Origin of the sequence: Pseudomonas baetica (genome assembly GCF_019733355.1) — a bacterium.
GTDB classification, from domain to species: domain Bacteria; phylum Pseudomonadota; class Gammaproteobacteria; order Pseudomonadales; family Pseudomonadaceae; genus Aquipseudomonas; species Aquipseudomonas baetica_A.
Genome location: NZ_JAIHLQ010000045.1, coordinates 1 through 50,078 on the forward strand (window position 1 = coordinate 1; position 50,078 = coordinate 50,078).

A 50,078-nucleotide genomic window follows, 5' to 3' on the forward strand; every position below is an offset into this window, starting at 1 on the left:
GACCTGGGCTTTGAACGGTTTGGGATAAGAGCTTCGTTGGCGCATGAAAATCCTGGCGATTAAGGGCGATCGCGTCCGCTTAAAAATACGCGGACACCATCGCCCTTAATGCTGGAGTTTTGAAGGTGACTTGGCCAGACGCTTACGACGGATCATCCAGCACTTGCCGTCCAGTATGGATTTCGGCGTCTACGATTACGTACGACTAAAATAATAACTTTCTGCGAGTTATAACGAGATGAGGTATCAAAAATACATCAATTCGGAGTAACTAAGTTGGATATTCTTTTATTGGTTAGGTGGGTTTGCCTAACGTAATTCACGCTTTATCTTGAGTGTCATGTAAGTTAATCACATCATTATAAACCTGCACCATGCTTTCGCACATGCGGTCAGCGGTAAACAGCTCTTGAAACCGTGCACGAGCATTATTGCCGAAACGCTGCGTCTCTTCAGGATTGTTCCACAGTCGATGCATAGCCTCGCGCAAGGCCACGGGAGAGTCTGGTGGGACGGCCAAGCCTGTTTCTTCGTGGATATTAACGTAGGTAGTACCCGTCCCGATCTCGCAAGAAATCATCGGCTTTCCATACATCGAAGCTTCTAACAAAGAGATGCCAAACGCTTCAGATCGAAGATGGGAAGGGAACACCAGGGCGTAACACATCTGCAGCAGGCAGACCTTTTCTTCATCATCCAGACGCCCCAAAAACAGCACGTTGCGCAGTTGCAACTTTTGCGCAAGAGCTTTGAGTTCAAGCTCCTGCGGACCGCTACCGAGAATCACTACTGGATAATCTACTCCTTCAAGCGCATTAAGCAGGCTATCCAAGCCCTTGTAATAGCGAAGCACGCCGACAAACAGGAAGAATTTTTCTGGCAGGCTTTTGCGCAAGCGGCTGAGTGTTTCCGTCGATGCTTTTGGGTACGCCGATTGATCCAATCCGTAAGGGATGACCATCGTTTTGTCGGCGAATGGCTTGAGCGTTTCGCTGGAGTCCAAATAGTTCGGCGAGGCCACCACGATGCGATCCATGCTCTTCAGAAACCGCGTCATTAAGGGGCCATAGAGCTTGAGCAAGGTGCGCTGCTTGACAATATCCGAATGATAACTGAGCACGGTTGGGCGATCATGGCTGGTGGCAAAATGCACCAGGTCCATGAGTGGCCACGGAAAATGAAAGTGCACCAGATCGGCTTCGGCAGCCATTTCCTTGAATTGGCAGAACACTCGCATCGAGAGACCTGTAGAGGCCAAATTGAAGTTTTCTTTGGCACGAACAACCTGATGATCAGCCACCTGTAACCGCGCAGGGGAAGGGTTTTGGCTGATAGTCAGTACCTGGCCTTCAACGCCTAAGACACGACTGCCTTGGCAGAGCTGAAATATGACTTGCTCGATGCCACCGGTGGTGTCGGGATAATAGGTCTTGAAAAAATGCAGGATGCGCATGAGGTACCTTGGCTAAAATACTTGACTGTGACTGCTTTGAACAACGCCAAAAAGTCTTGTTCATGCCGAAAACGCTCAACACACAGGGGGCTTTGGACGCATGAGAGAAAAGGTTGGAGAGATTAACTGTTAGCTTCGGATGCCTGCAACGCAAAAAAACGCGCGCCTTGTTTTATGGGCCAACAGTACCTCCCTCTAAACGTTTTTTCATTTATTGCAGGCTAATCGAGATGCTACACTCCCGCGCTTTTCCATACCCAGCGGCATTAGGAAATTATGCGTAACGTTCATGAAAACAGCTTGCAAGCTGCGTTGAAAGCTTGTAAAGGCAGTTTCATATCAGTCGGTATTTTCAGTTTATTTGTCAACGCCCTGATGCTTGTTCCTACCTTCTATATGCTTCAGGTTTATGGCCGAGTGGTAACGAGCGGCAGCATTTCTACGTTAGTGATGCTGACCATCATCATGAGCGTGCTGGTTATCACGATGGGGTCCCTGGAGTGGGTTCGTTCGCGGATCATGGTTCGCGTCAGTACCAAGCTGGATGTACTGCTGAGCCGCGATGTTTATAAGGCCAGTTTCAAGCGCTCACTGGAAAGTGGTGGTATGGATGCTTCGGCCCAATCGCTTAACGACTTGACAGGCTTGCGGCAGTTTCTAACGGGCAATGGGTTGTTCGCTTTTTTTGATGCCCCATGGCTGCCGATCTACATTGCCGTGATGTTTATGTTCCATCCTTGGTATGGATGGGTCGCTATTGGTAGCGCCCTGGTGCTGCTATTCCTCGCGTACATCAATGAAAAGATGACAGGCAAAGCTTTAGGGCAAGCGAATAAAGAAAACATTGCTGCAACTCTGTACACGACTAAAAACCTGCGTAATGCCGAAGTAATTGAATCAATGGGGATGTTGAACACCCTCATGCACCGCTGGGGTATGCGTCAAAAAAATGTATTGATCCTTCAGTCCCAAGCCAGCGACAAGGGAGGAATAGTCAGTGCTATTTCCAAAACCTTCCGCATGCTCATTCAATCGTTGATCCTCGGTTTGGGGGCCTATCTAGCCGTAAACCATGAAATCAGCCCTGGTTTAGTGATCGCCGGTTCGGTCTTGTTGGGACGCGCCCTGGCACCTATTGACCTGATCATCGGCAGTTGGAAAGGCTTTATTGCGGCCCGATCGCAATATGACCGACTCAACGACACGCTCGATAAGTTGCATGCAGAACCAGAGCGCATGGCATTGCCTGCACCTCAAGGGCATGTATTGGTTGAGAACTTGATTGTTTGCCCTCCCGGTTCAAAAACGCCGATCTTGCGCGGCATCAGCTTTGGTGTCCCGGCTGGCTCTGTAGTCGGTATTATTGGCCCGAGCGCGTCAGGAAAATCCACGCTGGCCCGAGCATTGATGGGCGTATGGGCGCCCCAGAATGGTGTCGTGCGCCTGGATGGTGCTGACATCAGCAACTGGGATAAAGACCAGCTAGGGCCTTATATGGGGTATTTGCCTCAGGACATTGAGCTCTTCGAAGGCACCATTAGCGAAAACATTTCACGCTTCACCGACGTCGATCCCGAGAAAGTGGTTCGCGCTGCGAAGACTGCAGGCGTACATGAAATGATTCTGTTGCTGCCCGATGGCTATGACACTGTCATCGGCAGTGAAGGGGTCAACCTTTCCGGTGGTCAGCGTCAGCGTGTCGGCCTGGCCCGTGCCATCTATGGTTCGCCGCGCCTTATTTTGCTGGATGAACCCAATTCCAACCTCGATGAGGTTGGTGAGCGTGCTCTGGCATCCGCTATCCAGGAGCTAAAGCTTACTGGGGCGACCATCTTCGTCATCACTCACCGCACCACCATCCTGTCCCAACTCGATCGGTTGCTCGTCATGAGCGCAGGTGGAGTCAGCATGTACGGTCCGCGTGATCAAGTAATGGAAGAACTCAACAAACAACAACTTGCCGCTCAACAAAAAGCTGCTCAAGTTGCCACGGGCACGGCTCCGGCCAGCGCCTGACAGGAAGATGTCGATGACCCGCTCTCTCAGTAATCAAACCGATAGCTTCGCTGATCTTCCGATTTCCGACCGAAAAACACGTCGGCTCGGCTTTGGCATTGTGTTCGTGACTTTCGGCTTGTTCGGTACCTGGGCAGCATTCGCGCCACTCGATGGCGCTGCTTACGCCCCTGGTGTTGTCACCGTGCAGACTTACCGTAAGACGGTTCAGCACCTTGAGGGCGGTATCGTTAAAGACGTGCTGGCTCACGATGGGGACATCGTAAAGAAAGGTGATCCGCTGATCATCCTTGACGATGCTCAGCTGCGCTCCGAATACGAAATGACACGTAATCAGCTGATTGCAGCCAAGGCGATGGAAGCCCGCCTGGTCGCAGAGCGGGACGACAAGTCTGTCATCACGTTTGACCAAATGTACGAGCCTGACAGTCCGCGGGGCATCGAAGCGCGTGCGGGTGAAACCGAGGTTTTCAATGCGCGCCGCGGTGCGCGCCTGGGCCAGGTCGCAGTACTTCAAGAGCGCATTGGACAGTTAAACCAGCAAATCAAGGGTACCGATTCCATCATTGGTACCAAGCAAAACCTTGAGCAGTCCTACACCGGTGAAATTGGTGATTTGAACGAATTACTTGCTCAAGGCTTCGTCGATAAGCAACGCATGCTGGAGCAGCAGCGCAAGCTCGATATGCTCAAATCCGAAGTTGCCGATCATCGCTCTACCATTACCAAGACCCGTCTGCAGATCAATGAAACGCAATTGCAGATATTGCAAGTCAACAAGGATTTCAATTCCGACGTGGTTAAGCAGTTGGCTGAAATCCAGACCAAGACTTATGACCTGCAAGAGCGTACGGCAGCACTGGAAGATCGCCTAAGTCGCATCGTCATCCGTGCTCCGGATGACGGTATGGTCATCGGTATGACCGTCCATACCATCGGCGGTGTTGTACGCCAGGCAACCCCTCTGCTGGATATCGTCCCGTCTGTCTCCGAGTTGATTGTCGAAGCTCAAGTCGCGCCTCAAGACATCAACCGCATCGCCATTGGGAAACTGGCGGACATTCGCTTTAGTGCGTTCAACAGCGCTACGACCCCTGTGATCGAAGGCAGTGTCACGAGCATATCGGCAGATCGGTTAACCAATGAAAAAACCGGCCAGCCTTATTACCTGGCCAGAGTCAGCGTCACCAAGGCGGGTCTACAAAAACTTGCTGATCGTAAGCTTCTGGCGGGTATGCCGGCTGATGTGCTGATTAATACGGGTGAACGCACCATGCTGCAATATCTGATGCAGCCAGCGCGCAACGCTATCTCGCAATCGATGATTGAGGAGTGATTGTGCGTCTGTTTCCATGCCTGATGTTGGGAATGCTTGCGTTGCAAGCACATGCTGCCGAGCCGAAAACCGCTGAACCTTCGACGCCCAAACCGCCCCTCAAGAGTGTGAGTGCCAAGGATTACTCCGCTGATCTGATGCAGCTCTACCGCGAGTCGCGCCTGGAGGATCCGCGGGTGCTGGCGTCTTACTCCCGGGCTAAATCCAGTGAGGAGCAGCAACGCGAGGCATTGGGTGGTCTATTGCCGCAAGTCACGGTCAATGGCGGCGCAAACCGAATTCATCAAGAGAATGACATCAGTCGTCAGTCCTACCACAGCGAAAACTACAGTATCAATCTGAGTCAGCACATCTATAACAAGGCTGCCTGGGAGAACTATCAGAAATTCAAGAGCCTCGCCAAGCAGTCAAATGACGAGTCCACTGAGGCGCGAGCCGAAGCTACCGTCGATTTGGCGCAGCGTTATTTCGCCGCCCTGGCGGCTGACGATGAGCTTGAATTGGTCCAGGCCGAACGCCGTGCAACGCAAAAAAACCTCGACCGAGTCAATGCCTTGTATAGCAAACAACTGGCAATGATCACGGACCAGCTCGATATCCAGGCGCGTGTAGACTCCCTTGCTGCGCAAGAAGTGGAGGCTCAAAATCAGGTGCGAGTGGCCCGCGTTGCGTTGTCGGAAATTATTGGCCGTCCCGTCAAGGAGAAGTTGAGTCGCGTGCGCGATGACGTGGAATTGCAGGTTTCGGCCGAAAGCCTGGACAGCTGGGTACAGTTGGCAGTGACCGACAACCCCCAACTCAAAGCCAGCGAAAATGCGGTCGAAGCTGCTCAGGCGGCTTTGCGCGGCGGCAAAGGTGGTCATTACCCGACGGTCAGCTTAAATTTAAGCGCGCAGAATACCAACGAAGGCTACAACAACTCCTTGGCGCCAAAAACCGACAGCTATGTGGCGGGTATTGGGGTACAAATCCCGATTTACAGTGGCGGTTCGACGTCAGCAAGGGTGCGTGGTCTGTATGAGGACCAGTTGACTGCGGAGCTGCAGATGGAGGCGATGCGTCGCCAGGTTGTTAAAGAAACCACCAACGCCTATTTGACTGCGGATTCGAGCGTCGAAAAAATACGGGCTAACCGGACTGCATTGTCATCCGCCGAGAAATCAAGTTTTGCTGCAAGCAAGGCGTTTGCTTTTGGTGTAGTTAATGCCGTGGACGTTTTGACCGCCACACAAAACGAGTTCAAAGCTCGTCGCGATCTGCTAAAAACTCAATACGATTTCATTACGAACCTGTTCATCCTCAACCGCTGGGCTGGCAAGCTTTCCGAGGAAAGCGTCGAGAGCGTCAATGTGTGGTTGAGTAATAACAGCACAACGAACCCTGTCTCTGACCGGAACATGAAGCAATGAACACAAGTAAAAAATCAGTCATCATCACAGGCGTAACAGGTCAGGATGGTGCGTACCTTACCCAGCTGCTGCTGGAGAAGGGCTACAAGGTATATGGCACTTATCGTCGCACCAGTTCGGTTAACTTCTGGCGTCTGGAAGAATTGGGGGTTGCCTCCCATGAAAACCTTGAACTGGTCGAACATGACCTCACTGACCTGGGCGCCAGCATCCGTTTGCTACAGAAAGCCGAGCCAGCCGAGGTCTACAACCTCGCCGCTCAGAGCTTCGTAGGCGTATCTTTCGACCAACCAATCACCACCGCTGAAATCACTGGGATCGGTGCAGTCAATCTGCTGGAAGCGATCCGTATCGTTAACCCGAAGATTCGTTTCTATCAGGCATCGACTTCGGAGATGTTCGGTAAGGTTCAGCAGATTCCGCAGACCGAGAACACTGATTTTTATCCGCGCAGCCCATACGGCGTCGCAAAGCTCTATGCGCACTGGATGACCATCAACTACCGTGAGTCCTACGGGATTTTTGGCTCCAGCGGTATCCTGTTCAACCACGAATCACCACTTCGCGGCAAAGAATTCGTAACCCGCAAGATCACTGACGCCGTCGCGCGTATCTCCCTGGGCATGCAGGATTGCCTGGAGCTTGGCAACATGGACGCCAAGCGTGACTGGGGCTTCGCCAAGGAATATGTCGAAGGTATGTGGCGCATGCTGCAAGCCGATGAGCCTGACACCTTTGTTCTGGCGACCAATCGTACCGAGACTGTTCGGGACTTTGTGTCCATGGCGTTCAAGGCCGTAAACATCGAACTGGATTGGAAGGGCAGCGCCGACAACGAACACGGTATCGACACCAGAACCGGCAAGACCGTTATTCAGGTCAACCCGAAGTTCTATCGTCCTGCCGAAGTCGAACTGCTGATCGGTGACCCCGAAAAAGCCAAGCGCGTACTTGGCTGGGAACCCAAGACTACGCTGGAAGAGCTGTGCCAGCTGATGGTCAAGGCTGACCTGGAGCGAGTGAAGGTCGGCAAGTCCTTCTGATATCGTTATAGATATCTAGCTAGCTAGTCATAAGGGTCGCGTGAAAACGCGGCCCTTTTTTATAGCGGCTGCCACGTAAACCGAATGCCGAATGCGGCCCACCTCTTTGTAGTGTTCAATAACACCCTCTTTTATTTTCTTTTAAATTTTCGTCCCAGGTCAGCTCATGCAAAACGAAGCAAAGGTCACTATCCACCAGTTCGCCATCAGTGTTAGTCACGGTGACGGCATCAGCAACGGGATGATGTTGACCCGCAAGCTGCTGCGCCTGGCAGGCGTCAAGTCGGATATCTATTGCATCCAACCGTCAGAGCAGATGGCCGGGGATGTACTGTGTATCGATGACTATCTGCCGGGCAGTGCCGATGCTTTGCTGGTGCATCACGGCATCGGAAACCCGGTTGAGTCCTGGCTGCGTGATTTGCCCGAGCGCAAATTCATGGTGTTCCACAACATCACGCCGGGCGAGCTGTTCCCCGCCGATCACGTCATTCAGCCGATGCTGGCCCACGGTTGGGAACAGGTCGATAGCTGGCAGCATTGGCTGGCGGGCAGTATTGCCGACTCCCAGCAGAACCTGCAGGAGCTGCTCAAGCGTGGTTATGACGAACACAAGGTGACAGAGATTCCGTTGCTGGTGGACCTGGAGCGCATCGAACCGCACGCGGTGCAGCGTCATGACACCCCGCGGCCGTTCACACTGCTGTTCGTTGGCCGGATCATGCCGCACAAAAACCAGCTGGCCCTGGTCGAGGCTTTCGCCCACCTGTTGCGCAGCGCACAAGTGCCGCTGCAGTTGTATCTTGTTGGCGGTTTTACCGTGGCCGATTACAAGGACAAGATCCAGGCGCGCATTCGCGAGCTGGGAATCGAAGCCTTCGTCAACCTGACCGGCAAGGTCGATGATGAAACCCTCAACGCCCTGTACTGCCGCAGCGACCTGTTCGTCTCGTTGAGCAAACATGAAGGCTTCGGCATGCCGCTGATCGAGGCCATGGCCCACGGTCTACCAGTGTTGGCGTACGACGCGCCCGACAGCAACGTGGTTCACACCCTCGGCAATGCGGGCCTGTTGCTGGACAACGCCGAGCCTCACGAAGTCGCGGCGACCATTGCTCAGATCATGGAAAACCCGGCGCTGCGTCGCAGCATGAAGCGCTACGGCATCGAGCGCATGGACGAGTTTGGCTACCAACGTCTCTACGATCGCCTGAGCGCCTTCCTGGCCAAATTCGAAATCGTGTTGCCGTCCCACACATTTCCGGTAGCGGCGCCGAAAGCAACGGTGGATTACCGCATCGAGGGTCCATTTGACAGCACCTACAGCCTGGCGCTGGTGAACCGCGAACTGGCCAAAGCGATCGCCGAACACGGCCACAAGGTTGCCTTGCGCGCCACCGAAGGGCCGGGGCCGATCCCGGTCGATCAGACTTTCCTGCTGGACAACCCTGATTGTGCAGCCCTGCACGCACGCGCCGAACAACCGGCGAACACCGTGATGCGTCTGATGTACCCGCCACGGGTCACCGATATGCAGGGTGATCTGAATGTCATGTCCTGCTATGGATGGGAAGAGTCCTGCCTGCCGCAAGACTACTGCCATGACTTCAACCACCAGACGCACCTGGTAACCAGCATGTCCAGCTGGGTGACGACTACCTTGCGGGACAACGGCGTGACCGTGCCCTTGGCCACGGTGGGCCTGGGCGCGGACCACATCCTCAAGGCGGACATCGACTTCGACAGCCTGCCGGCCATGCCGCAGGTGACCAGCGAGCGCCTGAAGCTGCTGCACGTCTCGTCCTGCTTCCCGCGCAAAGGCGTCGACGTCTTGCTCAAGGCCTATGGCCAGGCCTTCACCGCCGAGCACGCGGTGGTGCTGATCATCAAAACCTTCCCCAACCCGCACCACAACATCCAGCAGCAGTTGACGGATTGGCGTGCCGAGTTCCCATCGGCGCCTGCGGTCGAGTTGATCGAACAGGATCTGCCGGATTCTGCCCTGCGCGCGCTGTACACCTTGTCCGATGCATTGGTCGCGCCTTCGCGAGGGGAGGGCTTTGGCCTGCCGCTGGCAGAAGCGATGCTGCATCGCTTGCCGGTGATCGTGACGGGGCAGGGAGGTCAGACAGATTTCTGTACCGAACAGACCGCCTGGCTCATCGACTACCGTTACGAGCGGGCTCGCACTCACCTGAAAGCGAGTGCTTCGGTATGGTTTGAGCCGAGCAGCGAACACTTGGCCGGCCTCTTGGGCGAGTTCTACCAGGCTTGGAGTAAAGGTGAGCTGAACAAGCTGACCGCCGAGCGGGTCGAGGCTGCCGATACCTTGATCCGTAGCCGCTTCACTTGGTCACACGTGGCCAAGGCCAGCATCGAGGCCATTGCCGAGGCCAAGCGTCAACCATTACTCAAGAAAGCACCGCGGTTGGGCAGCGTCACCACCTGGAACAGTGCCTGCGGCATTGCGACCTATAGTTCCAAACTGCTAGAGCCGGCCTTTGGTCTGGAGTGCCACGTATTCGCCAACGATGATGCGGCGCTGATCAGTGCCGATCAGGGAAACATTGAGCGCTGTTGGAGCGCTGGCGATTTCGATCCGTTGGATCGTCTGAAAGAAGCCATTGAGCGCTCCGGCGTTGATACGTTGCTGCTCCAGTTCAATTTCTCTTTCTTCGGGCTACAGGCGTTCGCTTCGTTGCTGGATTGGGCGCATAGCCATGGCATCCGTACGCTGGTGGTTTTTCACTCCACGGCCGATGTTCAGCATGGCGACAAACTCAAATCGTTGTCCGACATGCGTGAGTCGCTAGCGGGTTCAGAGCGCCTGCTGGTGCACAGTGTGGGTGATCTGAATCGCCTCAAAGGCTTTGGCCTGAGCCACAACCTGCTGCTGTTCCCTCACGGGGTGATTGATACCCCTGCGCCGGCGCCGGGACCGCGTCAGAACGCCGCAAACCTGAAAGGCAAAACGATTATTGCCAGCTACGGCTTTCTATTGCCGCACAAAGGCATGCCGGAACTGATCGAGGCATTCGCGCTATTGGCCAAGAATGACGATGCTCTGCATCTGCTGCTGGTCAATGCTGAATATCCGGTACCCGCTTCGGCAGAGCTGGCCGAAACCTGCCGTCAGCGGATTCAGGCGTCGGATCTGGCGGGGCGAGTCACGTTGATCACCGATTACCTGCCGGATGAGGAGTCTCTGGCCTGGCTGGGAATGGCCGATGCCATCGTGTTCCCGTATCAGCATACCCAGGAGTCTTCGAGTGCTGCCGTACGCTGGGGCCTGAGTACCGGTCGTCCGATATTTTGCACCCCATTGGCCATCTTCGAAGACGTGGCGGAGGCCGTGACCTTCCTCCCAGGCACTGATAGCCAATCGATGGCAGATGGCTTGCGTAAAAATCTTGACGCCGGCCCGCAGGCGCTGCAGGGGGATTGGATCCGCAACCACGGGTGGTCGGCCGTTTCGGCCCGTCTACGTAACGTTTTAATCGCCCTCTCTGCCGAAAGTATTAAAACTTTAATGGTCAGAAAGTAACCAAATATTTTAATTTTTTATCAGAAAGTTCCTACAGATATGATGAAAAAGAAGGCATTCAGCTATTGTTCCGCCGCTAATTTGGCATGTATGATCGCCCGGCAATTGCCAGTTATCACTCTGAAGGACTTAATAAAAGTCCCGGAAAAATAACTGGTACAGGGTCAGTGAAAGCTGATTTCCCATAAAGGGGGCCACGGCCTACCGGGACGTGGCAACAGGCTGGGGCCGACGGGCTCTCATCCGAACGGAAGCCTGGATGTCGATATCGACTCATATTGGAGATGAAAACGTAATGGCTATTACTTCTGCACAAGTTCAACAGCTGTATGTCGCTTACCTTGGCCGTGCCGCTGACAAAGCCGGCCTGGACTACTGGATGGCTGAGCTGAATTCTGTTCCAGCTACCCTGACTCTGGAAAACCTGCGCGCTAACTTCGTAAACGAGCAGCCTGAGTACACCGCAGCATACGCCGGCCTGACCCGCTCAGAAACCGTATCCAAAATTTACCTGCAACTGTTCGGCCACTCGGCTGATGCAGCTGGCTTGGCTTACTGGACCACCGGTGGCGGCGCTACTGTAAATGCCGACCAACTGCTGCAAGCTTTCGTGAACGGCGCTTCTGCTGCCGACGCTAAAGTTGTAGCTAACAAGGTTTTGGTTGCCGAAGTTTACACCTCTGCCGCTGGCGCCAACTACACCCAAGCAGACGCTGCTTCTATCATCTCCAAAGTTGATGGCACTTCTGCTTCCGTGACTACTGCTCTTGGTCATCTGAGTGATGGCTCGCTGGGCGGCATCGCTACCCCTGAAGGCGTTGCCACTCTGAAAGCAGCCGCTATCGCTGACGCGGCCGTAACTTCTTACGAAACTTCGAAAGTCGCCGCCCTGAAAGCCTTGAACGACAAAGTGGTTGCTCTGAATGCAACTCACACCGCTGTTCTGACTGATATCACTGACGGTGTTGATGCTGGCACCGTAGCCGGCGACTCTTACAGCGAAGTGGCAGTAGCAATCGGTAACGCCTCCCTTCTGCGTGACAACATCTCGCTGTCTTCGACTGCCCAACTGGAACTGAACGGCAAAGTTGCTGTTGATGCTCTTAGCGTACAGCGCGCTGCTTTGGTAGCTGACAGCGCTACTGCAGTTACTGATATCAATGCCTACAACGCTGCTGTAACTGCAAACGACGCTTTGACCGCTCCTACTGTGGCAAAAATTGATACTGATACTGGCGCTCTGCAAGGTATCATTGACGCCAATGGCGTTAACTCCGATGCATTCGTTGCTGCTAGCGATGCTTTCGTTGTTGCTGGTGGTTCTGCGATCGCTGATGCTGATGCTCTGTTCACTGCTATCAAAACCGCTGACGCAACTACTCTGGCTAAGATCGATGCTGCCTTCAACACTGGCGTTTTCGCTCAAACGTACGCTAACGTCAAAGCTGACGGCGTAGCTCAAGCTGCCAAAGATGCTGCTCAAGCTAAAGTTGATGCTGCAGAAGTCAAAGTTGGTGTTGCTTACGTCAATGCTTCTGAAGCAAGCGCTGCTGCTACCAAGCTGGTTGCTGACGCTAAAGCTGCTGATGCCTTGGTTGCTGAAGCCAAAGCTGAGACTACCGCACACGACGCAGTGAAAGCTGTTGCTGATGATGCTCATACTGCAGTTGGCGATCTGACCTACGCGGTAGACGTTACGGCTAAAGCCGGTGCGTTGGCTGTGGCTGGTGACGACACTAAAGCAGACCTGTTCTACTTCACTAACACCACTCACGTAAATGACTTCGAGATGACCGGCTTCAACAAAGGTGATGCTATCTATGTTGGCGAAGGCTACACCTTGGCTACTGGTGTAACTACCGCCGCTGGTGTTGAAGGCTTCTACGTTGGTACCAACACTGCTATTAAAGAAGTGTTCTTCACTCAAAACGCTACCACTGGCGTAGTGAGTGCAGTGATCGAAGGCAATGCTGTAGGCCACACAGCTGGCACTGGTGTCACTGACAACATTACCGTGATCACCCTGGCAGGTGTCACTTCGCTGTCCGACGTTAGCTTCGCTAACGGCGTTATCACTAGCAACCACGTAGCTGTTGCCTAATCGCAATTAGCTAAACGGTTGCTTAAGTCACAGGCCCTCGGGCCTGTGACCAAGTGAAAAAAACCCGCCCCTTAAAAGGCGGGTTTTTTTATAGCCGGAGAGTGCGTATCCTCTGGCCCTTTCTTCTGTACCGGATGGCCTGATGAACTGGAATCTGATTCTCAACTTCACTCGCCAGGATCTGATCGACAGGCATTCTGCTTCCATGCTCGGCGCGGCCTGGACCTTCATCCTGCCGCTGATCAACATCCTTATTTTTACATTGGTGTTTTCCAGCATCATGGGCATGCGCTTGGGCGGGTTGGGTCAAGACCTGGGGCCTTGGGGCTATAGCGTCTATCTGGTCAGTGGTCTGCTGGCCTGGAACTGTTTCGCTGCCACGCTGACGCGCATCACTCAGGTCTTTCACGAAAAAGCCCACCTGATAGGCAAAGTACGGATGTCGCTGTGGTCGCTGCCTTTATATGTAGTGCTGAGCGAAACCGTGCACTACCTGATCGCCACCGGCTTCTTCATGATTTTCTTGCTCGCCATCGGCTTTAACTTCACCTGGAGTTTGCTGTGGTGGATCCCGATTTTCCTGTGTCAGCAATTGTTGGCCTACGCGCTGGGCATCACCTGCGCGATCCTTTCTGTGTTCATGCGTGACATCAAGGAAGTGGTCGGCGTGGTCGTCCAGTTCTGGTTCTGGCTGACGCCGATCGTGTATGTCGCCAACATCCTGCCGGGCTTCATCCAGCACCTGGTCGCGCTTAACCCGTTCTACCATCTGGTGCTCGCGTACCGCGCAGCCCTCATTACCGGGCAAATGCCCAATCTGTTTGCGATCGGTATGTTGACGGTGTTCTCGCTGGGCTTGCTGGCCGTTTCGATCTGGGTCGGCAAGCGTCTTGAGCGTGATATACGCGACTTCCTGTAACCGCAACGACTTCGAAAACTGCAGCGGGCGCCTTGCCCGCTGTGCGTGCCAGCACTTCACCAAGTAGCCCTAATGATCTTCAGTTCGTATGAATTCCTGCTGCTGTTTTTTCCGGCGGTTTACGGTCTGTTTCTGCTGTTGCGGCGTTTTCGTCTCGAGCAGCCGGCATTGGCAATGTTGGTCATTTCCTCGCTGGTGTTTTATGGCATGTGGAGCTGGCGCTACCTGGGGTTGTTGCTGGGGCTGATTGTCATCAATTACCTGCTGGGCCTGCAGCAGGTGAAAACCCGCCGCAAGTTTTGGCTGGTAGTGGCCGTGGTGTTCAACCTGGCGGTGCTTGCGTACTTCAAGTACGCGGGGTTCTTCTTCTCTTTTTTACCGTCCTCCGCCAGCTGGCACATCATTTTGCCGCTCGGCATTTCCTTTTTTACCTTCCAGAAAATCGCCTGGCACATGGACCTGTACCGCCGCCGCCTGCCGGACACTGGCACTGTGCTCGAGTACAGCTTCTTCGTGTGTTTTTTCCCGCAGCTGATCGCTGGCCCCATTGTTCACGCTCGTACCCTTTTCCCGCAGATTGCCGCGGGCTGGTTCAATCGGCCGCTGACCTGGCAGCTGGGTATTTCACTGCTCACCGTGGGGCTGATGAAGAAGGTGTTGCTGGCTGATCCGCTGGCACCCGGCGTCGCCGCGCTGTTCGATCAGGCTCAGGCGGGGGGCGCGTTGCCGGGGCCGAGTGTGCTGCTGGCCGGGTTGAGTTACGGCCTTCAACTGTATTTCGATTTCTCCGGCTATGCGGACATGGCCATTGGCTTGGGCCTGATGTTCGGCATCAAGCTGCCGGCGAACTTCCGCTCTCCTTATAAGAGCGCCTCGATCATCGAGTTCTGGCGTCGCTGGCACATCACGTTGTCGCATTTCCTGCGTGACTATCTGTACATCACGCTGGGCGGCAATCGGCGTGGGCGCCTGATGGCCAACAGCAACCTGATGATCACCATGCTGTTAGGCGGGCTTTGGCACGGTGCGGGTTGGCAGTTCATTCTGTGGGGCGGTGTGCATGGGTTGTTGCTGGTCATCAACCACTATTGGCGTGATCTGAGTGCTTGGCGATTGCCTCGGTCGGTGGCTGTGCCTCTGACTTTGCTCGTGGTCATGCTGGCCTGGATTCCGTTCCGCGCGGATTCGCTAACGACCAGCCTGCATATGTTCGAGGGCCTGACAGACTGGCGCTGGACCTGGTCATTCAGCTTTTCTGTACTCCTCTCCGAACTGATGACGATGCGCGTTGATAAAAGCCTGCCAGTGGTCTGCGCTTTGCTGTTGGTGGTGGCGTTGATCGCGCCGAACAGTCGTCTGTTGTGCTTGCGTCTGGGGCCTCTTGGGCGCGGTCTGCTGGTTGGGGGCGGATTTTTTATGGTCCTCAAGGCGCTGGCTGGCGAGCCAGACAGGGCCTTTTTGTACTTTAACTTTTGAGTTCGATGATGAAGCAGACATTACGTTCGAACACATTTTTATGCGGCATGCTGGCGGGAGTGGCGCTGGTGACCGGTCTGTGGCTTGTTCTGCTGTGGGGACAGGTGTGCCGCCCTGTGCCGACAACACAATGGGTTGAGAAAGCCTACAACTACAAGTTGGGTTTAGCGCAGGCCATTCAGACGCCAAAGCTGGTCTTAGTGGGTGGTTCATCTGCGATGTTTGGCCTGGACTCTAAGCAGTTGGAGCAGGCACTCGGGCGCCCTGTGATCAACCTTGGGGTCAATGCGGGGATCAAGTCGCCGTACATTCAGAGTTATGCCCGCCAGGCCATCAAGCCTGGCGACTGGGTATTGATGCCCGTGGAATACCCGCTATTCCACGATCGCAACACGATCAATTTCTCCTTTATCGACTATTGGTGGAGTCATCCAGGGTTCCGCAATCTGGACGTCACAGCGATACAGCTGGCTCAAGTGGTATGGCTGACGCCATTGTCCAGGGTGCTCAGCGGCTACCGCGGCTTGCCCGCTGACTTTGCGGTGAGTGGCTTATACGGCCCACAGAATCTTGATAGTCACGGTGATCAACTGCACAGCGATGGCAGTTTGCAGCAGATCTGGATGCGCGAAGCTGTCGAGCGCTCAGGGACTGAGACCTACGGCGCTCAGGCACACGCCTGGAATGAAAATTGGGATAGCTGGAAAGCGTTGGTCGATGAAGTGTCAGCGGCGGGTGGCTGTGCGCTGTTCATTGCGCCCCCCATGCTTGATCGAGCGGGCTATCACCATGGTAAGGAAGGGCGCTATTACGCGCAGCTACCCGCCCAGGCTCGTGCCCATGGTTTGAACTACGCGGGTAACCCGTTTGAGTCGATGTACTCGATCGAGAATTTTTTCGACACCAACTACCACCTCAATGCATCCGCTCGTGAGGCCTATACCCGGCAGATCATCGAGCTGGTCAAGCCTGAGTTTGCCTCCTGTAAGGCAAAGAGCTGACAGGGCAGCCGCAGGTTATGCGGCTACAGACAGCTCCTGTTCCAAGAGGGGGTGGGGGCCAGGTTTAGGCTTTGACGGTCGGTATGAAGTCGAACTGATCAAGCCAGACCGCGAGTGCCTTGCGCAGATTCTGACGTTCATAGCGCTGCAAGTTTTGCAGGCCCGCCGTAATTAAAGCCTCCCTCAGACCTGGCTCGGTATTGAGGAGATGGCTGGCTAGCGCAAATTCGACAGGGTCGTCGTTTCCCAATAGCAAACCACCTTCACCGAGTGTGTCGGGGATATTGGAATGCGCCTGGGCGATCACAGGTAACGAGGAATAGTTGGCTTCCAGTAATGGCATGCAGAAGCCTTCGTGTGCGCTTGCACACCAGTACTGATGAGCGTTCTCGTACAACCAGCGCAACTCGGGTTCCGAGCACTTTCCTACCAGTAGGACTTCCTTCTGCAAGCCCAGCTTCAAGATGTGTTGTTGCAAGCCCCGCGCATAGTCTTCGCTGGTGGTGTCGCCAACCAGGATCAGTCGTTGCGCTGGCTGAGGAGTCTGCTGCTGATATCGCAATAAGTGATAAAAAGCCTCGATCAGCAGATATTGGCGTTTATTTTCGGCCAGTCGCCCAACGCCAAGGTAATAGCGGGTGTTCTCAGAGTGCTTGGCAATGAATTTAGGGGGACTCTTGAGCCCCTCCAATCGACGAGTATCCACCAGTAACGGGAGAGTTTCACTGCGTAAATAACCAGCCTCCTCTAACTCGCGTTGATTGAGCGGCGAGTCGGCCAAAGCATGAACGAATTCGCTGCGCCATTCTTTGAGCTGTACCAGACCCAATTCGGCATAGCGGCGCAAAACGCTGGACTCTGGGAAAAACTCGGGAGGGGTGATGTTGTGGTAAACCATTGCTTTGGGGCAGCGTTGCTCAAACAACCAGGCGCCATGGTCGTGCCCCATGGAATGGTGATACAGCATCAGGGCACACTCATGCGCTCGGAACATACTCGCAGGCAGTACTTCCCCAACGAGGGCATCGGGGATCGAGAAGCTGTAGATGTCAGACTCATACCCCAGATCACGCAACAGACTACGGGTAAATATCAGCCCGTTGGTGACACCGTCCCCTGCCGCAACGCTCGGGGCAAATTGATCAACACGTACGTTGTTCATGAAAGGCTCTTGCTGGCCGTGACTGCGTAGTCTTGTGGGCCGTAGAACAGCGCATCACAACGTCGGGATACTTCGCTGTCTTCGTTTAAAGCGTATTCGCGTGGAATCGGATTAATACGATGGATCTGCACTTGCTCAAAGCCTTTAAATTCCACCAGGAACTCAGTGAACGCTGGCGGTAACGGATGGATATGTGTCGGGTCGGTGTGGAAATGCGTGGCAGCAGAAATAAGGTTTTCCGGGTTCGGTGTTTCGAAAATCACCACGCCGCCCGGGGCGAGTACGCGCTGGCATTCATCGAGCAAAATGTTGAATTGTTCAAAGCTCAGGTGTTCGATGACGTGAAAGGCCGTGATGACAGCAATGCTATTTTTCGGTTGGTTGGCCAACCAGACCAAAGCGTCTTGTTGCACTGCGTTCAGGCCTTGAGTATGGCAGGCCTCGACATTCATTGAGTTCAGATCGATGCCAACACATTGGAAGCGTTCCGGCAGCATCTGCAACCACTCGCCGCGACCGCAACCGATATCCACTAGTGGCAGGCCTTTGATTAGAGGGGCCACTTTGTCGAGCATTGGCAGGTAGTACGACTGGCGCGAGCGGATAGTTTCAGCGTCGCCACGGAAGCGATTTTCGAACGCCAGGTAGAAGCTGTCAGGAATACTGCTTTGTGCCTGTGCCTGTGCCTGTGCCTGTGCCTGTGGCGCTGGTTGCGAAGCAGTGGCCACGATGTTGGCGTTTGCATCAGCATTCGCGGCCTGAGGCCTCTTCTCCAGAAGATTCAGTCTGACGCGAAGTTCTTGTTGAACATTTTTGGCTTGTTGCAGTTCCGCCTCTAGACGTGAGAACTCAGCGGCTTGGCGATTTTGCGCCTCATGTTGTTCTTGCAGCGCTGTTTGGTGGTCTTGCAGGTATTGATAGGCATCTTGCAACTTATGTTGCTGAGTACTGAGCAAGTTCTTCTGAGCCAGAGTCCTGTTGTTTTGCAATTGATTCTGGCGGACCAGCATATCCAGACGGGCGGTGTAATGGCGGTGACGCGACTCGGTCAGGGCCATACCGTAAACGCTGAGAATTATATTGCCCAACACCGGGATGCGACGAATGACGGCTTTCACCCAGGCACGGCGAAGACCATGCACTTCGGCGTTGTGTACTTTGCCTTCCGGTGAAAAGCGCAGACGCGCCAGCAATTCAAACTTATCCCCGCCGGCGTGAAGCTCCTGCAACCCCTGCTGGATCTCTGTGCTCTGGGCTTTACGTCCCAGCAACGCTGGGTAAGCAGCCTTGATCAGCGCTTTGTCGTTGAGCTGGACCAGTTCCATCCAGGCATAAGTGCGATCAGCCGGTTCTGCAGGAAAAGGGTCAAATGTGGGTAGTGAACGTCCGCTGTTTTCCAGCTTATAACGCTGTACCTCTGCCTCGATCCGACGATTGAGTTCCTGAAAATCGAGGTCGGGATTATTCGGTATGAGCATTACGTAACGTTCCATTGAAAGTATCAGGTTGTGCCGGGATTTCTTGTAGCGTGGGAGTCAAATCGCAGATACCGCCAAAGAAAGAACCATTTATCCCTGCTACTTCGAAGCCAATGGCATTGTCGTGCCAGTGGTAGCAGTTGTTGGTGTGATCGGCGCCATCATGCAGTGCGAGGGTAATTGTATATTTGCCGGGCGCCAGTCGCATGGAGAAGCTATAGCGCAAATTTTTGCGCTCACCGCTCAGCATTGCAATCGGGTAGTTCAAGTAATGGCTGTTAGTGCCGAAAATATCCTGCCCAAAACGGTCGCGAATCATCAGCCCCAGCGAGACATCCGCGAGATCCTGTTGCGCCGCGATGGTGACATCCAGCATTGCGGTGTCGCCGCTGGAAAGGATTGTACTTTTTGATCCTGCCCCGGCAAAAACGATTTGCTCAAGAATTGCCTGCCGCGATCCATAGCCACTTTCTACGACGGGAGCGCGTTCGCTGTAATCCTCGTCATCGGCACCCAATAGTTGGTTGTAGACGTTAACCGCATTCTCGGGATAGTCATTGGCGACGATTTTTCCTTCGCTGAGCACGATGGCGCGATCGCAGATCATTTTGACGGCGTTCAGGTCATGGGATACGAAAATGATCGAACCACCCTTGGCGCGAAACTCCTTGATGCGGCGCATGCACTTTTGTTGAAAGTGACCGTCCCCCACCGACAATGCCTCATCGATCAAGAAGGTATCCGGATCGGCATGAATGGCGATGGAGAACGCAAGGCGCATGCTCATGCCCGAGGAGTAGGTACGGATCGGCTCGTGAATGAAGGCACCCAGTTCGGAGAAATCGACGATAGATTGTCGACGCTCTTCGATTTGTTGACGTGTCATGCCCAGCAGCAGGCCATTACCCACAATGTTTTGTGAACCACTCAGGTTTGGATCGAAGCCGGTCCCCAGTTCCAGCAAGCCGGTGACTCGACCGGTGATCTTGATTTGGCCAGAATCGGGAAGCAGAACGCCGTTCAGCATTTTCAGAAGGGTGGATTTGCCCGCACCGTTGCGACCCAGTATCCCCAAGGTTTCACCACTGGCGACACTGAACGTGATGTTGTCCAAGGCTCTGTGATGGCGATGGAAACTGCGTCGCAGGACGATTTCTTTCAGCCGGTGCCAAGGTCTACTGTAGAGCTTGAACTCTTTGCAGACGTTTTCCACTTCAAGCATGGGTGCAACTCTTAAGTTGGTGTGGCATTTTCGGAATGAATACCCGCCCCTCATTGAGGAGATGTAGATGTGAATCAGGCGGCGGAGCCTAACATGAGTGACTTTCAGGAGCATTTACTGCGTGGTGAAGAGCGCCTTCAGCCTCATTTAAAACGTACGCGCTCAAGTTGCTCCGGTGGCCTGAAGATTTCAAGGAGTGACCTCCCGGTATATTTCCAGTGTCTGCTGGGCGCAGCGTTTCCAGGAGAAATATTTTGAACGTGCAAGGCCGGCCTCTGCGAAGGCGTTGCGAGACGACTCGTTGGCCAGCAGTTCGCTCAGGTGTTCGGTCAGTTGCTCATGATTACCACGGTCTACCAACAGTGCACTGCCTTCAGTGAACTCGGCCATGGATGTATCGGCAGTGCAGATCACCGGTACGCCACAACTCATGGCTTCCAGTACGGGCAAACCAAATCCTTCATATAAGGATGGGTACGCGAATACCGTTGCCCCTGCATAGAGCGTCGGCAGGTCATTGCCGGGTACGAAAGACAGCTGACGCAGGCCGTGGCTGACTTCTAGTGCCTTGATGCGGTTGTTCAGTGCCTCGTTATGCCAGCCCGGTGCCCCGGCCAATACCAATGGAAACTCTTCGCGCAGTGCCTTGGGCAAGCGACACCAGGCGTCGATGAGTGTGTCGACGCCCTTTCGTGGCTCCAGTGTCCCAACGAACAGCACATAGCGGCCATGTTTCAGGCCGTAGCGCTCCAGTGCCGGTTGGGTTTGTTCGGCGGTTTTCGGCCGATAGACCTCGGCCGCCCCCAAATACACGGTCCGTACTTTGTTGGAGCTAACGCCGAAGTCGCTGATCAGTTCGTTGCGAATCTCGTCTGAATCCGTGATCAGAAAGTCTGCACGTGCCAACGTTTTTGGCAGTTGTGAGCTGAGCCAGTCCACCCGCTTTTGCGGATGGAACTGCGGGTAATGAATGAATGAAAGATCATGAATAGTGGCTACGCTAGGGCCACTATGCGTCTTGAGCATGAAATTTGGCTCATGATAGACATAACCGCGTAGCTGGCTGGTCCGTAGGCGCAATTGGGCGTTGCGCAAAATTTCCCGAGCGCGATAGACGAAGGTCCAGCGCCGCAGCCAGGCCCGTAGATTGGCCTGGTTGAATTTCGGCCCAACGGCTTTCTCCGTAATCACATACTGGCTGTTGGCGCTGACGCAATTGGCCAGGGCCTGCTCAGTTGTGCAGTAGGTAGAACCCAGAAAACATTTGATCTCTTCGATGTCTTCGGCTTGCAATTGCTCGATCAGATTGAAAGTGTAATTTCCGATTCCAGTCAGCGGTGGAATCAATGATTCGATGTTGAGCAGAAGCTTCATGAGGTCAGACTTGCCTGGGCACGCCATGCGGCGAGCAGATCGGTGAGGGTGTCATTCAGGTCTATTGCAGGCTGCCAGCCAGTGAACTGACAGATCGCTGTACTGTTGCCACTGGCGCTACTGATGTCGGAAGGGCGCATGCGCTCTGGGTCTTCGACGATTTCGATTTTTTGAGAACTCAGATCTAGCAGGTCGTTGAGTATTGTCTGAATCTTGCGCGGCTGGCCGCTGGAAATATTAAAGCAGCGTGGATAATTTGCTTGCTGGTCAGCAAGTTTCAGCAATTGTAGGTAGGCGGCGCATACGTCGCGTACGTCCAGGAAATCGCGCTCGGCCTGCAGGTTGCCAACTTTCATTTGAGGCGGTTGCTGGCCTGCTTCAATCAAGGCGATCTGGCGGGCGAACGAGGCCGTGACAAACTCAGCCGATTGACCTGCGCCGATATGGTTGAACGGCCGCACGATCACCCCGGCCATGCCTTGGCGGAAGTACTCGTGAAAGGCGGCTTCAGCGGCGAGCTTGCTGGCAGCGTACGGGTTCATCGGTTGGCATGGAGCACCCTCGTCCAGCGGAATACTTTGCTTGAACGTGGCACCGTAGACTTCCGAGGAACTCGCGAATAGAACGAACACCTTAGGTGCCTCTAAACGTAGGGCTTCAAGCAAGTTGAGGCAGCCCATGACGTTCGTTTGCCAGGTCAGCAATGGGTCTTTAAAGCTCAAGGCCACATTGGAAATGGCGGCCAGATGCACGACGAGATCAGGTTTGGCCTTCGCCACAGCTTGTCGCAGCGCGGCTGCATCGCGGATATCGCAGGAGATATGCTCGTTAGCCAATGTCGAACTACTACTCCCGTTCCCTGTCAGGGCAATGACGTGATGACCCGCCTGTTGCAGGGATGAACACAGGATTTTCCCGACAAAACCATTGGCGCCGGTGAGCAAGGTGCGTGTCATAGACAGGCTTCCGTATTAAATGACATGCAGAGTCTATCAGGGCGTCTGATGATTTTTTCAGACAATGTGCCCAGGTAGACATCTCGACAGCAGTACCTTGGCTTATATCCAGGGAAATGAGCTGGCGTTTGCACTACGCTCCATTATCGGTAGTGCCCATTGACTGCTGCCGAACAGTTGCATCCCCCTTGTAGGCCTCTGATAATGGCAAATTGGCTACCATTGCGTAGCAATTAGACGGAGTTGCTATGTTCACCCCTGTAATCCTTGCTGGCGGTAATGGTTCGCGTCTTTGGCCTTTGTCGCGTCAGAGCTTTCCAAAGCAATTCCTTGCCCTCGATGGCCAGGATCAAGGAACGATGTTTCAGCGCACATTGGCTCGTCTGCAGGGGCTGGAGCATTCACCCGCGATCATCGTGAGTAACGAACAGCACCGTTTCATCGTGGCCGAGCAGTTGCGGGTGTCGAAGATGACCAGCCGCCGGATCATTCTCGAGCCGCTGGCGCGCAATACCGCGCCGGCCATTGCCTTGGCGGCACTGGAAGCCACGGCCAACGGCAGCGATCCGATCCTGCTGGTGCTGGCTGCCGACCACCATATCCATGACGAAAAAGCCTTCCGTGACGCGGTCTCTCAAGCTCATGTTTATGCGGAAAAAGGGCATTTGGTGACGTTCGGCATCACGCCAACCCACGCCGAAACCGGTTTTGGTTACATTCAATGCGGTGCTGCGATTGACCAGGGCGGTTTCGCGATCGCCGCCTTCAAGGAAAAGCCATCGCCGGAAATGGCCGAGGAGTATTTGTCTTCGGGTGTTTATCTGTGGAACAGTGGCATGTTCATGTTTCGCGCCTCGGTGTTCCTGGCAGAGCTGAAGAAGCATCGCCCGGACATTCTGGCCACCTGCCACGTTGCGCTGGAACACGCCGAAGCTGACAGCCACTTCCTGCATGTGCAATCCGAGCATTTCATGATGTGCGCCGATGAGTCGGTGGACTATGCCGTGATGGAACACACCGACACAGGTTTAGTGGTGCCGCTGGATGCCGGCTGGAACGACCTTGGCAGTTGGGCTGCGATCTGGGACGTTGGCCCACACGACGCCAACAAAAATCGCCTTGAGGGCGACGTAATGGCCATTGATACCCGCAACTGCTTGGTTCAATCGCATCATCGTCTAGTGGCCACCGTCGGTCTTGATGACTTGATCGTCATCGAAACCAAGGACGCCGTGCTGGTCGCCAACAAGAACGACAGCCAGCAGGTCAAGGACGTGGTCAAACGTCTACTGGTCGAAGAGCGCGCAGAGTTTGTCACCCACCCACTGGTAAACCGTCCATGGGGCCACTACGACACGGTCGACAAGGGCGAACGCTATCAGGTCAAGCGGATCAGCGTGTTGCCGGGCGAATGCCTGTCGCTGCAGATGCATTACCATCGCGCCGAACACTGGATCGTGGTGTCCGGTACGGCTCGAGTGATTTGTGGTGACAATGAATTGATCCTTTCCGAGAACCAATCCACTTATATCCCGTTGGGGGTCAAGCATTCGCTGTCGAACCCGGGCAAGGTGCCGTTGGAGTTGATCGAAGTACAGTCCGGGGTTTACCTGGGCGAAGACGATATCGTGCGCTTCGAAGACCGTTACGGACGTTTGGCTAAATAATTAGCGGTCCGTATTCCCCTGCGCCTCCATTATGAAAAAGGGCAGCCTCAAGCAGACTGTGTGAAACCTAGCAATCTGCTGACCGGTTAAAGAAAATGCTCGTATCGTAAGATACGGGCATTTCTTTCATCCCGGTTATTTGAGTAGGGGCCACTGGCATAGTGGTCGACGAAGTCTGTGCAGCACTCGCCTAAACGGGGAAAAGTTTAGCCTTTCGCCCCGATCAGGCTATAAATAACGCCCCTCTGAGAAATGGTATGAATACAGAGTTGACGGAAGAAGAGATGCGCCGGGCGCTATTCGGTGATTCTGGGCCGCCTGCGCCCGCAATGAACTCACAGGTGCAAGACTCCGTTCCTGATGTCTTGATCGTGCAACCGGTAAAAGCAGCGACGAAAAAGAAAGTCTCAAAAGGCTTCACGCCCAGGCTGAGAGTCACGCTGCGGGTGGGAAATGAATTTGAAGGCAAGATGCACGAGATGGTACATGAGGCCGATACGCTGAGCTCCCTAGTTGCAGAGCAAGAGGCTACTAAGTTGGCTAGAAGAAAATTCAGGTTTGTGGAAGTGGTGTCGGTCAAGTCGATGTGAGTGGGTACTCTCACCCGGCTCGATCGCTTGGCATAGAACCGCCTTCGGTTGCCGCAGGTCACCTGACCGGTTCGTGTCGATTGAGGCCTCAAACATTGGGCACTATCACTCCCGAACAGCCCTACGGGGCTGCATCGGAAAGCGTTCATTGCCCAATCAAGCTGGCTGGGGACAATCATTACTGAACGCTTTACCAATGCAGCTACGACACGAAGGAAAAAACGACAATGTATCAATAGGCCCGATACGCATTACTTGTTACATTTTTTTTGGTTCGCTTCGAGTTGCGTTACTGACCAGCAGGCCAGTAATCCTCTAGACGACCCGTCGTATAAAGCAGTGCTGGACAGCAAAAGCAGGCTGCTCGGTCTGTGACGGTTTACAAGGTCGTGCCAACTGATGCCCTTGGCGTCCGACCTGTCATAGGCCCGCCTGGCCCAGCCCAGCAGCCAATCGCGACTTCTTTCATCATGCTACCGATCCTCGCGAGCGTGCCACAGGCGCAGTAGGTAGATAGTGGCGTCCACTATCTCGTAACGCATCTCGTAATGACCGATCTGAATTCGCCGTACATCCCGTGGCTCGAACTCTTCCAGGCGTTCGCCAATACGCGGGTTGGTCAGCAGCGTGATCGGTGCGGCCGTGAGTTGCTGCACTGTTCGTGCGGCGGCAGGCTGATTCACTGACGCCAGAAACTCGTACAGTCGGGCAATGTCGGAAAGCGCCTTACTTGTCCACTTCAACTCCATTAGTGCGGCACCGGCAACGGAGTGTCAGTGCTGAGGCTATCAGCCCAGGCCTGGACAGCTTGGTGGTCAATCACGCGGCCAGCGTCAACATCGGCCAAGGCCTCGCGGGTCAGGCGACTACGTTCTTCTTCCTGATCTATCCATGCGGACAGAGCCTGCTTGACGATCCAATTTTTGGAGCGTTCTAGGCGCTCAGCCATTAAATCGACCTTTTGGGCCAGTTGCTCAGGGACGTGGGCTGTCACGGATCGGGTTTTCGCGGTGGTTGCCATGCTCGGTTACTCCTGGCGTGATTCATCCTGACTACTTACACATCAATTTGATTCAAAATCAATCATATTGAATAACCATATATCAGGCGGTAGCCATTACTGAGTAATTCACTGACTTCAGTCCGTATTTCTTCGACCAAGATCGGTGTCGTCCAACACGCGACGGAGTCTGTCAGGCGTGGCAGTAGGATTGAGTCGAACCGTCAATTGCGAGCGCGCTACACCGAGACTTTCACTGATCAGTTTCACTAGCCGTCCCCCGGCAACAAGGGTGAGTGCGCAACCCCTTTTTGCGACCTGGCAATCTCCACCGCGTCCTGGAGGATCTCGACCTGCATGGTTTTTTGCCGAGCATCCGCTGCAATTCGCGGATTTTCTTGAGGGCATCGGCCAGCTCGGAAGCGGGCACGACGCTCTCTCCAGTACTGACGGCCGAAAGGCTGCCGCTCTGATAAAGCTTGCGCCACTGAAACAGCTGATTGTCATTTACGCCATTTTGCCGAGCCACTACCGAGACGCTTTGCCCTGGTTGTAAGCTCTCGCGAACCATGGCCAGTTTTTGCTCCGGGCTCCAGCGGCGAAGCCGCTCCTGGCCCCAAAGCTCATCACCGTTATCGTTTCTATTAGTCATATACACAGTCGTTTGCCTATCCCTTATGTTAAGGGGGAAGCGGTGTCCTGTTTTTCAGGGGGCTCGTCCATTGGCAATGTTAACCCTGCTATACCTGATTTTTTGTGCCCACCATGCCCGACGTTGATAAATAGGCAGTAACCAATGGATCGGAATATGTGGTGGCCGGATTGTTGTGAGCAAGAGCGCGCTGCGCTAGACGCTGTGTCGAAACAATAGCGTCCGTATTCCCAACGTAGTCATGATAAAAAAGGGCAGCCTCGAGGCTGCCCTTGTTGTTGGTCAGACCGTGAAGTCCCAAGTAGCAGGCGCTTTATTGTGCCCGGTCATTTCCAATGAGGTTAGCAGGCTATCGGCGACCTGGTCGAAGGTCAGGTGGCCTTCCTGGACTTGCTGAGTCCAATAGGCCTGCCCGGCTGCGTCGGCGGTACGGCCGAAGAACGCGGTATACAACGCCGCGATGTCATGGCTGGCTTCACCGTTGAAGGCTGTCGCGCCGGCTTCGGTGGAGTTGAAGATCGACAGTGCCACCTGGCCAATACTCATTGCCTGCTGGGTCCAATAATCGAAACCGGCCACATCCGCCTGCCGTCCCAACACGCTCTGGTAAAGCGCCGCCAAGGTGGCCTGCGTGGTGTCGGTCAGGATCGAAACAGCGCCGTCGGCAAAGCTCAGGCTTTCGACGTTAATGACTTTTACCTGCTGGCTCGGGTCGTCCTTGCTGCTGACGATGGTGAAGCCGCCATGCTGCTCGATGTTGTACAGCGAGCGGTCACCGCTGAATTGCACGATGTCGTTGTCCTGTCCGCCTTGCAGCGTCGTCTTGTTGGCCGCCGCGAAGGAGGTGATTTGCAAGGTATCGCTACCGCCGCCAGCGAATACGAAGCTGTTGCTGGCATTGACGATAAAGCTCTGGCTGGCGTCATCGCCCGTCAGCACCTGGCCAACGGTATTGCCCTGCACTTGGGCTTGTCCAACGATGGCCGAGAAGTTGACGTTGTTCAACTCCAGCGAGCCTTTGCTGTCCATTTGCCGGGTATCGATGACCAGGGCCGTTTGTTGCGTGCTGCTGGCCGAGCCAATCAACTGCAGCGCTTGGGTCGGGGCTGTGGTTGACGTCACCGGCGTGATGGTTTGCACCAGCAGCGCGGCGTAGGCGGACAATTTGTCCAGGAAATTTTGCCCGTTAACGTTCTGGTGAGCTTCGTCGGTGCTGGCCGTTACGGCGTCAATGGCGGCCTTGAGGGTCTCGCCACTGCTGCCGGCGGTCTTGACCGCACCACCCAGTGCCGTCAGGCCGTAGCCGACCGGGAGTTTGGCGGAGAGCGGCGCGGACGGACCGCTGCCCACCAGGTTGATGTCGGCCGTGTTGGCGATACCGGTGTCGTCTTGACGCGAGTCCGTGACCAGGCCAACCGTGACGCTGCTGCCGGCTTCGCCATTGGGCAGCGTGGTCGGTGTGGTGCTGGTCTCGACACCGTCGACCAGGACCGGTGGTGTAACAGGTGTGACAGGCGTGGTCGGTATGGCACTGACCGTGATACCCAGCGTTTTATCGGCATTGAGTGGCGCGCCACCGCTATTGCCTTGGTCATCGACCAGGACCTTGACCGTGGCGCTGCCGGTGTATCCAGACGCCGGAGTGAACTTCAGATCGTTCAAGGCAGCGTTAATGTCAGTGAGGTTGCCAGTGACGGTGATGCTCGCTTCGTCGGTACCGGTTCCGCCCAAAATCGTCAGTCCACTTACACCACTCAGGCTGAGCAAGCCATGAGTGGCGGTCAGTGTGACCTTGACGTCGCTGGTGCCTGCATCCACATCGCTTATGCTGATCTGGTTGTGGTTCGCTGCATTGAAGGTTAGCGCTGCGTCCTTCTGGATGTTTTGAGTGGCGGAAGCCAGCGTGATCACCGGTGTGTCGTTGCTCTGGGTCAGCGTTACCGTCTGTGTGAATGCCTGGCTATCGATAGTGCTATCGTTGACGCTGAAATTGATCGTGCGATGAGCGCCAGTGGGTGCTTGCGAGGTGTTTTCGTACTTCACCGAAGAAAGTGCGGCATGCCATTGCGCCAGCGTGGCCGCGGTGGCTGAAGTCAGTGTCAGCACGCCAGTGCTGGCGTCGTAAGTGGCACTGATGTCGCCCATGCTCGCGTTATTGCTGACAAAAGTCAGCAGGTCTTGGCCTGCGTGGAAGTCGGCGATTGCGACCTTGGCCCCCGTCATTGTGGTGTTGTCTGCGTCGGTCACGATCAGGCCGGCATTGATGACGACTGCGCCACCATCTTCGATGAACGTCGTGGCAACGGAAGATAAAGTTGTGATGACTGGAGCGTCGTTAACCTGGCCAATGCTCACAGCTTTAGTGGCAACGGCGCTATTTTCTGTACCGTCGTTGATGCTGAAACTGATAGTGCGTGCTTGAACATCAGGTGTCGTGGAGTTGTTGTTGTACGACACCGATGCCAGTGCCGCTTGCCATTGCGCAAGGGTGGCGGTGGCTCCCGGCGAGGTCAACGTCATGCTGCCCGCGGCGTCGTAGCTGGCAACGATGTTACCCATGGTGCTGCTGTCGTTGGCGAATACCAACTCATCTTCACTGGCGACGAACCCGCCGCTGATACTGACCTCGGCGCTTGCCAGGGTAGGGCTGTCAAGGTCAGTCAGGGTCAGGCTGCTATCGATGCTCACCTTGCCACTGCCTTCAACGAACGAGGTAACACCGTTTGAGCTCTGTACGATCGGCGTATCGTTGACGCTGCCCACGGTGACAACTTTGGTGCCGGTAGCGCTCTCGGAAGTCCCGTCATTGACGACGAAGCTGATGGTGCGGTTGTTGGTATTGGGGGCGTCTGAACTGTTGGTGTAAGTGACCGAACGCAAGGCGGCCTGCCATTGTGCGAGTGTGGCCGTTGCGCCATTAGAGGTCAGCTCCAAGACACCAGTGCTGCTGCTATAGCTGGCGCTAATGTTGCCCATGGTTGAAGGATTGTTGTTGCTGAACAACAACTGGTCTTCGCCACTGTGGAAGTTCCCGGTCACGCTGACGGTCGCCTTGGCCAGCGTTGCGTTGTCCGAGTCATTCAGGGTCAGACTGTTGTCGATCGCCACGGGCGTCGAGGTTACGTTGTTGCCTTCGGAAAACGCCGTAGTACCACCGGTGCTGATAACGACCGGGGCGGCGTTGGCTGGCGCGGCAACGGTCACTGTAACGTAGTCGTATAAATCTGCGGTATCTACACCGGTGTTGGCAGTGCCACCGTCGTCGCTGATGCTCACCAGATTGACGTAACGATCCCCCAGTGTCGGTTGGGTGCTGGTGTTTTCATACGTCATAGTTTCCAACAGCGCTTGCATGGCTGCAGGCAGGATCCCGCTGCTCATGGTCAAGCTGACCAGGGCAGAACCGTTGTTGTCGGTCACGCTGTAGCTGACGCCATTTCCCAGGCTACCGGTTTGGCCCGACGCCAAATGAACCGCAACACCGCCGAGCGTCAGAATTTCTCTGCTGCCGTCGGCTACGCCATCAACGCTCAGACTGAAATTATTGATGTTCTGCCCGGCTTCGACTGTGCTGACCTGGACATTGCTAAACAGAACGACTGCAGCGCCTGCGCTATAAAATATCGGGTCGTTTGCGTAGTTGATGACCGTCGGCGCTTCGTTGACTTTAATGATCGTCAGACTCAGGACGTAGTCGAAAACGTTAGTTCCGCCGCCCAGCACCAGGCTGTAAGGGCCCGCCGGGGCGATATTGCTATTACTGAAACTGGCTGTTAGGGCCCGGCTTTCAATCACCGTATTGCCATACATTGATTCCAGGTCAAACACGGATCCGCTATTAATAAGCACGTTGGAAATCGTGATCGAATAGCCACTGAGTGCGTAGCCCGTCGGAATGCTGAACGGGATGACGTCCGATGAATCACCAGCGCCGCCAGATTCGATGTGTCCGGTCCACGTGTTCGTACCCAGCTGGTTCAAGACCCATAAAGCCCGGGAGGGTTGTCCCAAGAAGTCCGTATAGGCCGTGAACGTATCCACGTCTCCGCTTGAGGACTCGTTGAAGTTGAGGAGACTGTTTAGCGTGATGTACGGGGTTGTGGAGGGCATGAACGTTCCTTGTCTGTCCCAGGGCTGCAGGACGAGGTCAGAAGAGACGGAAGAATTTTTATTGGATGATGTCCTGAAGCCAGTATAGATGCGTCGAAATCACTTTGATATCACGGCCCACGGTGGTTAGGCCTTCTAATAATCAGAGTTTTCGGCATCGTGAAATCTGTTTTTAGCTATCTAGCTAGCTAGAAATAATTGTAATTTACAGGTAACGACTACAAATTCCGGCTATTCAGTACGTCTAGAACGGGGCCTTGCCAGAATTAGTCAGGGCTACTCGATCAGTACGGTTTTGGCTGGACGCGAGGCATGTGCTTTCCGACTCTGAATCCCTGCAGGTTGGGCATTAACTTCCCTATCAGCAGTCGTTTTGGATTTCTGAATTTTAACGATGAGTGGTACGAGGTTGATCAGCTGCTCAAGTAAACCGTGTGGGATCTAGTGTGGGTTTGAGAATACAGTCCGTATAAAAATCTCATATTTTGTTGGGAAAAAACGCATATGTACGAGGATTTATACTCCGCGTACATTATAATTCGGACTTCGCCTTGCCACGGCCAACAAATTGAGGGTCCAACACCTAAAATGGCCAAATTGACGCAATCCTTTCTCCGTTCAGTTGAAACCCCAGGTAGCTATCATGATGAACGGGGGCTCATTCTGCGCGTCAGCGTTAATGGCACCAAGAATTGGATCTTGCGTTATCAGCTCAACAACCGACGTCATGATTTAGGATTGGGATCCTTCCCGACGGTTTCGTTGAAGGCTGCTCGACTGGCGGTCGACACCTATCGACTGGACCTTTCACAGGGGATTGATCCACTAACTAAACGGGCATCGCTGCAGTACGAGCAGACGCTGATAACGCGCGCGTCAGTGACGTTTCGCCACGAAGCTGAGCGGTATATCAGTACCCATAGTCAAAGCTGGAAAAACGTTCGGCACGTACAGCAATGGTCGAACTCTCTGCGCGATCATGTGTACCCATTACTAGGGGAAATGCCTGTAGGCAGCATCAAAACCGAGCATGTGCTGGATGTACTCATGCCGATCTGGACCAGCATTCCGGAAACAGCCTTTCGCCTGCGAAATCGTATTGAATTAGTGCTTGATGCAGCCAAAGCCAGGATGTTGCGCGAAGGAGAAAATCCAGCTCGCTGGAGAAGCCATCTCGATAAATTGTTGCCACGTCAAAAACGCGTAAAAGTACCTTTCAGTGCCATGCCGGCAGAGCGGCTAGGTCCGTTTATTCGGCAACTGGACAGCCTGGAGAGTACAGCCGCACGTGCGTGCGAGCTTCTCATCTATACAGCTTGCCGGAGCAATGAAGTGTGCGATGCTCGCTGGTCCGAGTTCGATTTCGCGGCAGGTATATGGACGATTGATGCAGTAAGAATGAAAGCAGGAAAGGTCCACCGTGTGCCGCTGTCAGCAGGCGCCATTCAGACCTTGGAGCAACAGCAAGGCAAACATCCCATCTATGTCTTCCCCAACGCCAGACGCTCCGGCAGTTTGCCCGGGAACGCTATTCGCCGTGTCATGGATGAGCTGCAGGCCGGCGAATACGTTCCCCATGGCTTTCGCTCTACCTTCCGCACTTGGTCTGCCGAACATACAAATTTCCCGAGAGAGATTTGTGAAATGGCGCTTGCCCACTCCTTAGAAGACAAAGTAGAAGCCGCGTATAACCGCGGCGATCTTTTAGATAAGCGGCGGCAATTGATGAATGAATGGGCAACCATTATCAGCGTTGGCGCGATGATTAGCTTTGATCATCAGGCAACAAAAAATTGAGATCCAGTTGTACTGTGTCAGGCGTTTCTTTAAGTATTTTTCGTTGACCGCCGGCTGAGTAGGTTGAGGATACGCTACTCGATTTGCTTACCTGCACATCTGCTTTGCGCTGGCCTACCAGGTCATCAGGGTTCAAATAGAGACTCATACGTGGGATCACTTCGATGCGCGTTTTTTTATCCGGCCTTTGGGCTTGACGCGCATACCGGTCAAAATTCCGTAGTTCGTGTACGTCGGTTGGATGATCTCCCGCTAATACAAACATGGGTAAGTTGCTATGAATCATTGCGTCGTAGCGTGAGTGTTCCGAGAAATACACCATTGCCCTCGGATGGGGAGCGACCTTTTTATATTTGATCAGGCTCGCTTGGTCAGTCAGGTTAACGATACGTCGCAATTCGGCGCCAGCCAGCGTTTGATCAACCTCAATCCCCTCTTTAATGGCCTGTTGTTTCGCAGTCTTGCCAAGTAACTCCCTGATCTTGCCAACCGCTACCCGCTCCCCTCCTGTGGTATGGCCAGCCCATGTGAATACAATTAGCCGCGGGCAGATATCAAAAGCCTGAATATGACGCAGCAATTGCTTCATGCTCATTTGACCACCTAACGCCTGGCGTAAGATTTTCGAACGTGCCGACGGCGCCAAATTCAACTCAACGCGCGTCTTCTCAATCTCCATCATGAGTTGATCTTTGAGCTGGTTGATCTCTCTCACCCAATGTAGAACGCTTGCGCTGAGGGCGAAGTACCCCGGTAAGCGCATGACAGTACCAGGTGCCTGACCAGGCATTCTTTCGAACATCGACATGGCTTGAAGCGCCGCATGAATCGCCGCGCTGCCTTCTAAAGCTCGAGCTTCAATATGATCGGTTGCTTTTTGTTCGGCCAATAACGGCAGCTGCCATACTTTCGACTGCACTACAAAATTTGGCCATACATTGCCGAACTCTTTGAGCGCGGCATTTAGACGACTGTGTGAATACACGATATCAACGATCATAATACCACCCCTAAAGAGCTGTTGTTAACCAGGCCTTATCCTCCCCTTTCCTGCTCGCCAAGGAGGGATAGGGTATCCGGTCTAATTCCTTCTAGGCTAGGGTGGTATTATTGTAAATGTTAAAAAATCACCTAGCGTCAAGCCTTGTAGATGACAATTCACAAAGATAGATATAACGCTATCTAGCTATCTATTCAAGATTATAGTGTTTCTTTAATAGCTGCTGGACGATTTCTGTTTCTGTTACTCGTTTTCCTGTCTTCGCTGATTCTTGAGCGGCTCCAAGCTTCAGAGCGCAAGCGATGTCCCAACGTAACCGAAATAATTTTTGCACCATAGGTTCTGGTTTGAGTGCTTCTATCATGTAAGACGCAGTTTCTTCGACTTCTGGTTGCTTTCGAGCAGGTGTAGATTTTGATAACGCCTTATCGGCCTCTCCACCTTCCAAAAAATCATTGGGATCTTTTCTGTAGCTTTTTATATCTGGCTTAGCCTTGATCATCCCAACACCTCAGCAAAGAAAGCATTCATTTCTTGAATTGCTGCATTGTCACGTTTGAGCTCATGAACGGTTGCGCCTTCACTGATGCAGCGACGAAATGCCACTCGTTCACAAATCTTAGTTTTAAAAACACTAAATGATTGCTCTTCAAGGAATGTGAGCATTTCTCCCGTGTCTTTTGTTCGTGTATCGACCCTGGAGAGCAGCATCCTCACGTCGAGCTCCGGGTTGTAATCTCGCGCTAGGTCTACGACGGTCAATAGGTCTGTCATAGCAGCAGCATCAAATGAGCTAGCGCCAACAGGTACGATTACAACTTCAGCAAGCAGCAATGCTGAACGTAAGCCCACGGAGTCTCGGCCTCCGGCATCTACAACGACATGTTCATATGCTGTTGCTAGCTGCCTGCCTTCGGAATTGATCGCTTTACCTTGGAGACAGACAGTTGTAGGACTAGGACTATATTCTGGGTTGTCTCGTCGCCATGCAGCCCAGCTGGCGGCGCTTGCTTGAGGGTCACCATCTATTAATAAGGTTTTCCCAAGTTTTGCTAGCATCGTTGCAAGGTGAACAGCTGTTGTTGTTTTCCCAACGCCACCTTTGGTATTTACACAAGCAAATATGGTCACTGTGGTTCTCTTCCTGTAAGAGGTTATGTGAACATTCATCTATCTAGATAGATATTAAGATAGCTAGATATATATTTTTTTGCTGCTTGTCAAATTGAATACGGGGTTTACAGTCACGAACAGTGAATACGGTTTTGGTTTTGTTTATAGGCACTCGCTTGGATCTATGTTGGATAAATCAATTTTAAGGCGGCTATTAGCCATTTTCAGGCACTTCAACAGGGTGGTTAATGGACCACCAAACCATTTAGGATTGTCCCCCTCTGCCGCGGCTTAGGCGGCCCTGTGTGATCTGGCTTTTTCTTTTGATTTTCAATCAAGACAAAAATAATTTTTAGCTCCTTTTTTAAAATCTTTTTATCTTGTTTTTAAAGCTTGTTTTTAAAGCTTGTTTTTAGCATCGCTGGAGGCCTTTGTTTCCGTGGCCTGCAGCGAGTCAACGACTACAGATTCTAGCTACACGACTACAGATTCCGGCTATGCCGACTACAGATTCCGGCTGTTACGACTACAGATTCCAGCTATGTCGACTACAGATTCCGGCTGTTATCCACAGGCATTCTGCTGGAAAAGAGTTATTTCTCTCTCCTCGATGCACCTTTGGAGAGGCATAAATCAGAAATCATCCGTATCGCAAAGTTATCGACTACAAATTCTGGCTATGGCCCAAAGCCATCCAATGACTACAAATTCTGGCTATGGGAAAACCATCACGCAGCGTGCCCTCAAGCTTGGTACTATCGACTCATAACGGCATCAGGATTAGTCGATGAGCTCCAAAGAACCGTCGTCATTGCTTGTCACAAAAGCCAATGATTTGATCAGCGCCTCCTATCGGCTGACTCTTCAAGAGCAACGTCTATTGCTGGCTGCAATTGCCCAGGTTGATCCACGTAAGCCAATGCCTTCCAAGATCACGGTTACTGCGGCTAGCTTCTCCGAGATCTATGGCATACCAATACGTTTTGCTTACACCAATCTCAAGGAGGCTGCTGACTCCCTCTACGAGCGTGACATTCAGACCTTTGATGGCAAGAACCGAACCCGTATCCGTTGGGTGTACAAGGCGACCTACGCAGAGGGTGAGGGTCGAGTGACCCTTAATTTCACTGTTGATGTAATTCCTTACCTATCGATGCTCAACAGCAAGCTCACTTCGTATGACCTACGTCGCGTGGCAAATCTGAATTCCATGCACAGTTTTCGGTTGTTCGAATTGATGATGCAATTCAAGAGCACCGGCATATTGATCATTGAGGTAGAGAAGCTACGGACGTTGTTGGATTTGGGCGATAGTTACAAGCGCTTCAACAATCTTCGGCAGAGGGTGATAGCGCCGTCTATCGCCGAAATTATGACGAAATCTGGAATCGTCATTACGTACCAAACCATCACTGAAGGTAAGGCTGTCAAAAGCCTGATTTTTCGCTTCCAAGAAGCGACTCAGCTACGGCTTTCCCTCGAGGATGGGCTGGAAGCTATTCAGGCTGAAAGCCTTGGTTAGAGAAAATGCCAGCAAAATCAAGCAATTTACTTAGCCTTGGTGTTATATAGCTAGCTATAATTGTAGTTAGCTACAAATTTTATTCTGGTTTCTAGTAGCCGGAATTTGTAGTCGATAGTACGCAATCAGTGCAGCCCGGTTATGTGTAATGTACGAGTTTTAGGATTTTCTCGACCGGCCGGCGACGGCTTCGATCAGGATCCTAAAGCTTTTGAAGCTCAAGCTGACCACCATGACGCCGTCAATACTTTACCTTGAATGTCGGCGAGTCTTCTGGTCGCGTATGGCGCCGATCGTACAATTTGGTGGTACTGATATTGCTATGTCCTAGCCAGACCTGAACCTTGACGATATCGGCTTCGTGCTCCAAGGCGCGCCTGGGCGTACTGGCCCACCAGTCTATAGAGAACGTTGGCGCTGATTCCGGCGCCGGTCGACCGACCGCGCAAAGGTCGGATCAGTGGCGCTTTGGGGGCTTCCCGGTGATGCCCCGAGGCTTCCAGGTAGGCATGGATACGCTCGGCCGAGTTTTAACTGACCAGTAGGATCATAAGAAGGGCGACCGGTGCCTTCGTGCAGCGCTCTATCGAAGCCCATTGCACCAGATCCAGTTTGGCGACGTGGCCTAACTTAGGGAGGGCCAAGTATGTTTAAGCTTTTGAAACATGCCTGGAGCTTCGTGGTGATTTGTGTCCATGTACATCGAATTGCTGCGAGATTAGGGGTGGGCCCGCATGAGCCGATTTATCACCACGCTGAAATAGACCATACCGACCGCCACACCTACAAGCTGCTTGATGACCTGTGCTGGCCAACGAAGACCTCGGCGCAATTATCGTGCCGCAGTGTTTTTTGACGATTTTTGCGAGCATTCAGATGCTGCACAACGCATTTTTTGTTCGTTTTATTCCCTTTGGAGGCCAGTTACGGAAGTTACGCTGCAACTGCGTACGAGTTGCTCGTACTTCGGTGGACAGGCAAGCGCAAGGAAGCAGACGCGGTGCTGTATCGAGCTTAACGCGCAGAGGGTGTCGCTCTATGGCGGGCGTGGCTGTTCTGGACCGGCGTCCAATAGACGGCGCCAAGGACTACCCAAGACCCCGACCCGCTCGGGTTTTCTTCGTCTGGGGGATTGAAAAAACGAAGCCTCAGCGAGCTGTAATCACTAAGGCTTCTATTTTCAACGATGGGGACGCATCGAGAACTTGCCGTAATGCTACCAGCGAAAGCCAAAAAAGCAAAACTCCAGCGATTCGCAATCACCAGGGCTTCTATTTCTCCCGTATCTCTTAGTACATGGAGAACGTGACGCAAATCCTAGTCCAGATAAAAGGTGAGGTTCAAGGAGATGATCGAGTGATATCATATCGCTATGTTTTCACTGGCGGGCTGGCGAAAACTCAAGGAGTGAGGATGTATCGTTCTTTCGTCATCGTATTTTCTGTGCTGCTGCTGGCTGCATTCTTATTTGCCTCACAAGGAGCGCTTTCAGGTTTATTGTTCTTACCTGGGTGGGCACCCTATCAATAACCCTTAAAAGTTTTTCCTATATAAACCCGCCAAGTGCGGGCTTTTTTTGCCTGAAGAAAAGTATGCCCATCATCCCGCAGCAGTTACTGCAGATCCTCCCGAACGCCGTTGGCGCCAAACGAGTGGCTGCGTTCATTGCCCTGATCGGATATAAATCTGGTCAGCTGGTCTACGTTCGTGAGATGTGGGGGCCATGAGTCGGATCAATAGCAGGCTCAATGGTCAGGCGGACCGCTTGAAGCTGTGGAGCAAGGCGACGGCGGTACTGGCATTAGTCCCGCCGCGCTGAAGATGGCGCTGGCTGGTGTACTCGGGCTGTAGCTGCTGATGGTGGGCGGGACATGGAAGGTGCAGGGGGCGCTATGGCAAGCAACTCGCCGAGCAGGCAGCATTACACAGGGTGATTTGACCGCCATCAGCAATGCGGCCGCTGACCAGGTGCGTACAGAACAGGACAAGCGCTTGGCTTTGGAAAGCCGTCTTCAAATAGTAGACGAAACGCATTTCAAGGAATTTAGCGATGCACAAAAAATATCTCTCGTTTGCGTAATCGCCTGCCAATGCTGATTTGCTACTGTCAGTCCTATTCGACGCCGCAGATCCAACCGGTGGCTGTTCAGTGCCAGCCGGACGCGCTGACAGCGTGCTAGGCTTACGTTCGGGAGGTTGCCACTGGACGATAAATTGGCACTCCTACTTTGAGTATTAGCAGAGGATTGAGGCTCAATGAGTGGTAAAGGACCTAGGAGCCGGAGCGCTATCAAATTTGGAAACCTCTTTGATCCAGAAACGACGATATTTAGTTTGGTCTGGCGGCAATGGCTTGTGATTTGACCAAGAGTGCTCGGCTTTCAGGCCGGCGCGATAGGCTTCCCACTCCTTTTCTTCTGCCACATTTTTCGCTGTCCTCTCGTTGTCGAACCAACCTAGTACATACACTTCGCCCTGGTCCTGGCCATGCTCAATCAGAAGGTAAATTTTGCTCATCAACTTTGCCTTGTAGCTGTTAATTGGGGTAAGCCTCCACTATGAGACATTGTCAGTGTATCGTCTGGGCATCCCGTTTTGCGCAACTAAACCGGTCGCCACCTATGCGGCGGCAGCTCCGCAATCTCACTTGCCCGCTGCGGCGGTAGGCGCGTGAGTACGTACTTCAAATAAGCATATGGATCATGCCCGTTGAGACGCGCCGACTGGATCAAACTCATGATCGCCGCTGCCCGTTTGCCGCTGCTCTTATGCCTTCATCCTCGAATCAGTCAAAACGCCATATCAATCGGACGCACACTCACTCATCAACTTGACGGATATCCAACACGGCCCAAACATTCAGATTTTGCTTTCGGGCCAGTTGTTCCGCTTCCATCTGCGCTGTCAGCGTACTGATCGAGCTGGATTGGTGTTCCAAACGAAAAGGCAAGCCCCCCGCTTTTTTGCGAACACTCAACACGACCAGCGTGTAGCGACGCGGCCGTTTTTGGGACGGTACCGGTGGTGCTTGTATCGGGCGATCGAGCCCGAGTGCGGAGCGCATTTCCTTTTCTGACAGTCCGGCATTACTCATCAACAGCGAACCTCACAGTATCGATGAATTTTCTGTTCGGGTGTGTCTCATTCGGCTTCTGCATATTTGCTATCAAGTTCCATTGCCTTAATTATTCGGGTGGTTTCAGAAACCAAATATATCTTATCGTCTTGAGTGACGGGCCTACTGTACATAACGGCATAACGGCATAACGGCATTACGGACAGGGGACAGTCAAGTGAAGGACTCTTTGATGCTCTTCTTCCTTACGAAGAATTTTTAAACATGGACTCCCAGTTGTCTTTACGCTCGATAATCGCTACGTGATCGGAGAAATCCGAATTATAAATCAATCGACCGCGCAAAGGCCGGAACAACGACGCTTTTGGGGCTTCCTGGTGATGCCCTGAGGCCTCCAGCTAGGCATGGATACGCTCGGTCGCGACGGGGTGCAAGGGAAGAGCTTTCAGCAGCGCCCTGACCTGGTGATCGCCGAGGGCCGGGGGCTTGCCTTCGTTAGTGTCGATCTTCGGTCGTTTGATCCCATGCCCCGGGTTGCCGCCGGCCACCGCATTGCTTTCCAGCAGGTGGTCGAACAGGCCGGCCAACGTCGCCAGTTTGCGACGGATGGTGGCGCCGGTCAGCCCGCGTTGCTCCAGCTGGGCGCGCTAGCTAGGCCAGTACATGCGAACGGGTCACCGCACGCAACTCATCCGCTGCAGTTAGCCCAACAAAACTGCAGAAGTCTTCCAGATCGCCCTGGTAAGCGCGGCGGGTGCGCGGGTTGTCGATATTGGCGAACCATTTGGCAGCAGCCGGCACAGCGGCCAATTGCTGGAACTCGGCCGAGGTCAGGCGACGTCCACCGACACCGGCGGGGATAATGACCTGGCTCATGTTGGCAGTTGCGCATTAATGCGCGCCTCGATAGCGGGCCACTCTGAAGAGGCTTTCAGTTCGCGGATCTGCCGCAGGTGATCGAGCTCGGGCACCAAGTGCTGCCAGCGCTGTTGTTCTTATTCTTGGTCAGCCGTTCGGATATCACGCTTAATCTCTACGCCGGCAGCGGCAAACCGCTTACACGCCTTGCTCCAGAACCCCACGGCGGTACCCACTTCGTGCAGAGGCAGCAGTGGCACCTGGTGATTGCACCACAGTCACCAGGCCACGACGTCGATAGTCGACCTCAATGGTCGGGTCGTAGATGTACCCCCGATCGTTGAGCGGATTAATCCCGTAGCAGATCCTCCCCGCGCGCTGACCATCGACCTTGATGGTGGCGACAAACTCGGTACCGGGAAAAGCGAAACTGCCGCGACAGGATTCCGCCCGCTGCGTCACTAGGAGGACACCCTCTGCACGCTGACTCAGGTTTTTGGCCTGACGCCGATGAAAAAAGTCACAAAGTGGTTCAAAAACGTCCATGTGCCTGCCCGGCTTAAAAGTGGTGATAACGGTTTTTATCGTTAGTTTTAAGAGGTTCACCAATTCGATTCCGATTCAGGTTTTATTTTAGAGTCTGTGTTGATTCATAAAATGAATCACTATATGGTGCTTCTACTTAACCAAAGGAGATTCACCAATGACAAGCATCCTCTCCCTGATCGAAAACTCTAAAAAAGCCAAAAAAGAGTCGATCGCTTCCACCGTCAGAATGCCCGAATCCCTGCATACCTTCATCGAAACACTGGCCAACGATTTAGAGCTGTCGAAGCACGAGATCATGCTCAAATTGCTCGAACAGGGGGCTGAGGCCGCCCAGCACGCATTGGACGAGGTGGAAAAGGCCGAGTTGACTCAGTTAGCTCTGGCGGAGGAAGTCGAGCCGCAACCAGCCGCCGGCTTCCACATTTTGAACACCAACAAGGCCCATACCGATGAGGATCATGAATGGATGTTGGCTCATAAAGCGGCTGCGGCGTTCTACTCGCCCTGGAAGCTGAACATCAACCGTATCAAGAAGGATGAAGTGGTGTTTCTGTACGAGAACGGCAAAGGCATCGTGGCCTATGGTCGAGGCACCGGTGACGTTCAGATGCGCGAGCATGAGGGTAAAAAGGACGAGTGCCACTACCAGGTCCTAGACGGATTCACGATTCTTGAGCAACCTCTTTCCGCTGCCGCCATCAAGAAAGCGCTGGATCGTAATGTGGTGTTTCTGAAGACCATGTCGGGCATGCCCGATGGGCAAAAGGTGCTTGATCTGATTGAGTCGAAGAAAGCGAAGTCTTGAAAAAAGTACCGTACCGCGACTAACCGCCTTTACGCTCACTGCTCCACAAATGTCCCGCTCTTGCGGGCTTTTTCAGACAGATCGGTCAGGTAGCTGAGGATAGGGGCGTTGTACCGGCTACGAGCGATGACTAAATGAGCTTTAAATTAATGAAAGTAGAATCAAGCCAATACATTCAGTTTTACCCTGCTGAAAAGAATAAATCCGCCCTTGCTGACGAAGCACCTCTAAGGCCCTGTCTAGGCGGCCGTTGCGCCTAAGCTTATTGGGTCCGCTCTGTCGTACGTGGTTTTTTGGGATATTTATACGACCGGTCATTTCCCTTTGCAGCCAACTGTAGAGTTCATTTGCATCAACTTCTTCTTGTGGCGGCGGCATAAAAAGCTTCATAAACTCGTCCGAGTAGTAGAAGCACAGGCTAATTGCGGCGTTAACGGTGCTGAGTGAAATATCGCCCTCGAAACCTTCAAAGCAATGAAATAAAGCAGCCACTCGCGCGATATTGTCCGCAAGCTTTGAAGCATGGTCCCCAGCTCCCGCAAAGCGCCCATTTGGCCGGATTTCTACTTCAATCGCATTGAAAATGCTCAACCATCGCTCACTGGCTTCGGGGGAGAAATTTATCACGCCTTTTTCTCGGCCAGGGTCCTTCAGCAAGGCCATATTGGGCTGAAGTAGCTCGACTAGACGCGCTGCGAATTTATCGCAATGGTCCGACGACATGGTCCCATTTTCGATGAAACGAGAGCCCTGAGTTGACCAAGGCTGGCAGACCAAAAACCTTGCCCATAACCCGGAGCCTCGAGACTGTTCGCCACGCTGCTCCATGTAGTTCTGGAAGGCGCTCTCTTGCGCCATGATCGAAACCGTCAGACGTGCATCCGCGAGCACGTAACTCTCGATCGATACACGATCTACGGTGATGGAGTCCCCGCTCCAGAGGGCATTCTGTTTTGACAGGTCATTCAAGGCGCGTCCATTTAAAACCCCACCGCCCTCACTGGAAATCAATCCTGCGGTCGGTAAGTCTTGATGCAACCCACGAAAGAGGGCTTCAGAAGTCGCATCCTCATAGAGAAGCTTGAATTGTTTGGGTTTGGTAGGCTTTATGCTTTCCAGCGCCTTGAACCTCCGATCTTCATCGTCTGAGGGTTCTTCTTGAATGGCTTTTTTGTGGATCGACTTGAGGATGGCTTTCTTCTTGGTTTCCCAAATGTGTAGCTCGGTTTTCCACTCGTTCAAAGCCGTTTGATAAATTAGGTTTTGCTGCTTCTGAACGGTACGGATAGCACCAAGAAAGACGTTCTCCACGGTGGATTTACGCTCACCTGAGTTCGCAATCGTCAGCAGCATGAGTGAAAGCGGCACGCGTTGCCCATTCGGTTTACGCACATCAACTAAGCCCTGTACGGCAACAGCAATCGCTGCCAGCGCCGTGGAGAAAATCAGCGGCCGAGGGGCTTTGATGTTGTTCTGGGCCTCATCCACGGCAGCGCTCAACAGGGGCAGTGGCATGACATGCGGAACCCCCCCCCGCAGTGGTAGAGCCGCATAATTCTGGGGTTGCTGCCAAGGTATAGGCTGATTGAAAAATTGGCTCATTGCGCAGCACTCACGGCGAATACTTCGGCAATCGTGCTCGTACCCCACCGACGATGGTGTTCAGTACCGTTGATTTCTGAGGCCTCCCCCAGGCATTGGCAAGCTTGCCCAGGCCTCAAATACCGTTCCTTCACGACGGGCTTACCGCTGTGGTCGTTGTTCATCGTCCTACCTTGTTGTTGAGTTCCGACGCTGCCTGACTACTCTGATAGCCCATTGGCAATGGTTGTCAAAACGTCATTGTGGGTACGCCTATCGATGGTCACAGTCCCCCTCGTCATCTCCATCCTGTGACATAACCGTACTGGCGAGGACGGGGCATTGCAGGTTATTCCTCGACTAAAATCAATAAATTATTGTATGTAAACCTGCTATTCCCGCTACTAATAGCGGAAATAGCAGGTTTATTTTGTGCATGCATATGTGTTTTTTGAGTAATTCATGGCGCCTCCCCACAAACCTAGAACTCGAGTCGAGCTCAGCTGTCGCCAAAATTTTTGGCATATTTAAATCTCGACCCCTTCTGCTTGAAATCGTATTCAAAAAAAATTCAGACCTATATCACTCCTGTGAACGCCCCACAGTATCGACTGGTATCGGGGATTTGGCGTGCCAGCTTTTGGCTCTGCACGCTCATCATTTGAGAGGATCTGAATATGTATACCCCGTGCCCAAGCTGTAACTCTGGACGCGTCGTCACGAAAAATATCGGTAAACAAACGGGTGGATTAATTGGTGCGGCGGGCGGTGTGGCCAGCGGTGCCGCCGGCGCCCTGTCAGGTGCAGAAACCGGCGCAGTGCTGGGAGTAGTCGGCGGGCCGGTGGGCATAGCTATCGGCAGCATCGCCGGGGCGATTTTGGGTGGTCTGTTCGGTGGGGTCGCGGGTGGCATTGCCGGGGCCACGCTGGGCGAACAGATCGATGAAAAAATCCTTCACAACTATCAGTGCCTGGCGTGTGGCTACAGCTTCAGCGTCAACCGTTAAGTCGTTGTGAACAGGCGTCGTTGGTTAATGAAACGACGCTCTTTTCCATTCATTCGCAAGGAATCATTCCCATGGCTCATCTCGTTGAACAAATGGCTTACGTCGGTGCTACGCCCTGGCATGGTCTGGGCAGTCGCCTATCCCCTAAACAACCGCTCGAAATCTGGCAGCGCGAAGCGGGCATGGACTGGAAAATCCAGGACAGCCCCGTGCATTTCAAATCCGAGAGCATCGGCCCCCTAGGCTCTATTCACTCTTTCCCTGAACAAAAGGTGCTGTATCGCTCCGACACCAAGGCCCCGTTGTCGGTGGTCTCTCAGCGCTACCAAGTTGTGCAACCGCGTGAAGTGCTGGAGTTCTACCGGGATCTGACTGAGGTCTCGGGCTACGAGCTGGAAACCGCTGGAGTGCTCAAAGGCGGTCGCAAGTTCTGGGCCCTGGCCCGTACTGGGCAAGGTACGGCGCTGAAGGGCAATGACCAGGTGAATGGCTATCTGCTGCTGGCCACCTCCTGTGACGGCACCCTGGCCACCACCGCCACCCCGACCACGGTACGGGTGGTCTGCAATAACACGCTGACCATCGCCCTGGACGGCACCTCCCGCGCGATCAAGGTGCCGCACAACACCCGCTTCGATCCGCAGGCGGTGAAAAAGCAGTTGGGTATTGCTGTCTCGCAATGGGACGAGTTCATGTACCGAATGAAAAATCTGGCGGAACGCAAGGTGCAGTGGCATGAAGCAATGGGCTTTTTCATGAACGTTCTGTGTGACGTAACCCCCCATAGCAAACTGCCCGAAGTACTGCCGAACGAGCGCGCACTGCGCAAGGTTCAAAGCCTGTACGAAGGCGAAGGCCGCGGCGCCACGCTGGAATCGGCCCAAGGAACTGTGTGGGGCTTGCTCAATGCCGTGACCGAGTACGTTGATCACGAGCGACGGGCCCGAAGTACTGAATACCGAATGGACTCGGCCTGGTTTGGCCAAGGTGCGGTCATCAAACAACGCGCCCTGCAGGCCGCACTGGGACTCGCTGCCTAGTTCCATTCACCTACTCAACTATTAAAGCGCTTGGTCAGCTTCTGTTGGTCGGGCGTTTTTTATGCCGCACAGGAACATCATGAGCACGCAGACACTGCAAAACCCCAGCAGCAAACCCCGTCCTGCCTTACGCCTGGTGGGCACCAAACAACTGCCCCGTGAGGAGTGGCTGGCCGTACGTAAACAAGGCCTCGGTAGTTCGGATGCCGCCGCGGCCGTCGGACTTAATCCATATAAATCCCAGTTGGAGCTGTGGCTGGAGAAAACCGGGCGTGACACCTCACTGCCCAAACTCGATCCACAGGATGAAGACAGCCCAGCTTACTGGGGCAACATTCTGGAGCCTATCGTGGCTGCGCATTACAGCCGGCGTAGCGGTCATCGGGTGCGGCGGATCAATGCCGTGCTGCAACATCCGGAACCGCAGCTGAAATGGATGCTGGCCAACATCGACCGTGAAGTGATCGGCGCGCCAGAGGTGCAGATCCTCGAATGCAAGACCGCTGGTATCAACGGGGCTCGCTTCTGGAAAGAAGGTGTACCGGAGTATGTACAGTTGCAGGTCATGCATCAGCTGGCCGTCACCGGCAAGCAGGCGGCGGATGTGGCGGTACTGCTCGGTGGCCAGCACTTGGAGGTCCATCGCATCGAACGGGACGAATCGATGATTGCGCGGCTGATCGACCTGGAGCGGTTGTTCTGGGATTACGTGGTCAGTGACACCCCACCACCGGCCGATGGCACGGCCTCAGCAGAAGCGGCATTGCGCTGTCTCTACCCCGAGGATAACGGGCAGACCCTGGACTTCAGCCAACACACGGAGTTGGCCAGCACCTACCTGGAGCTCAAGGCTGTTCGCCAGCGCATTGCCCAGCAGGAGACGCGTGAGGCGCGGCTCAAGCAGGCCCTGCAACAGGCCATGGGTGAAGCCAGCCGTGCAGAGTTTGCGGAAGGCTATATCAGCTGGAAAAAGTCCAAGGACAGCATTGGTCTGGATGTCGAACAGATGCTCAAGGACAAACCCTACCTGCAGGCCCGTTACCCCAAGATCAAAACAGGCAGTCGCCGCTTCCTGATCGGCTGAATCATCCCCCTCACCCACGCCACCCGGACTGTTTAGGTCCCGGTGGCTTTTTTATTTCCAGATTAAGGAGAATCGCCATGCTCAGAGGTTTAGCCATTACCCCACCGGTACTCGGGCGTATTTCCATCGGCAAGGTCGTCGAGAAAAACGGCAAACGTCTGCCGGAGAAAGATGACCAGTTCACCATTACTTCGCAGGTCCAGAGCCGCGACGGCTGGCTGCGGCATCCACTCAATGAGGAGCTGCGTAATGGCCAGGACGGCAAGCTGCGCAGTATTCCGATCAGGCTGCTGTTCAACGAGCCAGACCTCAACTTTCGGGCGGACTACAGCCTGTTCGACCGTAACAGCGGCCGGCCGCTGTGTGTCGGTAATGGTGAGACTTGCAAGCGTTTGACCAAGGACGGCATACAGTCGTTGCCCTGTCCTTCACCGGATGGCTGTTCACTGGCTCAAGGCAATGCCTGCAAGCCTTACGGCCGACTGAACGTGGTAATTGGCGATGACGATCCGCTGGGCAGCTTTGTCTTCCGTACCACCGGCTTTAACAGCATCCGCACCCTGGCGGCACGTCTGCACTACTTCAGCGCAATCTCCGGTAATCGCCTGGCCTGTCTGCCGCTGGAGCTGCGTCTGCGGGGTAAGTCCACTCGGCAGAGCCACGGCACACCGATCTTCTACGTCGATATCACGGTACGCAGTGGACTGAGCCTAGAAGACGCTTTACTGGAAGCCAAGCAACTGGAGGAAACCCGGCAAGCTGCTGGCTTTGATCAGAACGCCTTGGATCATGCGGCCCGGCAGGGCTTTAACCATGGGGCCTTTGAAGACAGTGAGGAGGACACCGGGGCCATCGTCGAGGAGTTCTTTCCCGCCATTGAAGATCAGCCCAGCCCTGTAGAACCCAAAGCCCAACTGGCAGCGCCTACCAAACCCTCACTGGCCCAAAAGTTGGATTCCCAGGCCACGCGGCACAACGGCAAGCCCAACGTCCAGTAACCGCGCTCCTCCCCTCTAGTTCTCCCGAATTCGCACAGGAATATCCGCATGAAATATCACAAGCTCATAGCCAGTGAAACCACCGGTACCTATGTCATGGAATCACCAGTCACCGAAGCTGACATCCTGCAGATGGCGCAACAACTGGCGATGAGTCGTCTGTCCAAAGGCCGGGCACTGACTGAGCCGAAGCAGGTTTTTAGCCACCTGCAAACACTGCTGCAATACCACGAGCACGAAGTCTTTGCGCTACTACTGCTCGACAGCAAACATCGAGTAATTGCCTTCAGGGAGCTATTCAAAGGCACGCTGGATGGTGCCAGCGTGTACCCGCGAGAAGTGGTCAAGATTGCGTTGGAGCTCAATGCTGCAGCGGTAATTCTGGTACATAACCATCCATCCGGCGATCCTGAACCCAGCCAAGCCGATCGCACGCTAACCCTGGCGCTCAAAAACGCCCTCAGCATGATTGGCACCCAGACGCTGGATCACATCGTTGTAGGTCATGAAGGCTGCGTATCGCTGGCTCAACGAGGTTACCTTTAATTCCTATGTTCACACCGTCCGATAGATTGCCCTTGGCATTGCCAGGGTGGTCATCGGCACGGTGCCCTTTTATTTTTTTGTCGTGATTCAGCGTTTGTACTTAGCTTCGGCTGCAGCCGAAGCCATGGCTGCCATCCACAAAGACCTTGGTAGCCGACTTGCAGAGATAACTGGTTCGGTAGAAGAACTCTGCCTGTCCAGCCAGGTCGTCACGATGTAAGTGATAGTAGGGATTCGGCGGGATTTCGACCAAGCCGCTGATAGCCTCTACAGATAGGCCCAAGGCGCTGGCCCATGCCTCCACTAGACGGTTGAACATGTTGTCCCTGCCAAGCTCAAACTTACCCAGCGCGCTGAAGGCATCATAGTTCAACAGGATAACCAAATGGTGGTGCGGCTTGCCATGCTGGCCGTGCTCTCGCGCCCAGACGTTTCGGACCTTGCTGTCGTGGGCATAGGGATTCAATTGGCGAGCCATGTTGCGGTTATGTCGGATCTTGGCCTTAAAGGATTCGATGAAACGCTCAATGACCTGATTCGTGTACGCGTAGTCAGGTAGCTGAATCCCTACAGGCAGTCGTAGATCGACTCGGAAGGCAAACACTCGCGGGTATTGAGCAAGAGCACACTGCATCGTCTGTTGGAGACGATTCAGGTACTGCTGAATGAAAGGGCCTTTGTCCTCTTGAACAGGCCAGCTCTGGAAGGTGCTGCCGCTGTGAAGGATCAGGTTGGTGTTGTCAGGGTGACGGATCATGTAGGTACTCCAGTGCTTAGGTTCATACCTTCAGCATGGGTAGTACTTATTTACCGACGGTCCTGCGCTGCTTCCTTGCAGTCAGGCCTCAATGGGCCTGATTCATTATTGGGGCTTACTGGATGGATCTGTAACCCTAAGTAGATGAGATAGCTATAGAGGCATACTACCAATACCGAAAATAGATCCCCTGGTTGACAGAGATAAATCCGCGTAATTAGGGACATAACCTAGGCGAAGATTAGGAGTTCATTAGTCTGGAAAAAAAGTATCAGGATGAAAAAAGTCCGGTACTTTTTGAATTGTGAGCTCAATACTAAACCCCACGCATTTTCGAGACACACAGAAACCCGACTCTCGCCTTGGTTTCCTGTTTCTATAGGTCACAATTGCGCGGCCCTGCGCGGTCGTATTTGTGCGTCTAGGACTTCTAATTAGTCGGTTTTTGCAATAGGCGAGTTAGGGTTTCACCTGTCCGAGAGTTATGAAACGTCTTCTCACTAAGTCTGTTGGCATAGCCGTTACCCATGACACGATAAGATTTCACTCCGTCCTCCCACTCCGTTATGCCATTTGAGATTCGGCCGGTCTGCTGTGTTTCTTCGATGATTGTATAAATTTTTCCTAGATCGCTTTGAACCTCAAACCGATCAGTTTCCAGTGTACGTTTAACCTTCATTACAAGTCCTTGCCCGAATATCAAACGTGGCAAGATACCTCAAGATGTTCTCCTTTGAGAGCGTTTTTATGGGCGGTTGGCCGCTAAGTGGGGGTTGATCAGAAACTACCGGAAAATAGGAGGAGTCGTATTTGCTAACCCTCTGTCTATGTTGGAGGAAGCTCCAAGATGGCCTTCGGGATGGGGGCACCACGGCGGCGCCTGCACTGAACGCCGTCAGACTGCCGTCCTTGTGCCTGAAATAGCTCGAATAAAGATGCTAATGGAGATGGTGCATGCGTGCGACGTTGTTGGCTATCGGGATGAGCTGAAACGTCGACGCCACGAGTCTGTTCAAATCGTTGGTCAGTGGCTTACCCGGGTGGTCACGGAATACTTCAATTACCACGCGGTGCCGGGAAACCTGTTACGGTTTGATGGTTTTCGAGTTGCGGTCTGCCGCTTATGGCGGCAAGCCCGTCAGACGACGTAGAGCCAGAGGAACTGGCTTCAGTTGTCGCTATATGGACGCCTAGCAGGCTTCTATATGCCAGGGCCCAGTACCGCTCATCCTTGCCCAGAGGACTTCGCGTCACGAACCTAAGGCAGGAGCCGTATGCGGTAGTTCCGCACATACGGATCTGTGCGGAGAGCAGGTGAACTGCCATCCCTGCCGCGACCAGAGCGGGGAGTTTTTAGGTCAGGAGCCGCGGCACCATTAGTGCCATAAAAACTGACAATGGTCCGCAAGAGTCCTGAGCCAGGACACAGTATTTTGGTGGTCGCTCGGCGTAACGGTTTAATGCCAAACCAGCTGTGCCTGTAGCACAAACTTACCAAGGTCCTGAATACGAAGCTGGCTGATTTTTAGTGATATTTTACGTATCGACTATTCTTTGAGCAGGGCTTTATCATTCTGGAACCCAGCTGCCCGCTGCGATCGCTCCAGTCGTAGAGGGTTGCGACCCAAATATAGGTGCCGCCAAGCAGACGTGCGATGAGCTCGGGTTCTTTTTAATCACACCGATGGAATATCTCGAGATGACGGATCGTAAGCGTCTGCCCAACTCACGTTGCGTAAGTCAGACAGATACCCACTGATGCGGCAGCAGTTGGTCGATCTCACTCGCCCGTTGCGTCGGCAACCGCGTCAGCACATCTTTGAGATAGGCATACGG

37 protein-coding genes and 4 pseudogenes are annotated in these 50,078 nt (G+C 53.7%); 19 read left to right on the forward strand and 22 right to left on the reverse strand.

Annotation, left to right across the window (positions count from 1 at the left end; genetic code table 11):
* Window positions 1–319 precede the first annotated feature (319 nt).
* Window positions 320–1,453 (reverse strand): glycosyltransferase family 4 protein, encoded by a 1,134-nt coding sequence (locus K5E40_RS28860; RefSeq protein ID WP_221733644.1) that lies wholly within the window; start codon window positions 1,451–1,453, stop codon window positions 320–322.
* 276 nt (window positions 1,454–1,729) lie between these two features.
* Between K5E40_RS28860 and K5E40_RS28865 the strand changes: the two genes are divergently transcribed.
* The 9 genes from K5E40_RS28865 (at window position 1,730) to K5E40_RS28905 (ending at window position 16,298) form a co-directional block, all read left to right on the forward strand.
* Window positions 1,730–3,469 carry a type I secretion system permease/ATPase gene (locus K5E40_RS28865; protein ID WP_221733645.1) on the forward strand — a complete coding sequence of 580 codons (1,740 nt, stop codon included), beginning with the start codon at window positions 1,730–1,732 and terminating at the stop codon, window positions 3,467–3,469.
* Between the two features lie 13 nt (window positions 3,470–3,482).
* A complete protein-coding gene (locus K5E40_RS28870) occupies window positions 3,483–4,805 on the forward strand; it encodes an HlyD family type I secretion periplasmic adaptor subunit (RefSeq protein WP_221733646.1) in 1,323 nt (440 codons plus the stop codon).
* A 23-nt stretch (window positions 4,806–4,828) separates the two neighbouring features.
* Window positions 4,829–6,214: a TolC family outer membrane protein gene (locus K5E40_RS28875; RefSeq protein WP_221733676.1), complete on the forward strand. Its 1,386-nt coding sequence runs from the start codon at window positions 4,829–4,831 to the stop codon at window positions 6,212–6,214.
* Window positions 6,211–7,257, forward strand: a complete 1,047-nt coding sequence (gene gmd / locus K5E40_RS28880) for a GDP-mannose 4,6-dehydratase (protein ID WP_221733647.1) — start codon at window positions 6,211–6,213, stop codon at window positions 7,255–7,257. Before K5E40_RS28875 ends, gmd begins: the two co-directional genes overlap by 4 nt.
* A 166-nt stretch (window positions 7,258–7,423) precedes the next feature.
* Window positions 7,424–10,801, forward strand: coding sequence for a glycosyltransferase (locus tag K5E40_RS28885; protein ID WP_221733648.1), 3,378 nt, complete (start codon window positions 7,424–7,426; stop codon window positions 10,799–10,801).
* Window positions 10,802–11,060: 259 nt separating this feature from the next.
* Complete coding sequence (locus K5E40_RS28890) at window positions 11,061–12,902, forward strand: DUF4214 domain-containing protein (protein ID WP_221733649.1); 1,842 nt, start codon at window positions 11,061–11,063, stop codon at window positions 12,900–12,902.
* A gap of 142 nt (window positions 12,903–13,044) precedes the next feature.
* On the forward strand, window positions 13,045–13,821 hold the full coding sequence (locus K5E40_RS28895; protein WP_221733650.1) for an ABC transporter permease: 777 nt from the start codon (window positions 13,045–13,047) through the stop codon (window positions 13,819–13,821).
* A 72-nt stretch (window positions 13,822–13,893) separates the two neighbouring features.
* Complete coding sequence (locus K5E40_RS28900; RefSeq protein ID WP_221733651.1) at window positions 13,894–15,297, forward strand: MBOAT family protein; 1,404 nt, start codon at window positions 13,894–13,896, stop codon at window positions 15,295–15,297.
* Between the two features lie 8 nt (window positions 15,298–15,305).
* Entirely contained in the window at window positions 15,306–16,298 is a 993-nt protein-coding gene (locus K5E40_RS28905) for a hypothetical protein (protein WP_260456119.1), read from the forward strand.
* 64 nt (window positions 16,299–16,362) lie between these two features.
* On the opposite strand, the gene K5E40_RS28910 is transcribed toward K5E40_RS28905, so the two are convergent.
* The 5 genes from K5E40_RS28910 to K5E40_RS28930 form a co-directional block, all read right to left on the reverse strand.
* On the reverse strand, window positions 16,363–17,460 hold the full coding sequence (locus K5E40_RS28910) for a glycosyltransferase (protein ID WP_221733652.1): 1,098 nt from the start codon (window positions 17,458–17,460) through the stop codon (window positions 16,363–16,365).
* Window positions 17,457–18,953 carry a bifunctional 2-polyprenyl-6-hydroxyphenol methylase/3-demethylubiquinol 3-O-methyltransferase UbiG gene (locus tag K5E40_RS28915; protein WP_221733653.1) on the reverse strand — a complete coding sequence of 499 codons (1,497 nt, stop codon included), beginning with the start codon at window positions 18,951–18,953 and terminating at the stop codon, window positions 17,457–17,459. Before K5E40_RS28915 ends, K5E40_RS28910 begins: the two co-directional genes overlap by 4 nt.
* A complete protein-coding gene (locus K5E40_RS28920) occupies window positions 18,922–20,160 on the reverse strand; it encodes an ABC transporter ATP-binding protein (protein WP_221733654.1) in 1,239 nt (412 codons plus the stop codon). The genes K5E40_RS28915 and K5E40_RS28920 overlap by 32 nt, the downstream gene beginning before the upstream one ends.
* 189 nt (window positions 20,161–20,349) lie before the next feature.
* Window positions 20,350–21,534 carry a glycosyltransferase family 1 protein gene (locus K5E40_RS28925; protein ID WP_221733655.1) on the reverse strand — a complete coding sequence of 395 codons (1,185 nt, stop codon included), beginning with the start codon at window positions 21,532–21,534 and terminating at the stop codon, window positions 20,350–20,352.
* Window positions 21,531–22,490, reverse strand: coding sequence for a GDP-mannose 4,6-dehydratase (locus K5E40_RS28930; protein WP_221733656.1), 960 nt, complete (start codon window positions 22,488–22,490; stop codon window positions 21,531–21,533). Before K5E40_RS28930 ends, K5E40_RS28925 begins: the two co-directional genes overlap by 4 nt.
* Window positions 22,491–22,738: 248 nt before the next feature.
* On the opposite strand from K5E40_RS28930, the gene K5E40_RS28935 reads away from it, so the two are divergent.
* Both K5E40_RS28935 and K5E40_RS28940 read left to right on the forward strand, forming a co-directional pair.
* Complete coding sequence (locus tag K5E40_RS28935) at window positions 22,739–24,157, forward strand: mannose-1-phosphate guanylyltransferase/mannose-6-phosphate isomerase (protein ID WP_221733657.1); 1,419 nt, start codon at window positions 22,739–22,741, stop codon at window positions 24,155–24,157.
* A gap of 257 nt (window positions 24,158–24,414) precedes the next feature.
* Window positions 24,415–24,747 (forward strand): hypothetical protein, encoded by a 333-nt coding sequence (locus K5E40_RS28940; RefSeq protein ID WP_221733658.1) that lies wholly within the window; start codon window positions 24,415–24,417, stop codon window positions 24,745–24,747.
* 473 nt (window positions 24,748–25,220) lie between these two features.
* On the opposite strand, the gene K5E40_RS28945 is transcribed toward K5E40_RS28940, so the two are convergent.
* The 4 genes and pseudogenes from K5E40_RS28945 to K5E40_RS28960 all read right to left on the reverse strand — a co-directional run bounded on the left by K5E40_RS28945 (window position 25,221) and on the right by K5E40_RS28960 (window position 30,509).
* Window positions 25,221–25,496 (reverse strand): type II toxin-antitoxin system RelE/ParE family toxin, encoded by a 276-nt coding sequence (locus K5E40_RS28945; protein WP_221733659.1) that lies wholly within the window; start codon window positions 25,494–25,496, stop codon window positions 25,221–25,223.
* Window positions 25,496–25,768 carry a CopG family ribbon-helix-helix protein gene (locus K5E40_RS28950; RefSeq protein ID WP_221733660.1) on the reverse strand — a complete coding sequence of 91 codons (273 nt, stop codon included), beginning with the start codon at window positions 25,766–25,768 and terminating at the stop codon, window positions 25,496–25,498. The genes K5E40_RS28945 and K5E40_RS28950 overlap by 1 nt, the downstream gene beginning before the upstream one ends.
* Window positions 25,769–25,842: 74 nt before the next feature.
* Window positions 25,843–26,399: pseudogene (locus tag K5E40_RS28955) on the reverse strand (transposase); the annotation flags it as partial.
* A 282-nt stretch (window positions 26,400–26,681) separates the two neighbouring features.
* Window positions 26,682–30,509, reverse strand: a complete 3,828-nt coding sequence (locus tag K5E40_RS28960; protein ID WP_221733661.1) for a DUF4214 domain-containing protein — start codon at window positions 30,507–30,509, stop codon at window positions 26,682–26,684.
* A 588-nt stretch (window positions 30,510–31,097) separates the two neighbouring features.
* Here K5E40_RS28960 and K5E40_RS28965 point away from each other — a divergent pair.
* Window positions 31,098–32,306 (forward strand): site-specific integrase, encoded by a 1,209-nt coding sequence (locus K5E40_RS28965; RefSeq protein WP_221733662.1) that lies wholly within the window; start codon window positions 31,098–31,100, stop codon window positions 32,304–32,306.
* Here K5E40_RS28965 and K5E40_RS28970 read toward each other — a convergent pair.
* From K5E40_RS28970 to K5E40_RS28980, 3 genes are all read right to left on the reverse strand, one after another.
* Window positions 32,275–33,306, reverse strand: coding sequence for a DNA replication terminus site-binding protein (locus K5E40_RS28970; protein WP_221733663.1), 1,032 nt, complete (start codon window positions 33,304–33,306; stop codon window positions 32,275–32,277). The two genes, K5E40_RS28965 and K5E40_RS28970, sit on opposite strands and share 32 nt — an antisense overlap.
* 190 nt (window positions 33,307–33,496) lie before the next feature.
* Window positions 33,497–33,808 (reverse strand): hypothetical protein, encoded by a 312-nt coding sequence (locus K5E40_RS28975; protein ID WP_221733664.1) that lies wholly within the window; start codon window positions 33,806–33,808, stop codon window positions 33,497–33,499.
* Window positions 33,805–34,437 carry a ParA family protein gene (locus K5E40_RS28980; protein ID WP_047539386.1) on the reverse strand — a complete coding sequence of 211 codons (633 nt, stop codon included), beginning with the start codon at window positions 34,435–34,437 and terminating at the stop codon, window positions 33,805–33,807. The genes K5E40_RS28975 and K5E40_RS28980 overlap by 4 nt, the downstream gene beginning before the upstream one ends.
* A 769-nt stretch (window positions 34,438–35,206) precedes the next feature.
* On the opposite strand from K5E40_RS28980, the gene K5E40_RS28985 reads away from it, so the two are divergent.
* On the forward strand, window positions 35,207–35,941 hold the full coding sequence (locus tag K5E40_RS28985) for a replication initiation protein (protein ID WP_221733665.1): 735 nt from the start codon (window positions 35,207–35,209) through the stop codon (window positions 35,939–35,941).
* A 241-nt stretch (window positions 35,942–36,182) separates the two neighbouring features.
* Here K5E40_RS28985 and K5E40_RS35190 read toward each other — a convergent pair.
* The 6 genes and pseudogenes from K5E40_RS35190 to K5E40_RS29010 all read right to left on the reverse strand — a co-directional run.
* Window positions 36,183–36,468, reverse strand: a pseudogene (locus K5E40_RS35190) (integrase); the annotation flags it as partial.
* A 1,726-nt stretch (window positions 36,469–38,194) separates the two neighbouring features.
* Window positions 38,195–38,458 carry a hypothetical protein gene (locus K5E40_RS28990; protein ID WP_221733666.1) on the reverse strand — a complete coding sequence of 88 codons (264 nt, stop codon included), beginning with the start codon at window positions 38,456–38,458 and terminating at the stop codon, window positions 38,195–38,197.
* A gap of 86 nt (window positions 38,459–38,544) precedes the next feature.
* Window positions 38,545–38,703 (reverse strand): annotated as a pseudogene (locus K5E40_RS28995) (transposase domain-containing protein); the annotation flags it as partial.
* A gap of 56 nt (window positions 38,704–38,759) precedes the next feature.
* Window positions 38,760–39,035 (reverse strand): hypothetical protein, encoded by a 276-nt coding sequence (locus K5E40_RS29000; RefSeq protein ID WP_260456124.1) that lies wholly within the window; start codon window positions 39,033–39,035, stop codon window positions 38,760–38,762.
* A 314-nt stretch (window positions 39,036–39,349) separates the two neighbouring features.
* Window positions 39,350–39,893, reverse strand: a pseudogene (locus K5E40_RS29005) (tyrosine-type recombinase/integrase); the annotation flags it as partial.
* A gap of 180 nt (window positions 39,894–40,073) precedes the next feature.
* Window positions 40,074–40,421: a hypothetical protein gene (locus K5E40_RS29010; RefSeq protein WP_221733667.1), complete on the reverse strand. Its 348-nt coding sequence runs from the start codon at window positions 40,419–40,421 to the stop codon at window positions 40,074–40,076.
* A 157-nt stretch (window positions 40,422–40,578) separates the two neighbouring features.
* On the opposite strand from K5E40_RS29010, the gene K5E40_RS29015 reads away from it, so the two are divergent.
* Window positions 40,579–41,229, forward strand: a complete 651-nt coding sequence (locus tag K5E40_RS29015) for a hypothetical protein (RefSeq protein ID WP_221733668.1) — start codon at window positions 40,579–40,581, stop codon at window positions 41,227–41,229.
* A gap of 141 nt (window positions 41,230–41,370) precedes the next feature.
* Here K5E40_RS29015 and K5E40_RS29020 read toward each other — a convergent pair whose 3' ends face one another.
* The gene (locus K5E40_RS29020) at window positions 41,371–42,744 is read right to left on the reverse strand and encodes a YfjI family protein (RefSeq protein ID WP_260456125.1); all 1,374 of its coding nucleotides are present in this window, start codon (window positions 42,742–42,744) and stop codon (window positions 41,371–41,373) included.
* A 743-nt stretch (window positions 42,745–43,487) separates the two neighbouring features.
* Here K5E40_RS29020 and K5E40_RS29025 point away from each other — a divergent pair.
* From K5E40_RS29025 to radC, 5 genes are all read left to right on the forward strand, one after another.
* Window positions 43,488–43,817 (forward strand): hypothetical protein, encoded by a 330-nt coding sequence (locus tag K5E40_RS29025; RefSeq protein WP_221733670.1) that lies wholly within the window; start codon window positions 43,488–43,490, stop codon window positions 43,815–43,817.
* 71 nt (window positions 43,818–43,888) lie between these two features.
* Window positions 43,889–44,857 (forward strand): DUF932 domain-containing protein, encoded by a 969-nt coding sequence (locus tag K5E40_RS29030; protein WP_221733671.1) that lies wholly within the window; start codon window positions 43,889–43,891, stop codon window positions 44,855–44,857.
* A gap of 79 nt (window positions 44,858–44,936) precedes the next feature.
* Complete coding sequence (locus tag K5E40_RS29035; RefSeq protein WP_221733672.1) at window positions 44,937–45,941, forward strand: YqaJ viral recombinase family protein; 1,005 nt, start codon at window positions 44,937–44,939, stop codon at window positions 45,939–45,941.
* A gap of 77 nt (window positions 45,942–46,018) precedes the next feature.
* The gene (locus tag K5E40_RS29040; RefSeq protein WP_221733673.1) at window positions 46,019–46,939 is read left to right on the forward strand and encodes a hydrolase or metal-binding protein; all 921 of its coding nucleotides are present in this window, start codon (window positions 46,019–46,021) and stop codon (window positions 46,937–46,939) included.
* A 48-nt stretch (window positions 46,940–46,987) separates the two neighbouring features.
* A complete protein-coding gene (gene radC / locus K5E40_RS29045) occupies window positions 46,988–47,485 on the forward strand; it encodes a RadC family protein (protein WP_221733674.1) in 498 nt (165 codons plus the stop codon).
* Window positions 47,486–47,585: 100 nt separating this feature from the next.
* On the opposite strand, the gene K5E40_RS29050 is transcribed toward radC, so the two are convergent.
* Window positions 47,586–48,242 (reverse strand): inovirus Gp2 family protein, encoded by a 657-nt coding sequence (locus K5E40_RS29050; protein WP_221733675.1) that lies wholly within the window; start codon window positions 48,240–48,242, stop codon window positions 47,586–47,588.
* 1,740 nt (window positions 48,243–49,982) lie between these two features.
* Window positions 49,983–50,078: transposase domain-containing protein (locus tag K5E40_RS29055; RefSeq protein ID WP_221733679.1), on the reverse strand; the 96-nt coding region annotated here is incomplete at its 5' end.

What these genes read in the sequence shown, in the direction of transcription:
- K5E40_RS28860 (WP_221733644.1), bottom strand. Translation starts at nt 1,453, where the DNA reads ATGCGCATCCTGCATTTTTTCAAGACCTATTATCCCGACACCACCGGT.
- K5E40_RS28865 (WP_221733645.1), top strand. Translation starts at nt 1,730, where the DNA reads ATGCGTAACGTTCATGAAAACAGCTTGCAAGCTGCGTTGAAAGCTTGT.
- K5E40_RS28870 (WP_221733646.1), top strand. Translation starts at nt 3,483, where the DNA reads ATGACCCGCTCTCTCAGTAATCAAACCGATAGCTTCGCTGATCTTCCG.
- K5E40_RS28875 (WP_221733676.1), top strand. Translation starts at nt 4,829, where the DNA reads ATGTTGGGAATGCTTGCGTTGCAAGCACATGCTGCCGAGCCGAAAACC.
- gmd (WP_221733647.1), top strand. Translation starts at nt 6,211, where the DNA reads ATGAACACAAGTAAAAAATCAGTCATCATCACAGGCGTAACAGGTCAG.
- K5E40_RS28885 (WP_221733648.1), top strand. Translation starts at nt 7,424, where the DNA reads ATGCAAAACGAAGCAAAGGTCACTATCCACCAGTTCGCCATCAGTGTT.
- K5E40_RS28890 (WP_221733649.1), top strand. Translation starts at nt 11,061, where the DNA reads ATGTCGATATCGACTCATATTGGAGATGAAAACGTAATGGCTATTACT.
- K5E40_RS28895 (WP_221733650.1), top strand. Translation starts at nt 13,045, where the DNA reads ATGAACTGGAATCTGATTCTCAACTTCACTCGCCAGGATCTGATCGAC.
- K5E40_RS28900 (WP_221733651.1), top strand. Translation starts at nt 13,894, where the DNA reads ATGATCTTCAGTTCGTATGAATTCCTGCTGCTGTTTTTTCCGGCGGTT.
- K5E40_RS28905 (WP_260456119.1), top strand. Translation starts at nt 15,306, where the DNA reads ATGAAGCAGACATTACGTTCGAACACATTTTTATGCGGCATGCTGGCG.
- K5E40_RS28910 (WP_221733652.1), bottom strand. Translation starts at nt 17,460, where the DNA reads ATGAACAACGTACGTGTTGATCAATTTGCCCCGAGCGTTGCGGCAGGG.
- K5E40_RS28915 (WP_221733653.1), bottom strand. Translation starts at nt 18,953, where the DNA reads ATGGAACGTTACGTAATGCTCATACCGAATAATCCCGACCTCGATTTT.
- K5E40_RS28920 (WP_221733654.1), bottom strand. Translation starts at nt 20,160, where the DNA reads ATGCTTGAAGTGGAAAACGTCTGCAAAGAGTTCAAGCTCTACAGTAGA.
- K5E40_RS28925 (WP_221733655.1), bottom strand. Translation starts at nt 21,534, where the DNA reads ATGAAGCTTCTGCTCAACATCGAATCATTGATTCCACCGCTGACTGGA.
- K5E40_RS28930 (WP_221733656.1), bottom strand. Translation starts at nt 22,490, where the DNA reads ATGACACGCACCTTGCTCACCGGCGCCAATGGTTTTGTCGGGAAAATC.
- K5E40_RS28935 (WP_221733657.1), top strand. Translation starts at nt 22,739, where the DNA reads ATGTTCACCCCTGTAATCCTTGCTGGCGGTAATGGTTCGCGTCTTTGG.
- K5E40_RS28940 (WP_221733658.1), top strand. Translation starts at nt 24,415, where the DNA reads ATGAATACAGAGTTGACGGAAGAAGAGATGCGCCGGGCGCTATTCGGT.
- K5E40_RS28945 (WP_221733659.1), bottom strand. Translation starts at nt 25,496, where the DNA reads ATGGAGTTGAAGTGGACAAGTAAGGCGCTTTCCGACATTGCCCGACTG.
- K5E40_RS28950 (WP_221733660.1), bottom strand. Translation starts at nt 25,768, where the DNA reads ATGGCAACCACCGCGAAAACCCGATCCGTGACAGCCCACGTCCCTGAG.
- K5E40_RS28960 (WP_221733661.1), bottom strand. Translation starts at nt 30,509, where the DNA reads ATGCCCTCCACAACCCCGTACATCACGCTAAACAGTCTCCTCAACTTC.
- K5E40_RS28965 (WP_221733662.1), top strand. Translation starts at nt 31,098, where the DNA reads ATGGCCAAATTGACGCAATCCTTTCTCCGTTCAGTTGAAACCCCAGGT.
- K5E40_RS28970 (WP_221733663.1), bottom strand. Translation starts at nt 33,306, where the DNA reads ATGATCGTTGATATCGTGTATTCACACAGTCGTCTAAATGCCGCGCTC.
- K5E40_RS28975 (WP_221733664.1), bottom strand. Translation starts at nt 33,808, where the DNA reads ATGATCAAGGCTAAGCCAGATATAAAAAGCTACAGAAAAGATCCCAAT.
- K5E40_RS28985 (WP_221733665.1), top strand. Translation starts at nt 35,207, where the DNA reads ATGAGCTCCAAAGAACCGTCGTCATTGCTTGTCACAAAAGCCAATGAT.
- K5E40_RS28990 (WP_221733666.1), bottom strand. Translation starts at nt 38,458, where the DNA reads ATGAGCAAAATTTACCTTCTGATTGAGCATGGCCAGGACCAGGGCGAA.
- K5E40_RS29000 (WP_260456124.1), bottom strand. Translation starts at nt 39,035, where the DNA reads ATGAGTAATGCCGGACTGTCAGAAAAGGAAATGCGCTCCGCACTCGGG.
- K5E40_RS29010 (WP_221733667.1), bottom strand. Translation starts at nt 40,421, where the DNA reads ATGGACGTTTTTGAACCACTTTGTGACTTTTTTCATCGGCGTCAGGCC.
- K5E40_RS29015 (WP_221733668.1), top strand. Translation starts at nt 40,579, where the DNA reads ATGACAAGCATCCTCTCCCTGATCGAAAACTCTAAAAAAGCCAAAAAA.
- K5E40_RS29020 (WP_260456125.1), bottom strand. Translation starts at nt 42,744, where the DNA reads ATGCCACTGCCCCTGTTGAGCGCTGCCGTGGATGAGGCCCAGAACAAC.
- K5E40_RS29025 (WP_221733670.1), top strand. Translation starts at nt 43,488, where the DNA reads ATGTATACCCCGTGCCCAAGCTGTAACTCTGGACGCGTCGTCACGAAA.
- K5E40_RS29030 (WP_221733671.1), top strand. Translation starts at nt 43,889, where the DNA reads ATGGCTCATCTCGTTGAACAAATGGCTTACGTCGGTGCTACGCCCTGG.
- K5E40_RS29035 (WP_221733672.1), top strand. Translation starts at nt 44,937, where the DNA reads ATGAGCACGCAGACACTGCAAAACCCCAGCAGCAAACCCCGTCCTGCC.
- K5E40_RS29040 (WP_221733673.1), top strand. Translation starts at nt 46,019, where the DNA reads ATGCTCAGAGGTTTAGCCATTACCCCACCGGTACTCGGGCGTATTTCC.
- radC (WP_221733674.1), top strand. Translation starts at nt 46,988, where the DNA reads ATGAAATATCACAAGCTCATAGCCAGTGAAACCACCGGTACCTATGTC.
- K5E40_RS29050 (WP_221733675.1), bottom strand. Translation starts at nt 48,242, where the DNA reads ATGATCCGTCACCCTGACAACACCAACCTGATCCTTCACAGCGGCAGC.